Genomic DNA, 57,671 nt, shown 5'->3' with positions numbered 1-57,671 from the left:
TAAAGTAATGCCTCTTTCGCCCACGATCGTCTTATATTGCTGAGGAAAATTGAGAATCTCGCCATGAATTTGGGCCGCTTTGGCGGCTTGCTCAATCTGCGGCTGTTCGCTCACGGGATCGCCGTACCGCACGTTATTTTTGATCGTCGTGCTGAACAGAAAACTTTCTTGGGGCACATAGGCGATCGCCCCCCGCAAATCCTTCAGGCGAATCTGCGTGATGTCATAGCCATCCACAAACAGCTGACCGGGCGCAACATCTATCAAGCGAGTGAGCGCGTTTGCCAGAGTGGATTTGCCGGAACCAATCGACCCTACCACAGCGATCGTTTCCCCTGGCTCAATGGCAAAGTTGATATCCTTCAGTGCAGAATCCGCCGCACCCGGATAGGTGTAGGTCAAATGCTGAGCGGTGATCCAGCCTTTCACCTGCTCTTGGGGCAGCACGATCGCGTTTTGCACGTCTTTAATTCGCGGCTCGTTAGACAAAATGGATTCTAGGCGATCGACGCTGACCTCGCCCCGCTGATATGCCGTGATCGTGAACCCCAAGAGCGCTGTCGGAAAGACCAAATTTTGGGCAAATAGCAGTAGCGCCACAAAGCCACCCACGCTAAGAGAGCCATCAGCGATCGCCCCCACGCCCAGCGCCAACAGCGCCAACTGGCTAATGCTGGCAAGACCTCGCAGCAGCGGAAACAGCGTATTCTGTGTCTTGGCAAGCTGAAGATTGGCGGTCAGCATCTGCCGATTGAGCTGATGGAAGGCATGGCGTTCGTTTTCTTCTTGGGCATAGATTTTGATCAGCGCCATGCCGCTCATGTCTTCCTGAATCAAGTCGCTCAGGTCAGCATTTGCCTCTTGCACCTGAAGCTGCTGGTTGCGCAGACGGTTGCTGAAGAGCTGCACCAAAATTAGGATGCAGGGGTAGATGGCAAGCGCTACCAGAGTTAGCCAAACGCTGATCCCCAGCATGGCAGGCAGCGTCAGCGCATAGGCGAAAATCATGTTTGCCAGACTCAGCACTGCAAAGCCCACCAAACGGCGAATATTGTCTACATCGCTAGTGGCGCGACTAATCAAATCCCCTGGCGTGTTAACGGCAAAATAGCTTGGCTCCAGCGTTAGCAGATGGTTAAAAATCTTCTGCTTCAGATCGAATTCCACCTGCCGACCCACGCCAAACAGCAGAGTCCGAGAAGTCATCCGCACTACCCACATGACCGAAGCCAGGATCAGGATCAGCACCGCATAGAAAATCACCCGCTGCATGGTGAAGGTGGTTTGCAACTCATCCAGCCCATCTCGAATCAATAGGGGAACATACACCCCCAAAGCATTAACGACAAACAAAGACAAAATCCCCAGAGCGACTTGCCGCCAGTGGGGACGCATATATTCACCAAGTTTTTGCAGCCGAGCATCAGCCATGTTGGAGGAAGAGAGGGGTTGGGATACTCCCTAGCTTACACACCCAGCGGATCAGTCAGCCATTGCCGGAGGAAATAGTAGAGCGTCGCGAGGTATTCATCCACCACACGACTGGTAATGACCAAAGCCTCGGCGCTCGGAATCAGATCGGTCAATGCCGCTAGCCGAAGCCCTGCCTGACTTTGAAAGACATAAAAGTCTGTGGGTCTAGGAATACTGGCAATATTGAGCCGAGCGAAGGTGGAAACTGTTCGCCGGAGTCCTAGCGCCGGGGTAACAAGCTCGACCGTATTCCGAGGGGCAGCCACTGCCGGATCTCCCTGGATTTCTTGAATCGAACCGTTATCGCAGGTGGCGTACAGACGGCAGTTGTCGGAGATGGCTCCCGGACTTAAGATTTGACGAACGGCGATCGCGCTACTCCGAGGATCTATCCCCTCTGTTTCGACTCGGATTTGGGAGCTATCGACTCCGGCTCTCTGAATCAAAAAATTGGTAATCACGTCCGATGAGGTGACATTGGGCTGAGCCAGAATCGGCTGTGGGCCAGCGCTGACAATTACCAGCGGCGTATTGCCCCGCGATCGCTGCTCAGCGTAAAGCTGTCCTGCATAGAGCAAGCGAGACTGAAGCGTAACGCTCAAGCCATCGGCAATGTTGCTCAACTGCGATCGCAGACGATAGGCTGGGTTGCTAGGCGTTGTGCCATCGCCCAGAATTACGATCGCTTCGACATTGCGATCGCTAGCACGCTGGCTAAGCTCTAAGGCTGGCTTCTGCTCGGTACGTTCCGTCAGCAGATAGGCGGTTAGCGGCAAGCTGGATATCAGCAGAATGAGCAGGGCTGCCATGATCTGTGAGCCATCCACTTTTTTTGTTCCTAGCCGCAGGGAAGACGACATTAGAATCAGCACTAGACCCAGAGGTCGCAGAGGGAAGGAAATGACTCCCCAAAGTGAGCCAACGGTTTTATTGGTTGGGTCGAGAAAGGCAAGCACCATAAGCAGCACCAGCACCAACCCACCCAGCCAGGTTAGATACCGTCGCTCGATCCAGGTCAGCAATACGAAGCGTACCAGGAAATAAATTCCAACCAGAACGAGAATTTGAGTGATCAGTTCAAACATTACAACCCTCTCTTACACCACCCATACAAAACCTGCCTCATTAAAGCCGCATATCTAGCGTACTCGACCTGCTCTGTATAACTGTAATCAAACTCTGCTCAAATCAATCACCTAAAAGAAAATTAATTTAAGAAATTTTAGGAATTTTATCCCTTTTATTCAGCGGGCTATCAACAGCCTATCTGTGGGGATTCATGAAATCGACAGCCTAATGCACGAGTTAGCAGGCTCCCCAGACATTCCTTTCAGTGGTGGTGATGTATTAGGTGATGATTTTTGTGGTATGGGCTTTGCCCACACCACAAAAATCATCACCTCTTGAGAACTCTCTTGCAGTTGTCCCTTGAGGCAATTGAAGCGGTGATTCAAGTTCAGTATAGACGGGAAAAAACAGCCAGCAGTCAGGAGGTTTGAAGGGGGCTACCGAAGCCGGAAAGGATGGGTCATTCGATACCGCTATCTCTGCACTGAGTAATTCGCAGAATAGTATACCCAGACGATGGTATCTGATAAAGTGTGCATAGCCAGGTGTTGTTGAGTCCTAGCCGCTGCACTAAGTCGCTTTTGTAGCGTATCCATTTTCAAGTAATGACCTAACGATTAGACAGTGTCTGCCCAAATTTCTATGTCATGTATTGAACAATGATCATCAGAACGAAACTGGTTGAATTATCTACGCTCACCGCCGTCGCCTATCGCCAAAAGCTCATGGATGGCCCAGGGATAGTCATTCTACGCTACGACACCGCACAGTCTGGGTTTGCCAGCATCAGCCGCAAAACTGGGGAGCCTGTACCCGCTTCTAATACCAGCCTCGATGTATATCCTCTGGAAGCCTTTCGGGAAGCCCTAGAGCTAACTGGGGGGATGCCTTATTCTCGTCGGGGGAAAGTGCGACTCAGCGGAGAGCCTCCGGCAGAAACTGCACCTGCTGTCGAGGAACCCCTCACTGAGGATTTCGCCATCGTAGACAGTGCAGAATACCTGGCGATCGTGAATGCTTATACGAACAAAAAAGGTGAACTCTCCTACGACCTGCTGAACAAAGATTTTATTCAGTTTGCCAAGTCCAGTAAAGTCATTGCAGACATGGTAGCTAATCAAGCCTCCATGGATGACCTCCGTAATCAGATCATCAAAGTCAAGCTAGAGACATTGACAGGCAACCCCAGTCTGACTTCAGACCAGATGAACCGCATAGTGGAAATGCTAGATGAGGTCAGCCCCCGATCTGTATTCCGAGAACTCAACGACGAACTCAAAAAAATGCTGAGCCAAGCCAAGGTCGGGTAATTCTAGGAGCAGAACTAGCAAAAGGCTTAAATTTAATTCGGTTGCCAGCTCCAACCTTGCTGGCTTCAAGCTTGGAGCCAAATTTTAGTAGGCACCTGCACGTTTGGTCAGCAAAACAGCCACAGTCCTTAAGATGATGCCTAAGTCGTAGAGGGGACTCCACAAAACCTGGTACCGCAGATCGAGATCTACAATTTCCTCAAAGTCTTGCACTGCCGATCGCCCATTTACCTGCCACTCGCCTGTTAATCCGGGCTTGACGTTGAGGCGCTTCCAGTGGCGATCGCTATACTGTACCACTTCATCATGAGTCGGCGGGCGGGTTCCTACCAAGCTCATTTCCCCCACTAAAACGTTCCAAAACTGGGGGAATTCATCCAAGCTAGTCTTGCGCAACAGGCGACCCACTCGCGTCACCCTTGGGTCTTGCTTGTTCTTAAAAATCAGCCCTTGTGCTTCGTTGGGGATGGAGTTTTTGAGTGCATCAGCATTCTGCACCATCGATCGGAACTTGCGGATAATCATGGGTCGCCCCTGCAAGCCGTAACGCACCTGCTGGTAGAGGATAGACCCTGGGCTATCTAGCTTGATGGCGATCGCCACTGGAATGAAGATAATTGCGAAAATCAGTAATCCCAAAAGGGCACCCCCAATGTCAAGCGTACGCTTGATTAGACAGAACGCGGAGCGATGTGGCGCTTCTAGCCGGGGATAGGGAGGAAAATCGATTGCCGCCGATAAAACCGAATTACCATTCATTGGGGTAGTGCCTTGGGAAAAATAACCATGCCATCACTCATTTCCAGTTGTCGCCAACTGATGCGTATGCAAACCCAGCCGAATCACCTTTACTGATTGCTTACTGATTGCTGCAAAGTTTCAGTGTTTCTACTGGCAATACTAGGGGGATTTCTCTGAGTGCAGGGATGTCCAAGAAGCTCTTTCGCAGAAACTTTTTATTCCTCTGTGGATTTCCGATTTTTGTGAATTTTGTATGAAGTTCGATAGATGTATCGTCTGTGTCTCTCGATTTCTGGTTGATCTGCTCTAGAGACATTGGGATGGCTAAGATGAATTTCGAGTAAAGACCGATCGCCTGAGCTAGCTAAAAATCTGTACTCCACAACCTGCACTGTACTGAGTCTAGTCTGTTCGCTAGATCACCTTACGCAAGAAGTGGGTTTGTGCTTATAGATACAAATTTGTCAAGACTCTAGGATTTGCGGTCTAGCTAGGCTCGCAGTTTAGGTAACGCCTGCCTAGAGGTGGAGGATTTTCACTGTCGACTGATTGGATTCAGAACTAATAATTCTTCTGCATCTACCAGATCGAAAATATTTTGCTCATAAATCATTACTTTTGCTATGTTCTACGATCTTTTCGTAATAAACAGGGAGAGTGGACAAAACTCATCCCCTTCCCACTCACCATTCCCTATTCCCCTCAATAAACCGAGCATGATTCACTATGATGGAGAGAGAAGAATTTAATCGAGTTGCGGAGTCATGACTGCTCAAATCCTGGTTGAGAAGAAAAAGTTAGCCAAACCACCCTTGGAAATGCACTATTTGGGCGATCGCGTGTTGCGTCAGCCCGCCAAGCGGATTGCCAAAGTGGATGATGAGATTCGTCTACTGGCAAAGCAAATGCTGCAAACCATGTATAGCGAGGATGGTATTGGCTTAGCAGCACCTCAAGTCGGGATTCATAAGCAGCTTTTGGTGGTGGACTGCGAACCCGATGAGCCAACCCATCCACCGCTGATTTTAATCAATCCTGTGATTACTCGATCCAGCCAGCAAACCTGCGTGGCGCAGGAAGGCTGCCTTAGCATTCCTAATGTGTTTTTAGATGTGACCCGTCCTGAAGAAATCGACGTGTCCTATAAAGACGAGCAGGGCAGACCCCAAAAGCTGACGGCAAAAGACCTGTTAGCTCGCGTGATTCAGCACGAGATGGATCACCTGAATGGGGTAATGTTTGTCGATCGCGTCAACAATAGCCTAGCGCGCAACCAAGAGCTAGCCAAACATGGCTTTGCCGTGGATGCCGTTAAGCCTGTCTAAACGCAAATTGAGCAAGCTTTTGGCTTTTATCTTGTAAAATCTACAGGTCTTGCAATCAATCTAGTGGGTAAAAGGTAGGATTACGAGTGACTCCCAAAAGTGGTGTGTTGTTGGCTGGTTCTTGTGTAACTGCGATCGCGGCAGTTGGCTCTATCTTTGAGCTGTCTTCTGGAACTCCGCAGTGGGGAACTCTAGTGACAGGCGTGATTTTGGCGCTGGCTGTGCCTTTAACTGGAATTTTTTTCTATGCGGCAGTTCAAGACGCGAGAGCCAATCAGTAGTTTCGCGCTACGGCATCTCTGATGACCGGATTACCCCCTAAAGCAGCCTTCCTTCAGCAAATTTCTCTTAACGGGGCGGGAGTCTTTGCCTCCTACCCGCTCCAGGTCGAAACGGCGATCGTGATCGGGCGCGATCCGCGTTGTCAAATTATTTTGGATTCTCAGGTTCACGGCGGCGTATCCCGTCAGCACGCTAAGGTTTGCCTGTCTCCAGAGGGCTATTGGCAGGTCTGTGACCTAACCAGCGCTAACGGGACGTTTATCAACGGACAAAGGCTGCAAGGCTGTCGGTTGCTTCAGCAGGGCGATCGCATCACCCTGGCTCAAGATGTGCAGTTTGTGTTTGAGCTAGAGGCATCGCCACCGCCTGTGCCAGACATTAATTTACCGCACGGCTCGTTTGCCGCAACTCATAAACATAAGGCGATCGACCCCTCCGAAGCTGTCACCTTTAGTCAGCTCTTCCCGATCGTCTCTACGGGACGCGACTTAACCCGCAAAGCCTACCTGATTCCGGGAACTGTGACCGTCGCCTTCGTGGTCATGATGTTCATTTCGGTTGGCGATCCGCTGATGTTTAATCTGCTGCTGGCGATCTATATCGCTGGAGGCGCTTACTACTTTGTCTATCTTCTGTGCGGCAAACACAAACCCTGGTGGCTGCTCGTCGGCACAGCTCTCACCACAGTGCTCATCGTAACTAGCCCCCTGCTGGATCTGTTTGTGTTCATTTTCCGAGAGTTTCTGCCGGGAGCAGTCTCCAAAGACAGCGCCTCCGAGAATTTTCTGCTGCTGCTGACGCGAATGTTCTTTGGGGCAGGCTTGATGGAGGAGCTGCTCAAGGCGCTACCCGTCTTTATGGTTTACTTATGGGGAACGATGCTGCGATCGCCCCTGCGAGAGCAGATCGGCGTTTGGGAACCGCTAGATGGCATTTTGGTGGGGACAGCCTCTGCGGTCGGGTTTACGCTTTTAGAAACCCTGGGTCAGTATGTGCCTGAAATTGTTAATTCTGTGTCGTTGCAGTCGGTAGAAGGCGCAGCTTTGGGAGTGCAGCTTTTAATTCCCCGCGTTCTCGGCTCCATTTTTGGGCATATGGCCTACAGTGGCTACTTTGGCTATTTCATCGGTTTAAGCATACTAAAGCCGCGCAAACGTTGGCAAACGCTGGGGGTAGGATACCTGACGGCAGCATCGCTCCATGCCCTTTGGAATGCCACAGGTCTGATTAATTTCTTTATTCTCGCCGTGATTGGGATTACGTCCTATGCATTTCTGGCGGCGGCAATTCTCAAGGCTAGAGCTTTGTCACCCAATCGATCGCAAAACTTTGCTACCCGGTTTTCTAAATAGCGGCGCTCTATTCTTGCTCAGTCGCAACCTGATCGATCGCAACCTGATCGATCGCATATCGGGCAACGGCCAAACTCAGGCGGGCTTGCTCAATGCTCGACAAATCTTTCCACTCGGCACAGCGCACCGATCGCAGCACGACTTCCAGAGCTTCAGTTTCAGAACCGCGCATAGCGTAAGCGAAAGGACGTGCCAACACCTGCAAATCTTCTTCACCCCAGTTGGGCAGGCAGTCCTGGACGGATTGAACGAGCTGCTCTGCCAAAGATAGATTAGACGCGATCGCTTGCTGAGCACGTTGCACAATGCCATTGAGCACCTGATGCGGCACTTGAGCCGTGAAGCGCTGAAGAAACTCAGTATTCAAGATCCGGCTGGCAGTTTCTGTCACCGGGGCGATCGTCCAAAGCTTACTCAATTGCTTGCCAAGCAGCTCAGCAGGTGCTGCAAAGTCTTCCTCAGTCCAACCTACCTGAAACATTTCCTGCTCCAAAGCCGCAAAGTACGCCTCTGCTTCTGGCTCAGCTGGGTTGCATGGGTAGCAAGAGGTAGAGCCTTGCAGAATAATTTGCAGCAGCTCTAGCTCAGCCTGAGACTGAAAGGCGGAAATCAGCGGACGGATAGGTTCATTAGGCATTGTAGACTCCTCAAACTTGTGAGATTAGACCCTGCTGGGATGCTTACCCCGAATTACTACACGCAGTTGCTGCATCGTTCCGTAATCGATCGGAGCTTTATCAGACTTTTATAGCTATTTTGTGCAGAAATCTTTTGGGGCTAAGTTAGGCATCTTACAATTAATTCCCTAGTATTCTCTAGCCTTCGATAATAAATTCCAATGCCTGACTGCGCGGATTGCCAAACTTGAGCTGAGTTTTAGAAGACAACGGCACTTCCTGATGGTGAACTTTATGCCATCCTTCAGTGCCCAAAACCCATGTGCCCCAGCGCGATCGATCTCGCAACAGGTAGGTTGGCTCCACATCTTCTTTCCAGGACGAGTCGCGGTAAAAAATCTCGGCGTGTTCACGGGAGACTTCCGGCTGCTGCAATACCACATCATTGCCCTCACCTCGCCCGACCCGCATGATACCTCCCCGCACCGACCACATCTGGTTCGGTGAAGCCATCGATCGCAAGTATGCCATCGGAGTCTGTCGCCCTAGCCAGCTTGGCGAGGCATCGGGGATTTCCGTCACACCCTCGGTGAAGGGGCGAATGAGTTCGCCGTTGAACTCAGGATGCATATACAGCACAGGCAGCGTCCATGCTGGCTGATTGAACTTGTAGAGCGTCAAAAGCTGTTGACGGGCGATCGCCACGGCTTCATCAATGGGCGATCGCTCTGCCAGGGCACGGGCAAACACCTGAATAAAAGTCAGCGCCTCCTGATCGGCAACCGAATCTCGCATTCCCAGAACCGCCGGAACGCCGTGATGGATCAGCACTTCGGCAAGACTGCTACGCGGAATAGTCTGCTGCCCTTGCTGATCGGGCTGCGCGCCCCAGCAAGCATTGAATACCGCCAGGCGCACCTGACAGCGCACCAAAACCTGCGCGAGTTCCGTACCGCTGATGGAGGCTTCAGGATGCAGCAGCAACATTCCGCCATCAGGAGCCGGAGTTCCATGTCCGGCATAGAACAGCACGTTGTAATTGCCCGACTCTAAGCAATTGATCAGCTCAGCCGGACTGGGCTGTACTAGCGTCCTGACTTGACAGAGGGCAGGTGTGGTCATGCGATTGTTTCGCAGGTCAGTGGTGGCGGCAGTCTCCAAAACTTTGGCAAGAGATATTGCCTCCTGTTCTAGGTCAAGCTGGGCACGCGAGTCGGGAGTCTCTGCGGCATCTACACCCAAAACCAGTAAAATTCTGAGAAATTGCTCCGATCGCAGCACAGGTAAAGGATCGACATCGCTAGTGGTGCGGCTAAATAAAATTTGCTGGCTAAGAGAAGCTGCTTGTTTACCTGCCTGAGGCTGCATAATCTCCCAAGGCAGCGGAATCAGATCAGGATCTCGGATTTCTAGGCGCAGACGTAAGGGACGCATCTGACCCATGGCAATACCCTGGCTCTGATTAAAGCTACTTTGAATAGAGCCATCAAAGAGCCACTGCCAAAGGCTGACTCCCAAATTTTGCATCAGCCGTCCCGTATAGCTAGTGGGCTGATTGGCGTTAGGGGAACCCGTCGTGTCGGGTGGGCTAAAGTCTAAAGGCAGAGGTGGGGGCGGCGTTGTGCCGACATAGGGCACCATAGGCAAGCCGCGCAGAGAAAATATGCTCTGCCAATGCTGCCACAGTTCGGATAGCGGCTGAGTCCACATGCGATCGTGGTGGACGTAGCCGCCAGGATAGGGAGCCTGAAACACCCAAATTGCATAGTGTTGCGGCTCAGCAGCCGTTAAACGGGCGATCGCTAAACTAAGACAAGGGTTATCAGACGCAGTCATGTAAACCAGTAGACTTCAAGACCAAAAAACACCAACCTCGGCACAGCCCTACAGCTCAACCTGTAAGCTCAATTTGTAGGATTCAGCCTACCTCTACAAGTCTATCTGGTCTGAAGAGACAGATAAACGTCTGCTCATTCCTTTTTGGACTTCTTTCGCAAAAGAAGTTGCGGGGATCATCTAATAGTATTGGGGATCGTCGAATCTAGAACGAACTCACGCAGTTTTTATAGATTTTGTTAGCTTAACGACATTTTGTCAGCCCTAATGGCTTCCCTAAAAATGAGCTAGCTTCATCATTTAATCTGCGATCGCCTCAGACCATAAACTCTCGCTCAAACTATTAGACTTCTTGCAAATTAGGTTTAGTGGGGGCGCAGCCCCCACTAAACCTAATCCCAAAACTTTAATCTGCAAGAGGTCTATTGAATGTCACCGAATTCGTACAAACACCCTTTTGCTCCGGAGAACTTTGACTCAACCCAACCCACGGTAGGATATTTGCCTCTCGAATCCATCCTACCTGCCCAAGACGAAGCAAAGTTGCAGAGGACGCTGGAACACTAGGTGACTCTACAGCTGCGGATGGACTAACCTGAATCTCAGGTGAAGCGCTCTCTGGAGCCACCTGAGGGGTAGCTGGAAGCGATTCTGAAGGCGACTCCGGACTCGCGCCAGCTGGGGTAGAGCAAACTCTAAGCTGTACCCATCGATCTTGCGGTGTCGTCCCTCCTGTACTCAAAACTTCTAATGTGCTGCCAATTGCTACCATCCCTAAAACCTGCGGCGCGGCAGAAGGCAGGGCTTGAGGATCAGGCAGGGCTTGAGGGTCTGGCAGGGCTTGAGGATCAGAAAACAACCTGGGCAATTGACCATCAGGGCTGGTACGCTGTAGCTGAATGCGTGAGCCAACCGTCAAGGTAGGCAGCACATTAATATCACTCTGCCGAGTGCTTGGTAAAGCTATGGGTGAAGCCGACTGAGGGGCAACGATCGGCGATCGGGCGCGCTGACCTAGCGGCAGCAGAGCGGCAATAAGTCCCAATCCTAGGCTGGCCAATGCAACAATGCCTAGTAACAGAGGCAGTGGATTAACGCTGGATGACTTTTGCTTCAAGAGCTGCGTACCAATTACCGTCGAGCCGATCGAATCAGGCTGGGTGGGATCTACAGCCGACTTTGCAGTTTTTGCAAAGGGAACAGCGATCGCCGTTGCAGTATCAGAGCTTTGTAGTCTCATAGATAAACTAGACAGCTTAGGCACGGGTGCTGAATCGGCAACCTGGCAGTACAACAAGCCTACAGTTGCATTGTCATAGCCGTTTAGGGTGTTAGCAACTTCCACCAAACGTTGCGCTACGGTGGCTAGATCAGCTTTACCTAATAGCAGCGGCAAAATTTCGGTATCCCAACAGGCATCGACGCGATCGTTGTCGCTCAGCCCATCAGAACAAAACAGAAAAACGCTGTCTTCATCGAGAATGAGTCGCTGAACGGTCGGATAGAGCTGATTCGAAGCGCCCATGCCTAAAGCCTGCACAAGCGAACCTGAGCTAGGCTGCTGTAGAGCCTGACGATAGGTGCTGTAGCCTAGCCGCACCTCACGAGAAGCCACGTCATCGTCTAGCGTAATCTGATGACAGCCCTGACGGGTAATCCAGTAAACGCGGCTATCCCCAATGTGAGTGACATAGAGTTCATGATCGCGCAGTAGCCCCATGACCAACGTCGTGCCCATCCGCTGGCGATCGTACCTCTGCTCGCTATCATTGCGCTGGCTAATCTGGTCATTCGCCAGACACACAGCTTTTTCTAGCTCCACCGTCAGCGTCACGGCATCCAAGGCTTCTGGCTTCAAGACCTTCAGACGTTGCTCGACGGCAGCGATCGCCAAATGAGAAGCCACATCTCCCCCTTGATGCCCCCCAATGCCATCGCAAACAATCACCGTTGCAGCCCCACCTTCTGGCTGGAGCGCCTGCACCGTACCACTTTCAGGAGAGCAGGCATCTTCATTGCGCTGCCGTGTGGGACCTTGATCGCTTAGGGTGGCAATTTGAACACTACGACTTTGAGCCTGGGCAACTTGGGCGATCGCCTCATCTACCAGCTCTACCAGAAGTTCGGCATTGTGAATCTGCCCTTGAATGACCTGCTGACTCATCTCCTGGAGGCGATCGGCTATTTCAGGTCTTGCCGTTACCGACCATTGCAGCCATAGCTCTCCTAGCGCGGTTAAAGAAATGGCGATCGAATCTGGTCGTAGCTCCAGCAAGCGCAAAATACCGCCTTCCACCCGCAGCAGATCCGGATTCAAAAGGCTAGATACCACCTGCTCGCTGCTCAGGGGTTGCCACAGATTTGCCATTTGCCACAGCCAGTTGAGCTGTCGCAGTGGACTCGCCTCCGCCCAAACAGACAGAATTGCCGGGAACAGCTGCACCTGAGGCACCACGCCCTCAGATTCACCTTTGTCAGGTAAAACCCAAAAGGGCGCGTGGTCAAACAGCGCAATCACTTCATCTAGATCAGAAGTGGGAAACCACTCATAAACTTGGGGCACGTGCAGACGTAAGGGTGAAAGACGCAGATAAGGCAAATAGCTGGCGGGTAGCTCTGAAGAATTGGCTGACAGTAATCCCGGCTTCGTATCTACAAAGACGCGATCGCCCTTATAAAGGTAGCGATCGCCCAATAGCTCTCCTAACTGAAGTAACTCCACGCCACTGCCATCTCCCCACAAATACTGCCGAACTAGGGGAGTTCGACATTTTTGACAGAACTTACTGTCTTCAGGGTTCAAAGCCTGACAGGTAGGGTTAGCGCAATAAAGCATTGCTGCGGCGTTTTGCATCAAGCCAGAGATACAACCTTATCCAGACATCTTAAACTTCCATCAAGTCGATCAAGTCTCTCTCCAGTCAGGTTTCAGACCGAACAGATTCTAGATTGGACAGAGCTAAAGTGTAGCCGAATCACTGAATCACTAAATGATTATCTGCCTCTTCATCCGAAATTCGAGGCAAACCCATGCTGTAGTTGCGAACACGACTCTGAAGATTGTAGGCAATGGCTCCCGAATGGAGCAGCGATCGCACGAAATGCTCTAGATCAGACCCAATTCGGCGAAGATTGTAATCTGTGAGATCGGCTCCATCGGAGGCTGACACCAGCTCATCAAATTTCTGGCGAACTTGCTGTAACGCTCCGTCGTTCCAGAGAAATTCATTATCTGGATCGACATCTAAGGTCAAGGTGTTATCGCTAGGGACGAGTTCATCATCGCTAATCTCTGCCGCAAAGATGCGGATATGGCGAGTTGTAGACTTGAGCAGCATAGTTATTAGAGAAAGCACATTGGGGCACTAAACCTATAAAGCTATCTTACAGGCATGGCATCAGAGATGGACGATAGGGTTTCATTAGATCGACCCACTGGCTAAAATACTGGGCTGAAATGGGGGCGCTACCGATTTCCATATATAAATTTCTTTGAAAAGTTTGCTCCACACCCCTTTCAAAGAAATTCATACCCGGATATGTAGCCATTTGGTATGACTACATATCCGGGTTCCCTTGATAAATATCCTCCTAGAATGAGGAGATGCTTTTTCCCAAACGTTAGCGTTGGGCTAACCTTGAACTCGGAGATGAGCTAGAACCCAGAGATGAGCTAAAACTTCAGAGATGACCCAGAATCCAGAGATGACCCAGTTTCCCAGCAAGATCGGGCGATCGCATGAATAAATTTACATCTCAACAGCGCCAGCCAAATAGCGCACAGCGGCACAACGGCAGCCCTTCCCACTGGAACCTTCAAGGTTTCATCAGAAATTTATCTCTGGTGACAACAGGCAGCGTTGCCCTAATTGCCCTATTTCTGCTGGCTGGCGTGTGGCGATCGGGCACTAGCTTCTTTAGCGACCTCTACACGCTGTTTGACAAGCCGCAGCCAGAACCCAAAGTTGATCTGCGCTCCATGGTGGTGCAGCAAGTGCGCAACGCTAGCGAACTGACGACTGCCGTATACACTATGGAAACTGTTGTACCGACCAGCCGCGATCGTACCTTGGGCGGCTATGTCGTGGGCACGACGACGCTGCTCTATATCGCCTACGGTGAAGTTCGGGCGGGGGTTGACCTATCGGCGCTGCAACCCACCGATGTGCAGGTCAACGGCGACTCCATTACGCTCCGCTTGCCGTCTCCCAAGATTTTAGATAGCAAAATTGATGTCAATCGCTCTAAGGTATACGACTACGATCGCGGTTTTATGGGTCTAGGGCCTGATGTTGCTCCAGAGCTTCAAGACTTGGCTCAGCGCAAAACCTTAGAAAAAATTGTGGAATCCGCCTGTACGGGCGGTATCTTGAACCAGGCAAGCAATCGGGCAAAACTGGTCATTGGTCAGTTGCTAAATACCGCAGGCTACAAAAACCTCACTGTAGAAGAACAGCCCCTAGCGACCTGTGGCTCAGACGCATCTGTATCCTCTCCACAGCCCATCTCACCGACCGATCTGCCTGCCCTTGAACCCTTGATTTTGCCACAAACCTCCCCTCCTTCCTCAGAAAACGGGTTGCCCCAGCCGCCGGCATAAACGGCATGAAATCAAGCTTGAGGACTGAGTTCCAGATTAATTTGTGTAGAGTCGATACAAATACTTGATAAATTTAAGTATGGATTTTATCAAAATGTTACAGAAAAGATATTGCAAAAAAGATCAGTAATGTCTCGCAGCGAAAATTTCCGCTTAGCAGATTAGGATAACGGCAAGGTTCTCTCAAAAGGCTGTATGCTCTGATACCTCTGCTCAGAGCGCACCCTTAAGAATGGTGCCCAGAGAGTCCCTTCTAGAGAGTCACGCATACCTGAAGGTTTTCAAGACCGCTTGGGGAAGGCTAAGCCTAGAAAAACTAAACTCCACGACGGACAACAAAGAGAGAAAAGACATGGCAGACAGAGACAATCGCCTGAATGGTGCTTCGCGCCTGAGCTTTCCCATAAATCGCAACAACAGTCTAGGCAAAAGCGACCTGGATGATCTATATCGATTTAACCTCAGTACAGGCAGCACTAGAAGCAGCTTTTCTCTGGGAGTTTCCGGCATCAAGAGAGGCGCTAATTTTGACGTAGAAGTTTACAAATTTAAGCTTGCCGATCGCCAGGTTTTACGAGCGATCGGCAAAACCGAGTTTCGTAAAATTAGAGGGGGCGTTCTCAGAAACAACCTGCAACTTGTGGGCGCTTCTCGAGTAGGCGGCAACAGGAATGAAGCCATCACTAGCGAGCTAGCAAACGGCAGCTATGTCATTCGCGTCCTGCGCAAACAGGGCGACAGCAGATACAAGCTAACGGGCAGTGCCACAGAAATTTCTACTGTACCCAATCCTACTAATCCAGATCCTACCAATCCCAATCCTACCAACCCCAATCCTACCAACCCAGATCCCATCCCTGACCCACGCAACTTGATCAGCACTGCTCCTGATACCGCTATTCCCAATAGCGCAATTACAGGCAGCGTCAGCGACACTGACACGCAGGACTACTATAAAATCACTCCCACTGCGTCGGGAGATTACCTGTTTGATCTGACGGGAGCCAGCGGAGATACAAACTTTGAGGTGATTTCGTCTGATCAGACCACTGCGCTAAAACGCAGCCTGAATGCCGGAAACGACAAGGCGATCGTCCCTCTTGCGGCGGGCAGCACCTACTATTTCCGCGTTTTTCAAGCGGCTGCGGGCAACAACACGAACTACTCTTTGGGCGTTACCCCGCTCTCGGACAGCTACAGCGGCAGCTATAGCAATGGCGCTGGCTTAGGATCTGCCGCGTCCCTCACCCTAACTTCTACCCCTCAAACCCTCTCAAATTACGTCGTCGATCAGGGTATCAACTCACCCGAAGATCTGTTCAGTTTTAATGTCAGTACCGCCCAGGGCTTCGTCACTTTAGAGTTGACCGATATGCCGATTGGCAATCTGGGTTTGCAGCTCTTCAAGTCGGGAGAAACCGTTGAACAGGGTTTGACCCTTGACCGGAGTAGAAACCCAGATGGCAGCTATCCTGCGGAAGTGATTGCAGGGCGAGTTACGCAGGGTCAGTATTACGTCCGGGTAATTCCGAGCGGCGCTAGTGAAGGTTCTACCTATAACCTGACGCTCAAGATTACCGATAAGTCGGGTCTACCCGCCATCTCCAGAGATATCAAATTTGGTGCTGACGATTCCAGACCTGGAAACATCACGGCTGTCGGCTCATTGGCATATTTCTCTGCCAGCGATGACGAGGGCACGGCGCTCTATCGGACTGATGGCACTCTGGATGGAACGAAGAAAATTCGCGCCTTTACTTCCCTAGAGAAATTTGCGACGGTAGGCACGGGTATAGATTCACGCCTTTACTTTGTTGCCGATGACGGCTCTACGGGTAAGGAATTGTGGACAACAGACGGTACTGTTGCAACCAAGGTCGTTGACCTATTTGCCGGGAGTGGCGGTGGCGCACCTGATCAGCTAGCGGCGGCTGGAAACAACCTCTATTTCGTGGGTAGCCCCGGCACCACTAGCACGGCACTATACCGAGTCAACGGCACTTCCGTCACTATGATTGCGCGGGGTGATGACACTCTGACTAATCCTGACGGTAGCACTAGCGCCGCACCTGTAATCAATAGTTTTACAAGCCTGACGGGAATTGATCAAACGCTCTACTTCTCAGGAATTCCTGGTACAGGTAATACGGGTGCAGAGCTGTTTACCATTAGTAATGTTGAGAATGCTCCAACGCTTACAGAGCTGAGGCCTGGAGCAAGCAGTTCTACTCCCAGCAACTTTGTTTTGGTGGCAGGTAAACTTTTTGCTACTGCCTCAGTAGCAGGTTTGTCGAGCAAGCAGCTGATTCGGATTGATGCTTTAGGCCCCACTCCTAGCTACGCGATCGTGCGCTCTTCAAACACCGAAAATCTCACGTTCACCAATGCGCAAAAGCTGCAATACACCGTTACAGACAGCGGCGCACTCTACTTTACGGCAACTAGCGCCAGCGAAGGTTCAGAGTTGTTTAGGCTTAACAGCCCAGGCGCAGCCCCATCGGCTGGATTCTTAGATGCAGGACTTGTTAGCGACATTGCGACCGGGTTTTCTGACAGCTCTAATCCCACTAATCTGGTTCACATTGGCAACACGGTCTACTTCTTCGCCAACGACAATCGTAACGTTGATGATGGTCAAGGTAACACGACTCTTATCGGTTCTGGTAGAGAACTCTGGAAGACAGACGGCACTCCTAGTGGCACGAGTATTGTCCAAGACATCCAGGGTGGTACAGGTAATAGCAGCATCGGTGATAGGGCAGAAATGACTGTGTTTGGCGGCAAACTTTACTTTACCGCCAACGACGGCAGCGCAGGAACAGAGATTTGGGAGAGTAACGGGCAGTTGAATGGCACAGTCTCGAACGAGATTAATGCCGTTTCGGCTCAGGGTGCAGACCCTACTCAGCTGACTATAGTGGGATCTAGCCTGTTCTTTGCGGCAACAGATGGTCTTAACGGTCAAGAACTCTGGTCGATCTAGAAGATCTGTTTTTCTTTGAGGTTCAGAGTTTAAAAGTAGGGTTAGCAGGGGCATAGCCTCCGCTGACCCTACTTTGTACAGGGGCTAACTTTTCAGAGGCTAACTTTCCCAGGCGCTCTGGAAAAAATCGAGTTCGCACTCCATGGCATAGCGGTAGGTCGATCGCGCCAGTGAAGTCGGGATATCATAGCGATCGCCTAGCTCACTCAGCTGAGCGACTAGAGGCATAAATTCGGCGCTGCTGTAAGTCTGAATCCAGCCAGAGTAGGCATGGTCTGGCTGCTTGGCTAGAATATTGTCATGAGCCAGCTTTTGCCCCAAAAAGGCATAGAGCTTCATGCAGGGTAGCATGGCGATCGCTGTCACTCCTACCTCTTGACTCCAGGCAGTGCTGGCTAAAAAATCTGTGTAGCGTCGGGTTGCAGCTCCCGGCTCAATTTGCCGCAAATCTACCTCCCACTCATTGGCATAGCCTTGATGCAGCTTTAACTCCTGCAAAACTCCATCTGCTAAATCATGGAAAACATTAAAATCCTGCCAATCTGCAACTTTGGCGGCAGCAATGCTGTAAGCACGGGCAAATGCCTCTAGGAAAAAAGCGTCTTGCCCTACGTAATAGGCAAACTTTGATTTGGGTAGAGAGCCATCCCCAATGCCCTGAACGAAAGGATGCTGAAGACAGGCGATCGCCAAGTCCTGATTTTCTAACCATAAGTCTTCAAACAAGTTGCTGTTCATGTTCCCTAGGTTTCTTCACGCTTCTGAGTCAATTCCGACTGAGCGCAGCCGCATTTCCAATTTCTACATGACCCGGAATATCAGCATCCAGATCTTTAGCAAGAGACTCTTTAGCGAGAGACTCTTTAGCAAGAGATATAGAGTAATGAGGCGATCGCCGCAGACAGAGCCAATTAAATTTCCTGCAAATTAGATTGGGTGGGGGCGCAGCCCCCGCCCAATCTAATCTAAAAATCCTAATCTGCAAGAGGTTTATTCAGTGTAGCGGCAGGAGGCAAAAAAATTCCCAGGCGATCGCTCATCTGGGAACTTCTCTACACTCTAAAAATTACTAACTCAAAAATCGCTGGCTAGTTATTTACAGCCTTAGCCACCATCTTTGCTCCGGTGCCCATGAGGCGCTCATAGGTTGCCCGCATCTTCAGCCCTACTAGCACTTGAAACAGTCCCGTACCGTTGGTGGAACCTGGGTACTCTCTGTGCTGAAGCAGTAGCTCCGTCATTTCGCCGTAGAACTGGGTTGAGGTGTTGCTAAGGTGGCTTTCAAGGTAGATCATCTCCTCTAGGCGATCGAACTGACCATCAACCTCTAGAATCGAGACGCTATGACCAAAGTATTCATCGGGGCCGTAATGCATCCTGATGCCGGGATAGGAGCAGGTGAGCTTGCGACCGCAGGGAATCCAGTCGATCGTTGAGCCTTCATCAAACAGGTAGACTGGCTCCATGCCTTCTACGCCATCCTTCTGAATCATGCGAACCCGCAGCACTTCCCGCTTGGTGTCGTTGGGGATCAGCAGCGTCGGCAGCACCTGAATCACCATGTCGGCATACTGCTTCTGGGGATCAATATAGGCGCTGAAGTCGGGACGACGAGCGTTAATTGCCGCCAATACGTCTTCGTAGGTGTGACCGCGCTCTGCCATATCGCGCTGGATTTTCCAGGCAATTTTCACTTCGTCGTCAATGTCGAGGTAAACCCCAAAATCGATTAGCGATCGCACGCGCTCATCATACATAGGGTGCAACCCTTCAATCACCACGATCGGCGTAGGCACAATCCGCTCCGGAGGGTCAATCATGCCAGTTTCATGGTTGTAGATCGGCTTCATGATCTCCTGACCCTCTTTGAGCGCTTTCACCTGCTCGTACATAAGGTCAAAGTTATTCGCCTTGGGATTGAGAGCCGTCACGCCTGCCTCTTTGCGCCCTTTCCGATCCAGACTGTGGTAGTCATCCAGGCAGATCACAGTCATTAATTCCTCGCCAAACAAATCTGCCAAGCGACGAAGAAAAGTCGACTTGCCGCATCCCGAATCTCCGGCAACACCGATCAATACCACACGATCTGGCTTAATGGTCATGAGCTTCCTCTAAATACAAAATAAAGATAGGACAAAAGGAGTCTAAAAATTTTCAAGCAAACTTAAAATCTGCACCTTAAGCAATGGGGCATCTTAAACCCGAAACAGCTAGGTTGAACTAGATCACGAACTTTAGTCAAGCCACGATTTAGATGCGAATTAGCTGATCCCAATAAGTATTAAGTAATACCTGATGCTTTGAATTCTACCAAAACGGGATCATCACTACAAGGTTAATCCCTCTCTAGCCGTGATCCCCGCTCATTTGCCACCTACCACTATGCTAGAGGGTATTGGGTTCTCTAAAGCACACTTCTTGGGCAAAGTCTGAAACCAATATAAAAATGGCTCCAGAATTACAGTCTCGCGTATAAGCTGACCAGTATGGTAGAGCATGGGGCAGAGTCAAACCATTTCGGTTCTCGTACATCTTTACCCCAATTGCGTCTGAGGAATGTGTGTCTAAGAAATGCCTCGCTAGTGCTACGCTACTATACATACCAGGTCTAACTTTCGGACTCAAATCGATCGCTTTTCGACGGGTTTAGTCCAGTAGGTTTAGACCCAGATATTGTAGAAATGGTGCGTGGCTAGCGCGCAGACTTAATACGGGTTAGGAGAATATTGAATCACAATGTACAATCCAAGCGCAACGGGTGGTAACACAGCATTTGGCAACCGTCTTTTCGTTTACGAAGTAGAGGGGCTACGCAAAAATGATGAGACTGACAAGATGGGCTATCCCATCCGTAAGAGTGGCAGTGTATTTATGACAGTGCCCTACTCTCGGATGAATCAGGAGATGCAGCGTCTTACCCGTATGGGTGCCAGGATTGTCAGTATTCGCCCCTATGAGAGCGCAACAAACGGCAAGGTTTCCTCTGACACAACGACTCACGCAGAAACCCAGCAAACCCAGCCAGCAGAAGCAGCTAAACCTATGACTCAAGCTAAGGAAAAGTCAGCTAAAGCAGATATTCCTGTGAATATCTATCGTCCGAGCAACCCCTACGTTGGCAAAGTGATTTCCAACGATGAGCTAGTGGCTGAAGGCGGAATTGGTACCGTGCGCCATATCAAATTTGATATTTCAAGTGGCGATCTGAGATACCTGGAAGGGCAAAGCATTGGCATCATTCCGGCTGGAACAGATGATAAGGGCAAGCCTAATAAGTTGAGACTGTATTCGATCGCCTCCACCCGTCACGGCGATGATGTCGATGACAAGACTATTTCTCTGTGCGTTCGTCAGCTTGAGTACAAGCACCCCGAAACTGGAGAAATGGTTTACGGCACCTGCTCCACTTACCTGAACAAGATACAGCCTGGAGATGAGGTCAAGATCACGGGTCCAGTGGGGAAGGAAATGCTGTTGCCCGACGACCCAGAAGCTAATATCATCATGATGGCGACAGGAACTGGGATTGCGCCTTTCCGCACCTACCTGTGGCGGCAGTTTAAGGATGCCGAGAAAGCAGCAAACCCTGAGTATCAATTCAAAGGGTTCTCCTGGCTGATCTTTGGAATTCCGACAACGCCCAACATTCTCTACAAGGGAGAGCTAGAGGAGATCCAGTCCAAGTATCCGGATCACTTCCGGTTAACCTATGCCATCAGCCGCGAACAGAAAAACCCTGAAGGCGGCAGAATGTACATCCAGGATCGTGTTGCCGAACACGCTGATGAGATTTGGGCTTTGGTTAAAGAGGAGAAGACGCACACCTATATTTGCGGTCTGAAGGGGATGGAAGACGGGATTGATGCAGCAATGGCTACCGCTGCTGCTAAGGAAGGCGTGGTCTGGAAGGAGTATCAGCGATCGATCAAAGAACGCTGGCACGTTGAAACCTACTAGATAAAGCCGTTGAAAATCGGGGGAGTCAAGGCTCCCCCGATTTTTATTGAGGCTGGCTTTATTGAGGCTGGCTTTAATGAGACTGATGAGTCTGGGAGCACTCCTGAATGAAGTCAATCATTTCATGCAGCATTCCTGGCTTTGCCGCCATCAACACGGTAGATTCTGCCTCAATCACCGTATTGCCGTTAGGAATAATCAAATCCTCATGGGGATGAGCCTGATAGCCAATGATCAGCGATCCCTGGGGGAAGCACTCATCTTGGGCAATTGCGGCAAGGCTGCGACCCACGATCTGAGAGGTTGCTGGAATCGGCAGCTTCAGCACTTCAATCTGATCTTGTTCAAAGTGCATCATGGACTCAACCTGCGGATATTCGATCGCATTGGTCAGGGTGGAAACCACCAGATCGGTCGTGCAAATAATCGAAGTTGCCCCGGCAATGCGATAGGGCTGCTCAAAGTCGCGGTGGCTCATCCGCACCAGAATTCGAGGTACGCCGTAGTGCTTTGCCAATGCCACCATTGCCAGGTTCAGGGCATCGTCATGGAGAACTGCGACAACCGCATCGGCTTTGCGCACTCCCGCTTCGATCAGTACATTCGTGCTAACAGCGCTGCCTTCAAACGCCATCACGCCTAGCTGCTCACGGGCATAGCGGCAAGCGATCGCATCGATGTCAATCAGGGCAATCACATGTCCTAGATTCACCAGATTCTGTGCCAGATTCAAGCCAATTAAACCTGCACCTCCAATCAATACATACATAATTTCCCCTTTGCTGCCTTTGGCTTTACTCTATCCGGTATGGCAACCGCCAAGGCGGTTAAGACGGGGACATTTAGGGTGGGGCGCGAAGCGCCCCACCCTAAATGTCCTAAGAAAAATGGCAACAGCCATAAAAGAAATTTTGCTGAAGGTACTGCTTTGCTCTCTTCCCAACGGTCTAATTTTTATCGTCATTTCTCCCATCTGGCGATCGTCAATATCCTCTCAAATCTGACGGTGCCTCTAGCGGGTTTGGTGGATACTGCCTTCCTAGGACATCTCACCGAGATCCGGCACTTTGCAGGCGTGGCGCTGGCAACTGTCCTATTTAACTACATTTACTGGACGTTCGGGTTTCTCCGCATGGCGACCACGGGCATGACGGCTCAGGCGGTAGGGCGAGGCGATCGCGATACTGTTCTGCTAATTGGGCTAAGGAACGGACTGCTGGCATTGGCGATCGGCATCCTAATTGTGCTGTTACAACTGCCGTTACGCTCGCTGGGTTTCACCTTGCTGCGGGCGGCACCCGAAGTTGCAGACTCCGGCAAAGCCTATTTTGATGCGCTGATCTGGGCTGCACCCGCCACGCTAATCAACTATGTGCTGATCGGCTGGTTTTTGGGGCGAGGGCAGAGCGGCGGGGTGCTACTGCTGTCTGTCATTGGCAGTGGTGCGAATGTGATGCTGGATTATCTGCTGATTCTGCGGTTGGGCTGGGAGAGTGCCGGGGCAGGTTGGGCAACGGCTGCCAGTCAGTACCTGATGCTGCTGGTGGGGATGCTTCTTGTCTGGCGATCGGTAGGTTGGGGACAACTGCGATCGCTTGCCCTTCAGATCTGGGATATCTCAGCCCTGAAAGCAGATTTTTTACTCAACGGAGAAATCTTGGTTCGCACTTTCACGCTGATTTCTACCTTTGCCCTGTTTACGAACCTCAGCTCTGATTTGGGAACAGTTATTTTGGCGACCAATGCCGTGCTATTGCAGGTCGTGACTTTGGCTGCGTATTTCATTGACGGTTTGGCGTTTGCCACCGAAAGCTTCGCGGGGGTGTTTCGGGGTCAAGGCGCTACCGACAGGTTGATGCAATTGTTGCGAGTCTCTGGAATTGCCTGTTTGACCTCAGGATTACTATTTGCGATCGCCTTCCTTCTCTTCCCTACGCCGCTGTTTAGCCTGCTCACCAACCACAGCGATATTCTCGATCGCTTCCCAGCATATGTGCCCTGGCTACTCCCTGTTTTGGGGTTTGGATCGATCGCCTACATGCTCGACGGCTATTTTCTGGGGCTGACCCAAGGGCGAATTTTGCGGCAGTCTGCTCTAATCGCAGCTTTGGTAGGGTTTATGCCGATGGCGATCGTCGCCTGGTATTTGCGCAGTAGCCATCTGCTGTGGCTGGCGCTGTCTAGTTTTATGGCGGCTAGAGCCTTAACGCTGGCGGTAAAAGTGCCCCAAACACTGAAAGCGCCACTCAAAACGCCCTAGGAGCAGCGCGGCGCGCTAAATGAGTATGGCTGTCGCCAGTTTGCTTAGGATATTTTTGGTGGAGGCGCGAAGCGCCTCCACCAAAAATATCCCTGTCCTAACCACCTTGGCGGTTGCTATGGAAGCCTTGCTCCACGAGGCTTCTAACAAACAACCCACACTTAACCCAGCGTAAAATGCTGCAAGTCAAAGCAGTAGGCTCAAATTTTTGGTTAGGATGCAAAAATGAGGCACTGCTAGAAACTGGAGACTATTTTGTACGGAGCCAATCCGAAAGATAAGCATCCGATGAAGGGATTTCCACAAATCTGTTTCATTCAAAACACGGTATCGAATCCCAATATCATCATTGGAGATTACACCTATTACGACGATCCAGAAGACTCGGAAGATTTTGAGCGTAATGTTTTGTACCACTTTCCCTTTGTCGGCGATCGGCTCATCATTGGGAAGTTTTGCGCTTTAGCCAGAGGCGTGAAGTTCATTATGAATGGAGCAAATCATAAGTTAGGAGGATTCTCGACCTATCCCTTTCAGATTTTTGGTAACGGCTGGGAGAGAGTCACTCCCCAGCCTGAAGAACTGCCCTACAAAGGCGATACGGTAATTGGGAACGATGTGTGGATTGGTTATGAAACCGTGATCATGCCAGGAGTACAGGTGGGAGATGGAGCTATTATTGCGGCAAAATCAGTCGTGGTGAGCGATATTCCACCCTACACGATTTTTGGGGGTAATCCAGCCAAGTGTATTCGTCAGCGCTTTGATGATCGGGTGATCCAATCTTTGCTTGAGATAGCTTGGTGGAATTGGGAGATCAGCAAAATTACGCGTCATCTAGAGAAGATCGTATCGGCAGATATTGAAGCTTTGACCAATTGCAGGTGAGAACGCAGCAGAGCGTTAGCGAGGGGCGATCGCATAATCAATCAAGCCAACCAACCGTTGGCGCAATGTTTCCAGCCCCAGCCGTTCTCCAGCAGAGATAAAGATCGCTTGAGGAAATTCCTCTTGAGCAAACGCCAGCGTATCGCTATCAACCTGGTCTATTTTGTTAAAAGCCAGCAGCGCCGGACCCGGAGTAATGGGCATTTCTGAAAGGATTTTCATCACCGATCGGATCTGGCTTTGCCATGCTGGATGGGACAAGTCCACCACATGCAGCAGGGCATCTGCTTCGGTTACCTCCTCTAGCGTGGCGCGAAAGGCATCCACCAGCGAAGGCGGTAAATCGTGAATGAATCCTACCGTATCAGTCAGAATAATGGTGAGTTTCTCCTGAGTCTTCGGATGATTCACATTAAGCCGCCGCGTTGTCGGATCAAGGGTGGCAAAGAGCTGATCGGCAATATAGACCTCGGCATTGGTTAAGGCATTCAGCAGCGTCGATTTCCCGGCGTTGGTATAGCCCACAATAGCGATCGAGGGCACCTCCTCATGCTGCCGCTGCTGGCGCATCCGCGATCGGTGTGCCTGAAGCTGATTAACCTCCTGCTGAAGGCGGGTAATACGGCGCTGAATGGCACGACGCTCAGTTTCTAGCTTCGTTTCACCTGGGCCCCTTGTCCCAATACCGCCCCCCTGACGTGACATCGATCGCCCTCGACCCGACAAACGCGGCAGAGCATATTCTAACTGCGCTAGCTCTACCTGAAGTTTTCCGGCTCCCGACTGCGCCCGCTGCGCAAAGATGTCCAAGATCACCTCAGTGCGATCGACTACCCGAATGCCGATTTGTAGCTCCAAATTGCGGACTTGAGACGGAGAGAGATCGCGATCGAACACAACCAAATTTGCGCCCACCGTCTGAGCGGATAGGGCGATTTCCTGCACCTTGCCTTCGCCCACCACGGTTTGCGGATGAGGTTGAGAGCGCTTTTGCCGCAGAACTTGCAGAACCTCGCCCCCAGCAGTTTCCACCAGTCGCGTTACCTCGGTCAGCCCATCCTGAAAGCGTTGGCTGCTGACGCGATCGGTCATTAGCCCGACTAGGAGGACGCGATCGCGGTCAACATCCACCTGCTGCGCTACAAATTCTCGACGAAACTCCTCTTCCAAGCCCTCTGTTAAGGCTAGAAAATCTTGCTGCGTCAGCACATCCAAGCTCAGAGAGGGAGAAACCGTCCAATGCGCCTCTGGATGAGGCACAAGATGCGCCAAATACGCCTCTTTAACATATCCAGTTGCACCCCCACCTCGCCGCTCAAACCCTCCGCCAGAGAGAGTTAGCATCACTAACGCATCTAGTCGCTGGAGTGCCATTGCTGTCAAGGTAGATTCGCTTGGAGCCTCCATCTTGAGCTGCGTGGCAACACACCGAATGCCACTCAACCGCTCGGCTCCATAGCGAGGCAACTCTGAAGGCGGAATTTGCGTCTGTCGCACCGTCCCGACCCCGACTCGAATCACCTGCCCCCGACGATTGATGTAGGTGCAGAGAGGTTGAGCAATTTCAGTGCTGACGGCGGCAAGACGCTGCGCGAACTCAGGCGTTGTCAGGCAATCGCCAGGTAAACGCTGATGATAGAGCCGCTGCAACTGCTTGAGTTGGTTGGGCTTTAGCCCCTGAAGCTGTCCGTAAATAGTTTCGATTGACACGCCTGACCAGAATAATTGGTCTTTAAAAACTGATCTCGCAAACTCTATTCTATCGAGGGTTTTTCTAATCTGGGTAGAGTCTCCCCAAGTTCGTAATACACTCTGCAAGAATAAACTTTCACCTACCAATGTCCAATAGAATGCGTTTAGTCAATCGATTACATGGCGCTATTTTCTACGCTTATTGAACGCACAAATAGACAAAATCCTGATTGTAAGCGCTCATTTTTCCTCGTACATTCACCGACTTTACCCAAAAATCAATATTTTTTGTATCGTAGTGTTACTATTTTGAGGTAATGTTTGTGAAATTTACCCATCTTCTTCGAAACGCTAATCATCAGATCTTAATCAAACGCATTTAAGCTCTGATTTTTTTCATAGTTCTTCATGATTTGTAGGATCTAGTAGCCACTTTCTCCAGAAGTTTAGCTGAGAACCACAGTGCAACTTTACGCCAGCTTCATGTAGGTTCACTGCAACTTTACAATTGATTTCTGTTTCTAATTCATGACTCAGAATATTTACGGAGTCATGATGGAACTTCTAGGAAAAAATTTAGTTAATCTCCTGATTTCTAGGGAGATTTGTTACTGAAATCAGCATTTCAGCAGCAAGTCTACGTATTTTGACGGATTAGATTCTATTTGCATTCAAGAGTTAATTTTAATTAGCTGCAATGCCATTTTCAAGAAACAAAATCTATTACAAATGAGGGTTGTCACCCCCTTGGACAACAGTCTTCTTTTTAGATATCTTCGGTTTAACATGATAAATTACTTCAAAGATTGACATCAAAAAAACAAGCAATTTCTGCTCTTCAATTCCTGAAATATACCGAATTGAAAGTTGTATAGATGAAGTCAGAAAGGTTCAAAACATAGATAGCATATTAAGTCAAACAAAATGAATTCAAACAGATAATTAGAACGGCAACTAAAATAGCTAGATTTTTTACTTACACTCAATCTCTGAGGATATTTCAATGAGAAGTTTCCTAATTTTCAGTTAAGTATCAATTATTGTAGGCATTGAAATTCCTGAGATAGGTAACAGAATATTTTCCTGAAAAGCTTGTTAAACCTAGATACTGAACTATGTCTGTCTTATTTTAAATCCTGATAGATTGAATTCTTAAACCAGCCCCTATCACATTTTAAGATGATTAATACATCTTTGAAGAGGAGACTCATGTTCTCTGCCTATTTATTATGAATTGCTCTATCAAGTAGACTTTACGCTCTTGCAGTCTCGGATTTAAGAAACTCACAAGCAAGAAACTTATAAGCATCAAATGGTTTTGGATGAGGTGTATTGATGTCACGGGACGCTCTGGTTGTTGGAATTAATACCTACAAGTTCATGTCTGGCTTGCAAGCCCCTGCAAGCGATGCAGAGGCGATCGCCCAGCAGCTTCACACCTACGGGGAATTTAGAGTTCATCGTTTGCCAGAGGTAATTCAGGCTGGTAAGCCTCAAGTGGGTCAAAAAACGACCATTACGCTGCGTGAGTTGGAATCTTCGCTGATTAATTTGTTTAAGCCTAAAGGCAATACTATTCCCCACACGGCTCTGTTTTATTTCTCTGGGCATGGCATTCAGCGTGAGGCAGGTATTCAGGAAGGCTATCTAGCGCTAAGCGATTCTAATCCTGATAAGGGTAGTTACGGTCTATCGCTATTTTGGCTGCGGCGGCTGCTACAGGAAAGCCCTGTGCGTCAGCGCATCGTCATTTTAGACTGCTGCCACAGCGGTGAATTTCTTCACTTCTTGGAGGCAGATCCGGGCGCACGTCCCGGCACCGATCGCCTATTTATGGCAGCCTCTCGCGAATATGAAACAGCCTATGAATCGCTAGAAAGTCCTTACAGCATCTTTACTCAAGCCATTCTGACGGGGTTAGATCCGAGTCGGGTAGAGTCAGGCACCGTCACCAGCCACTCTCTAACAGACTGGGTAAGCCACAAACTCAAGAGCGAAATTCAGCAGCCTCTATTTGAAAGCTCTGGCAGCGAGATTATCTTGACGCGAGGCGTAGGCGGACAGTCGATCATCCCCAAAGTCCACAAATCCAGCCCGATTTGCCCCTATCGCGGTCTGGAATGTTTTGATGAAACCCACAGCGAATACTTCTTTGGACGAGAAGAGCTAACAGCAGAGCTAGTGAACAAGCTTCAGAGCGATCGCTTTGTGGCGATCGTCGGAGCTTCAGGCATCGGCAAATCCTCTCTAGTGCGAGCAGGATTGGTTGCGACCTTAAAGCAACGTGCGCCGCTCCAGTGGCAGATCAAGTTTCTGACTCCAGGCGAACATCCTCTCAAAAGTCTGGCGAATGCCTTTATTGATTCCAATTTGGGCAATCTGGAGCGGGCTGAGCAGCTTCGACGTGCCGAGACTTTTTTACAAGATGGTGGTCGGGGTCTAGCTCAACTTGTCCAGGCTAGCTTACCGATGTCAAGTGCTGTGTCAGGAGCAATTCGCCCTCGAATGCTGCTGATTATTGACCAGTTTGAAGAGGCTTTTACTCTGTCTAGAGGTTCTCGTGCTGAGCAAGAGCGGCAGCAGTTTTTCAACTGCTTGATGGGGGCATTAGAAGCAACCGATAGCGACCTCAGCGTGGCGATCGCCCTAAGATCTGACTTTCAATCTAAGTGTGCGCTCTACGAAGGCTTAGCCCACAAAATTGAGCAGCATCGGGTGGTCGTGAATCCGCTGAAGTATGAGCAAATTAAGGCGACGATTCTTAAGCCCGCTCAAAAGATCGGGTTAGTTTGTGAGCCAAGCTTGGTTTACAACATGATGCTAGATATTATTGGCGCACCCGGTGAACTGCCGCTATTGCAATACACTTTATTGGAACTCTGGAACCATCGCCGCACCGGATTGGAGGGTGGCGTCGCCCGACTCACCCTAGATACCTATCAGGAACTAGGCGGAATGCGCGGAACGCTGCAAAAGCGTGCAACTGAAGTATTTTCTCAGCTGACTCTAGAGGAGCAAACGGTAGCCAAACGAATCTTCCTAGCGCTGACGCAGCTTGGTGAGGGTACAGAAGATACTCGTCGTCGAGTGATGAAATCTGAATTGGTCAGCTCAGTTTTTCCTGCTGCGCTCGTAGAGCAGGTGCTAGAAAAGATGGTGGCTGCAAAGCTCGTCGTCACAAGCTGTGAAAGAGGATGGCAAGCTCCAAAGAAACAAGATCAGATTGGCTCTACGGCGATCGGCAGCTCCATTGTTTTAGACAAGCAATTGACTGGAGAAATGGTTGATGTTGTCCATGAAACGCTGATTCGCAACTGGGGGCTGCTCCGGAACTGGCTGGATGAGAACCGAGAAATGCTGCGGCGAATGCGGCGGATTGAACAGGCGGCTCAGGAGTGGGGTAGTGCTGGGCAACCATCAGGAGAGTTCTTGATGAATGGATTGCGGCTCAGAGATGCCGAAGATTTTCAGCGCACCTATCCCCAGGAGCTATCGGCGTTGGCGCAGCGATATATTGCCGCAAGCCACTCCGAAACCCGCCGTGCTAGGAGAGAGTCGCGACAGCTGCAAATTGCGGTGCCTACGGTTTTGCTGATTGCGCTGGCAGCCGTGCTGAACCAGTATCGCGGCACACTTCATTGGCAGGCAGAAAAAGATCATCAGATTCAGCTTGCGACTTCCCGCGAGCGAGCGGCGATCGCTCAAACCATTCTGCAAGATGGCTCCAGCGATCCGATGACGGCACTGCTGGTCAGCCGTTTGGCCGCAGAGTCTGGCGGTGCCAATTATGAAACTCAATCTAGCCTCCGTGCAGCGCTACAGGATCTACGCCTTCAGCTTGAGCTGAAGGGGCATGAAGGAGCCGTGCATCAGCTTGCGTTTAGCCCCGATCGCCGTCATTTAGCCACTGCAGGAGCTGATGGTAGATTGCGCCTCTGGGCGATCGATGCGCAAACCATTCTAAACAGCCCCTTGAAGCCTATTAAAACTCTCTCATGGTCAGAGCTGAGGAATAGCGAAGTAAGCAGCAGTCAAACAGAGAGTAGCGAAATAAGTAAACCAGACAGTAACAAAACAAATAACAGTAAGACAGAGAGCGATAACACAAAGGGCGATAAGACAGGCATTAGGGCGATCGCCTTCAGTCCTGACGGTAGGCAGGTGGCAGCGATCGCTCACAACTCACCGCTAGTCAAGGTTTGGTCAGTAGAAACCGGAACGGTGCTGCTCCAACTCACAAATTTGGCTCCGGTAAACCAGGTTATGTTTAGCCCCGATGGCAAATGGGTTGCGACACAGAGCGATCGCTCAATTTCACTCTGGCGGGCTGACACCGGACAACTGCAAGCTCGTCTGCCTCAATCTAGCGACATTGTAAGCCTGCAATTTAGCCCCGATGGAAAGATGTTTCTGGCAGCCTTACAGGGCGACGTGGCTCAGGCTGAATCGGGCAGCGCTCCATCAGCGACCAGATCAGCGAGTACCGTGCAACTCTGGCGACTCACGGCTGATCCGGCGCAGCAGTTAAAACTTCAGGCTCTATCGCCTCTTGTGCTGCCTAGCCCCATTACCTGTGCTAAATTCAGCCCCAGTAGTTCTATCGCCACCGCCAGCACCGATGGCAAAGTTAGGCTGTGGAGCGCTACGGGGCAACTCCGTCAAACTTTCACACCTGCCCATCCTTCGACCCTTAGCCCCCAGCCCCCAGCCCAACTGCAATTTAGCCCAGATGAGAGCCTGTTGGCGATCGCTAGCCCTCAGCAAACCTGGCTCTGGAATCTTCAGACGGGTCAAATGCAAGCTGAGCTGATTCTAACGCCGCACTCTGCAAAGGCAAACTCACTGGGGAATTCGCTGCTGCAATTTAGTCCCGATGGTCAGTTGATAATCACGAAGGGGTCTGCTGTACCCTCCTCAGAACAGGTCTATTTGTGGAATACCCAAACCGGGCAGCAGGTGAGCACAATGCAGAGCAACGGTGTTTTGGAATCAGCTGAGTTTAGTCCAGATGGCACCTACATAGCCCTAAATGCCAACGGCATCGTCCAACTTTGGGCCACAGAGGCGGGTGGCGAATTGCCTACCATCTATCCGCCTAACGCCATGGCAGAATGGTCAATGTTTTTGCCAGCCAGCACAGAGAAAGCTGCTCAACCTGCGACAGAGCAGGGGTTAAACCGTCCAGAACACGGCCCGATCGCCACTCGTTTAATGACGGTTACTCCTGACGGCAAGCTACAAAACTGGCAAATCCTGGCAGATGCTCCTTCTCCTAGCCCAACACCGCCATCGGTTTCGCCGAGCTACAGCGCTATTATGGAACCCCAGCGCATCTGGCAATACCTATCCGCTTTAATGGGGCAGCGATCGCCAAGTGGGCTATCCATGCTGTCCTCCGCTGCACCTAAATCTGCTGAAACTGAGTCTGCGGAACCGACAAAGGCAGAGGCACAAAACCCAAGCGCGATTCAGCATGAGGGAGCGATCGCGGCTCTCAATGCCTATACAGCCTTACCTGGAAGTGTTCTCAGCCCCTCATTGAACAGCCGTTCTTTAAACAGCCGATTGAGTGGAGTCGCGTTTAGCCCAGAGGGGCAGCACATTGTTACTGCTACAGCAGAAGGGCAGATGGACGTTCAATCTATGCAGCCCGATCGCTCTACAGCGCCGATACTAAAAATTCGCAATTGGCGATTGATTCCAGGACAGAATGCGGCGCTCAGCGAAGTTGTGAAGCCCAGCAGCTCTCAGCTCAGTAGCCCTGGCGGTGAACCTCTCAGCATTAGCCAGCTTAGTTTTAGCCCTGATGGTCGTCAAATATTGGGTGTAGGGGACGACTTAACGGTGCGCCTATGGGATGCACAAACTGGACAACTGCTGAGAGTATTTAAGGGTCATAAAGCAACGATACAAAGGGCAAGCTTTAGCCCGGATGGTCGAGAGATTGTCACCGCGAGCTGGGATCGCACTGTGCAGATTTGGCAGATTGCTTCTGGTGAAGCAATTCAGATCTTGAGTCATGCCGATGCAGTTAATGGCGCAAGCTTTAGCCCCGATGGTCAGCATATAGCTACGGCAAGCTGGGATGGCAGGGCGAGAGTGTGGAGCCGAAAAACGGGCAAGCTGAAGTTTTTGCTAACCGGGCATGGGGCAGAAGTATTTGATGCTGAGTTTAGTCCAGATGGCCGATCGCTTGTGACCGCCAGCGCCGATGGGACAGCGATCGTCTGGGATGCTCGAACTGGGCACAAGCAGTCTCATTTGCGTCCTGGGTTTGAAGACAAGCCGCCGATTCCTCTTTTGCAGGCAAACTTTAGCCCGGATGGACAGTACATCGCTACTCGAACTAAGGATGGAAAAGTGCATCTTTGGGCAGGTACCTGGGAGATGTTGCTAAAACTTGCCCGCGATCGTAGCCTTCGTCAGCTCACTCCTGAAGAATGCAATCGCTACCTGAGAGCAGAATCGGGCGCTTGCCCAACATTACCTCTTTAACAATAAGATGTCGGGCTATGATTTTTTTGAAAGGGGGCGCTCTGCGCCCCCTTTCAAAAAAATCATACATAAAACTAGCAACGCCAAAAAATCATCTACGGTAGAGTGAGAGGTAAAATCTCGACTAGATGAGAAATGGCTAATCTTGTAAGCAGCATTTTGAAATGGTATGTGCAAAATGGACTGATTCTGCTGGTTGCGATCGCCCTCATTGGCTTTCCTGCATTTGCTCAAGAAATCAGCCCGTCTGGAAATCAGCCATCTGGAAATCAAATTGACGGTTATCCAGTCATGCTCAACAATCAGCCGATCTTTTGGGTTAGACAAGGCGTAGCTGACGTTGTTTCGGCTCAAGAACGCGCCAAAATTATTGGTGATAGATTGGAGCAGATTGCCAGCAAAAATTCTGTTTCGGTAGAATCCATTACCGTTGACGAGCAGCCAGATGGCTCAATTCTCAAAGCCGATAAGTTAACCCTTCTGACTATTCGAGACAATGACGCTAAGGCGAACAATCAGTCACGTCAAGCCTTAGCTGCAGAAGCATTGCGAAAGATTAGAAGTGCGATCGCCCAATATCGAGAGGAGCGCAGTTTCAAGACGCTAATGATCAACATTAGCTTGGCAGCCCTTAGCACGATCGCCTTGCTGCTGTTTCTGCGAGGTCAACATTTCATCTTCGGAAAACTGCTTTCTAGAATCAGGGAAGCTCACAAGCAAGATCGACTAGGGTTGCGCGTCGGCACCTCTCGCCTGCTCGGATCAAACGCAACTGATTATCTGCTCAAGACCTTAATTCGCCTCGGTAAGCTAGCGCTGACTTTAGCGGCATTTTACCTCTACCTTCCGTTTATTCTTAGCCAGTTTCCTACGACAAGAGCCTTTAGCAATCAAGTTTTTGGTGACATTACCTACCGCACTAATCAGTTAGCTCAGTCGTTTGTGCAGTATTTACCTAATCTGATTGCGATCGTCGTGATTGGATTCGTGACGTATTACATTATCGGGTTCGCCAAGCTTGCAATTATTGAGCTAGGGCGAGGAGATGCCTATCCTTGGTTTTATCCAGAGTGGACAAGACCTACGGTACGTCTCGTAACATTTTTAATTATTGCGATCGCCTGCGTAGTGGCTGGTCCCTATCTCCCTGGATTTGGTTCTCCAGTATTTCAAGGTGTTTCTCTTTTCCTAGGGGCACTATTCACGCTAGGATCTTCTTCCGCTATTTCCAACGTCGTTTCTGGAATCATTTTGATTTACACTCGTGCTTTCCGAGTAGGTGACATGATTCAGATTGGAGATGTAACAGGCGAAGTCATCGAAAAGTCCTTATTCGTGACTCGATTGATCAATTCCAAGAATGTTATCACGACTTTACCCAACGCGGCGGTATTGAATGGCAGCGTAATTAATATGAGCGCTGCTCTGCGTCAATCTGAAAATAGTCTAGTTCTGCATACTACGATTACGCTAGGATATGACGTGCCCTGGAGAACCGTCCACCAAGTTCTCATAGAAGCTGCCAAAGCAACAGAAAATATCTTGCCAGAACCACGATCGTTTGTGTTGCAGACCGCGTTGAATGATTTTAACGTTAGCTATGAGCTGAACGTTCATATCGATCGACCCGACATTATGCCAATAATTTACTCAGAGCTGTATCAAAACATTCAGGATCATTGCAATCAGGCTGGCATTGAGATCTTGTCTCCAACTTACTCAGCCCTTAGGGACGGCAACCACTCGACCATTCCTACAAATTACTTATCTCAAAACTACAGTTCACCAACCTTCCGCATCAACGTTCAGGATAGTAATTCCCAAGAAAGCGGTTGATAAGAAAACAGTTGAGTTATCTCTGTCAATATACTGAGGGATCTTCTGATACTGCGAAGACATTGCTAATCAGAACCTCACTGAGCTGAGCCTAATTTTGATCTAGGGGCACCGAAAGTTCTATTCTTTGCTCCGACTGTGGCTGAACTTCCCGCACATCAAGACCCTCATTAGAAATCCTGACGCGGGTTTCTGGATTAGGCTGCTCATAGATTTCAACGTTGACTCGATCGCCATCAGAGGAGACACGTGGGCGCAGCTCAGACCCTTGTCTACCCAAATTAATTTGAAGGCCGTCACCTAGTTGAATCGCTTGAGCGGAGGCAGGAACCGTCCCCACCGTTAATCCCATTAATGCTGCACCCAAGCAGCTGATTAGCTGATTTTTCATGAGTTTTACCCCGTTTTTAAGATTGGCTTTGATTACCAATGTGGCAAATTTAGGAAACGATACCCTCTAACGTGAGGCTCATATTTTTAGCGGGAAGCATTTCCAAAAAGGAATAGTGTCCTGAGACAGGTTGCACAATGTTCCAAAACACGTCCATTCAGATTGGGCTAGCCCACTATAATGAAGGTCTGAAGGGCTTTGAGAGGTGGTAATCCCGTTATGGCAAAGCAAAAAAACCACGATCCTCAGTGGATTAAAGAAACGTTTGAACTTGAAGACGATCATCGTTGGGAGTCCAATCCGGGCTATAAGATTTTTGTCGCCGATCGCGGTGCAGTTCGTTTTGACGTGCCGCAGGATTGGATCTTTCAGCCAGATGATAAATCCTTTAAGTTTCTCGATCGCCAGCCTCCCGACGATGATTGCCGCCTAGAAGTGTCGTTCAATCGGCTTCCAGAAGGAGATTGGGCAGGGTTTCCCCTTCAGTCTACGCTGCGGAAAATTGTTGATGACGATGAGCGCAATGTAATTGCCAAAGCGGATATCGTGACGGTTAAACGCCAAACCGCTCGGATTGTCTGGACAGAAATTAAGTTTATTGATGCGCCAGAAAATCGGGAGGCTTTCTCCCGAATCTGCATTGGCTTAGGCTCAAACGTGCAGTGCTTGATCACCTTAGACTATTGGGCAGATGATGCCGATCGCTTGATTCCCGTTTGGGATGAAGTGTTGCGATCCCTGACTTTAGGCCTATACATTCGTGACCCTAGAATCGGTACGGCTTTGCCCGATTAGCTCGCCAAATTCGCTTGCCAGATTAAGACTATGAATCGCACGATTGTCTGGTTTCGGCGAGATTTGCGGATTGCCGACCATGCCCCGCTCTATCGGGCGGCGCTCCGGGGAGCGGTAATTCCAGTGTTTATATTCGATCGCGCTCTGCTACACCACCCTGAGACTGCTCCAGCTAGGGTAGCGTTTATGCTGGAATGCCTAGCAAGCCTGGATCGAGATCTGCAAGCTCACGGCGGTCGGCTAATTCTGCGATCCGGCGACCCGGCAGAGGTGCTGCCCCATCTAGTGCGTGAAACTCAAGCAGAGGGAATCTATGCCCACATTGACTATGAGAGGATCTATGGGCGGGTGCGAGATGCAAGGCTGAATCGCGCCTTAGCAGAGCAGCAGATGAAAATCCGCTGGTTTGAGCCGACTGCTGGCGTGGCTGATTTGATTGCCTATCCGCAGTATCGAGATTTCTGGTTTGCCGAAATGCGTCAGGAAATGTCGCCAACGCCCGATCGCATTCAGACTCCGCCAAGTATTCACAGCGAGCCTTTGCCTTCGCTGGCAGATCTGAAGCTGATTCCTGACTCAAAGCCGATTCCCTCTGGCGGAACTGCCGCTGCCCGTCAGATCTTGCAGGAATTTCTAGATGAAAAAGTCGATCGCTACTACTGGCAGTTGTCTTACCCTGGTGCTGAAGCCACGACGGGACTCAGTCCCCATCTGAAATTTGGCGCGATTTCTATTCGAGAATGCTACCAAACGGCTCAACAGCTCAAGTCTTCAGATAGTTTCAAGGTGCAGCGGAGTCGCAAGCAGCTGATCTCACGTTTGCGGTGGGGCAGCGGCTTTGCTCAGCGGTTCCGCTACTTGCCACAGTTGGAATTGCGATCGCTCTACACTATCTTTGATGAAGAAGGCTGGGAGTTTGACGAGGCGCTTTATGAAGCGTGGCAAACCGGACAAACCGGGTTTCCTATCGTGGATGCAGCAGCGCGGTGCCTGCAAGAGACAGGCGGCTGGAAGCAGCTCAATTTTCGAGTGCGCGCCCTCCATTCCAGCTTTCTGAGCAATCTTTTGGGAATAGACTGGCGATATGGGGCACTGCACTTCATGCGGCATCTGATTGATGGCGATTGTCCGATCGATCACTATCAATGGGCAATGCAATCAGGCGTGACCCATTGTGTAGACAAAACTTGGACGCGCATTTATAACCCTGGACAGGTGGCGATCGATCGCTGTGATCCAGAGGGTTTATTCATCAAGCGCTGGGTGCCTGAAGTGGCTCACCTTTCGCCAGAGCAGCTTGGCACACCGCCGCCGCTGTTAGGAAACTATCCTTCACCCATTTTGGATTACAAGTCGGCTCGTCAGCGGCGGGTGAAGCAGCTTGAACGTCAGCGTCAAACTTTCCTGAACCAGAAAAATGTGGTGCCCTATTTGGCAAGACTGCCGGAGTTTATGACTCCGTTTGGCAGCGATCGCTTTCCGGGTAGCGAGGTAGAATGGGCGACGATGCCAAATCTAGAGCTTTTCCCGACCCCGCTGGATTTGGAGAGCTTAGATTTGGCTCAGGCTCAGGCTTTGCGTACCTGGTTTACGGCCCATGTGAATATTCTGCCGCAGAAGGGGCGATCGCGTCGTTCTCCTAAGAAGGATAAAAAAGAGAAGCGTCCTGCTGACTTTTCGCAGCTGAGTTTGCTGGACTAATTGTTCTGTAAGTGGATTCGCAAAATACCCGACGAGGGAATGCGATCGCTCCATTCACTATTCCATAATTGAGTCATCAATTAAGTCATCATCGGTAACAGCTCAACCTCCTTACCCATCAGAGGAAGATTCTCATGTCAAATCTATCTGCTTCAGCTTCTGCTGCAACGTCTAAACCTGGCGTGACTCAACCCGTGAGTAAAAGCTGGAAAACTACGGCGATTGGCATTGTCCTAGCCCTCAGCGGTTTTGTAGCATTCTCACCAGAGGCTTTTGGGGGCAATAATGCCTTCATCGTCAAACTCTGCAAATTTATCAATATTGGCGGATTAGCAGCATTAGGTGTCACGGCTAAAGATTTTGATGTCACAGGCGGCAGCCAGCCTATTACAGATAAGCAGCATCCAATGAGCTAAATCTGAGGATGTTTTTTGAAAGGGGCGCTCAGCGCCCCTTTCAAAAAACATCTATAAAACTGATAACGCCTCAAATCTCTCCTATCGCCGAGCATTGAGAGGACGACGAAGAGCGCTAGGATAGACCTAATTCTTGGCGCTCTCATCGTGAACTTGTTCAACCGCACCTCTACTCCCATTTCTAAATCTACGGCGCTCAGGGAAGACGATCGCCATAGACCTGCCCAGCCGTTGCTTTCGGCAGACGTGATAGCTCCCCTCACGGTCGGCATTCTGGTACTCGTTCTGTGGGAAATAGCGGTTCGAGTCACCCATATGCCGCCCTACCTGCTGCCGGGGCCTCTGTTAGTCGCACAAACGCTGGTTTCCGACTGGAATACGCTATTTCCATCGCTCTTGATCACGCTACAGATTACTATCGTTGCCTTTATTGCAGCAGTGGTGTCAGGTCTGTTAGTTGCTATTCTATTTACTCAGAGCAAATGGATCGAGCGGAGTCTGTTTCCCTATGCCGTCATCCTACAAACCACGCCGATTGTGGCGATCGCCCCTCTGATTATTCTTTGGGTGCGGCGCGTTGTGCCCGACGAAAGCTCTACCTTCGTTTCGCTCGTCATTTGTGCCTGGATTGTGGCTTTTTTCCCCATTCTTTCTAACACCACACTGGGTCTGAAGAGCGCTGATCACAATCTAGCTAACCTGTTCCAGCTCTACAAAGCCTCGCCTTGGCAAACGCTACGCTACCTGCGTCTGCCGAGCGCCATGCCCTACTTTTTGGGCGGACTGCGGATCAGCGGCGGGTTGGCTCTTATCGGCGCGGTTGTGGCAGAATTTGTCGCTGGGACGGGAGGAACCCGATCGGGCATTGCTTACCAAATTTTGATTTCCAGCTTCAATCTGCAAATCCCGCGTATGTTTGCAGCTCTAGTGATGACGACCGCTTTGGGGGTCGCCATTTTTCTGCTCCTCACGCTCCTATCTGACCAGATTTTGCGTAACTGGCATGAAAGTGCGGTCAAGCGAGAAAACTAAAATCTTTACTTCTACTACTAAAGTCTTCATCTCTAGAGTCATCCCATGCCATCTACCCCGCCTGCTTCTAGCCACTACTGGATCAGAAACGCCCATATTCCGGTGGCTCTTCTCCATCAGCCCCATGCAGCGATCGCCGCTCAACAAACCTTTGAGGGCTTGTCCTGTATAGATATCGAAATTCGAGAAGGGGCGATCGCTCAAGTTATTCCTGCCCACAGCCAGATTCCTGCCGATAGCCAGGTGGAAACAATTGACCTCCGTCAGGGTATTGTGTTTCCTTGCTTTGTGGATATGCACACCCATCTGGACAAAGGGCATACCTGGGGACGAGCGCCTAATCTACAGGGCACATTTGAAAACGCTCTGACAACCGTGGAAACCGATCGACAAAAAAACTGGAATGTCGAAGATGTCTATCGCCGGATGGAGTTTGGGCTAAAGTGCAGCTACGCCCATGGCACTCAGGCGATTCGTACCCATATTGATTCCCTAGAGGGACAGGCGATCGTTAGCCTAGAAGCCCTGAAAATGTTGCAAACCGAGTGGCAAGGGCGGCTGAGTCTGCAAGCCGTTTCGCTCTTACCATTGGAAAGCTTTGAAACGTCGGAGGGCGAAAAGATTGCCGATTTATTTGCGGCATCAGGGGGAGTATTGGGCGGTCTAGTGCTGATGAATGAGCGCTTAGATCACCAGCTCGATCGCGTTTTTGCCATGGCGATCGATCGTGGGTTAAGCCTCGACTTCCATACCGACGAAAGCGGCGACCCTGAAGAAATTACTCTGCGTCATGTTGCCTCTGCCGCTATCCGCCACCAGTTCACAAACCAAATTGTTTGTGGACACTGCTGTAGTCTTGCGGTGCAGCCACCCAACGAAGTGAAAAAAACGATGGATCTTGTCAAAGAAGCGAGAATCGGCATCGTCAGCCTTCCCATGTGCAACCTCTATCTACAAGATCGCAACCAGCAAGCCTCCCAACACTTTGCCCAAACGCTCTCTTCCGCCTCTCCTGACTTGATGCCCTACCCAGCTGACATCCCAACGCATACGCCTCGCTGGCGCGGTGTGACGCTACTGCATGAGCTGAGGCACAGCGGCATCCCGGTGGCGGTCGCTAGCGACAACTGCCGCGATCCCTTTTATGGATTTGGCGATCATGACATGGTAGAGGTCTTGACTCAGGCGACCCGCATTGCTCACTTTGATGCCCCCTATGGCGACTGGTGCCGCACCGTTACCCAAACTCCAGCCGAGTTAATGGGGCTGTCTGCAATGGCTCAAATTGGCATAGGGTTACCCGCCGATCTGGTGCTGTTCAAAGCTCGTCACTATAGCGAACTGTTTGCTCGTCCCCAGAGCGATCGCGTGGTTCTGCGTCAGGGGAGGGCGATCGACAGGACGCTGCCTGATTATGCCGATTTGGATGATCTAGTGCAAAACCCTACGTGAAATAAAGCGAGGGTATGAATTTTTTTGGAAAGGGGCGCCCCTTTCCAAAAAAATCACATATGAAATCAGCAACGCCGACAAGTTTTCAATTAATCAATGGTTCAATTAATCAATGGTTCAATTAATCAATAGAAAGAAAAGTCGCAAAATTGCTGAGGGCTTTCCAAGTGCGATCGCCAATCACACCATCAGCCGTTAGCTGCCGATCTTTCTGGAAAGCTCTCACGGCTGCTTCAGTTTTTATGCCAAAAGCATTGTCGATCGCCCCTGCGTAGAAATTGCCTACTTTCAGCAATTCCTGAACGATGCCGACCTGCTTGCTAACCATGCCCCGACGGAGAATAGGCATCCCAACAGGGGCATTGGCGCGTAGAGATTTCCAGGTTGAAGCTCCAACAATTCCGTCTTGTTCTAGAAGAAATTGGAATTGCACTATCTTAACCGCTGCTTCAGTTTTACTGCCGAATACGCCATCCACTTTAACTTGATCCGCAACAAGAATTCTTGGATTAACGAGCGCCTGCAGTTGACGAACTTTTTCACCTTGAGAACCGATTTGAAGAATAGGATCGATCGCTTGAACTTGAGTTACTGTGAACATGATAGATAAGTCTGAAGGAAGAACTATAGAGTTAATCAGATTATCTAAATCAAATTACGGAGCCAAATGGGTACCCTTGCAGGTACTCTCTGGGGGACTCCCGATCGCCCCGATTTCTTCTAGCAGCTGGCGATCGGCATCGCAATCAGGATTTCCGGTGGTCAAAAGCTTATCGCCATAAAAAATTGAGTTTGCTCCCGCCATAAAGCACAAGATCTGAGCCTCGCGGGTGAGGCTACTGCGTCCGGCGCTAAGGCGAACCCTGGCTTTGGGGATGAGAATTCGGGCAGCGGCACACATCCGCACTAAATCTAGTGGATCGATCGGCGGCTGTTCTTGAAGAGGAGTTCCGGCAACCGCGACGAGGGCATTAATGGGGACGCTTTCAGGGTGAGGAGTCAGAGTTGCTAGCACTTGCAGCATTTGCGCCCGATCGCTCAAGGTTTCGCCCAAACCAATGATACCCCCACAGCAAACCGTAATGCCCGCCCGCCGCACACAGTCTAACGTTTGGAGTCGATCGCCATAGGTGCGAGTGGTAATAATCTGATCGTAAAATTCGGGGCTGGTGTCCAGGTTGTGGTTATATGCCGTGAGTCCGGCGGCAGCGAGGCGCTGTGCTTGGGAGTCGTTTAGCATTCCGGCTGTGACGCAGGCCTCCAGACCCAGCGATCGCACCCCGCGCACCATTTCCAGCATATCCTCAAAAGCTTTGCCGTCCCGAATTTCGCGCCATGCCCAGCCCATACAAAAGCGATCGGAACCCGCCTCTTTTGCCCGCTGAGCGGCAGCTAAAACTTCTGGCACAGGCAAAATCGGCTGCTTTTCTACCGTCGTTTCATATTGTGCCGACTGCGGGCAGTAGGCGCAGTTTTCGGAGCAGCCGCCCGTTTTGACACTCAGCAAGGTCGCAAGCTGAATGTCATTTTGCGGGTGGTGGTGGCGGTGAACAGTCTGAGCACGGTAGACCAGCTCAAGCAAGGGTTGCTGAAGGATGTCTAGGATTTCGGCAGTTGTCCAATCGTGACGTTCGAGGCTTGTGGGTATGGAAGATGAATTGAGCATGGGCGATCGCGGTTCTAAAATTTTGCAACATGCTTTGCATCATATCCTGTGCTTTGCATCATACCGTCAGGCGAATTCACTTAGTCACAGTAGATCGCAAAGTCTTCCTATTTTTTCTAAAAGCTGGATTTCAAAGGCGTGGAGCGCCTTTGAAATCCAGCTTTTAGGGTTTTGTGGCGCGCGGAGCGCGCCACAAAACCCTAATTTCGATCTACTGAGTCAAGATGATCGTGTCAAGCGACTGTGCTAAGGTCGTTCAAGATTTCCTCAATGCCCTGATAGACGATCGCCAATTCTTCGTCAGCGATACAGTAGGGTGGCATCAGGTAGAGAACGTTACCTAATGGGCGAAGCAGTAGACCTTTGGCGATCGCTTTTTGTCTGATATCTAGTGAAATAGTGTTGAGGTAGCCAGGTTCATGGGTGGTGACTAGATCCATTGCGGCAATCGTGCCAGCGACACGGATTTTTTCGACTTTAGGATGCGTTTTAAACTTAGCTAGATATTCAGTATGATTTGCTTCCATACCACGAAATATAGGTTCGGACGACTGAGTTAGCTCAAAAGAAGCCAATGCCGCCGCACAGCCTAGGGGATTTGCGGCATAGCTATGTCCGTGATACAAAGTTTTCGCTGGATTGTCGCTGTAGAACGCATCATAAATCTGCTCAGAACAGGCAGTGACTGCCATCGGTAAGAATCCTCCAGTTAATCCCTTAGATAGACAGATGATGTCAGGTTGAATACTTGTCTTAGCGCAGGCAAACCACTCACCCGTGCGTCCAAATCCTGTCATCACCTCATCAAAAATAACCAGTAAATTAAAGCGCTGAGCAATACAGCAGAGGTTTTGTAAGAATTCAGGTCTGCACATTCTCATGCCGCTTGCACCCTGCACAAGCGGCTCTAGGATGAATCCAGCGTAGCGATCGCCATCCTGACTCAACTTTTTCTCCAATGACGCTAAGATCTGCTGCTCTCGTTCGATCGCACTGCGATCGTCAATATAAGTCTCTGGGAACGGCAGATAGTCGACATCGAACAATAGATCGGTGAATGCTTCGGTGAACAGAGATTTACCTGCGGACATTGCCCCAAAGGTGTCGCCATGATAGGCTCCCTCAAACGCCAGGAAGGTCGATCGCTTTTGCCCTAGGTTAATCCAGTATTGATACGCCATTTTTAGCGCGACTTCAACGGCGGTTGAGCCATTGTCTGAGTAAAATACGCGGGTTAGACCTGTGGGAAATTTACTCACCAGCTTTTCGGCAAGCTGCTCTGCCGGATCGTGGGTGAACCCGGCAAAAATCACCTGCTCTAGAGTTTTTGCCTGCTGATAAATCGCCTCAGCAATTTTGGGATGGGCATGTCCATGAAGATTCACCCACCAGCTCGAAATGCAATCCATAATTTGGCGATCGTCTTCCAATTGCAGCCAGATCCCCTGAGCTGATTTTATCTTCAGCGGCTCAGGCGCGGTTTTAGCTTGGGTGTAGGGATACCAAAGATTAGGGTGCATGGCAGAAATCGGCGAACATTTCGTGGAAAGATCTCTTGAGTGTAGCGGGATTAATTTCATTCAGAACATCTAATTCGCCCAATATGGGAACTTTGCCGTAGTGGGCGATCGCCTCTCGGTTAATTTGATTTTTTGCCCCGTTTATAATTACGCCCAAAATAGGAATTTCTGCCTGTCTTAATGCCTGAATTGAAAGTAAAGTATGGTTGATTGTGCCTAACGAACTGCGAGCGACCAAGCACACGGGTAGGCTTAGTTTTTGAATTAGGTTAATCATCAAATCCTGCTGGTTTAGAGGCACTAATAAACCCCCTGCACCTTCGACAATTAAATGCGGTTTCTCATATGTCGTGGGTAGCTGAAAATCAGATAGATTGATTTGAATTTTGGCGATCGCTGCTGATGCGTGGGGAGACAGCGGCTCAGGTAATAGAAAGCGTTCTGGCAAGAAGTGAAAGGAGTCTAGCTGAGTTGCTTTCTGGATATAATGAGTGTCGGTGATAGGTTCCAGTCCAGATTGAATAGGCTTCCAATATGCCGCTCCTAGCCCTAAAGTCAGCATTGCAGAAACAACGGTTTTACCGACATTTGTGTCAGTTCCAGTGACAAAGAACTGTTTGGGAAAGAGTGAATTCACCGCTGTAAAACTCCAAACGCAACGTGAAAATGTATTGTGATAGGTTGAGCAATTTGCTTGGTTTGGCTATCCCAATATTCAATTAATCGCCGCATTTGTGAAAGGGATAGCTGCTTTCCTGTTGAATTAAATCCAGTCCCGATCGCCTTAAGGTTTCTGAAAAAATCAGACGCGCTATTGAACGTCAATCTAATGTTTTCTTCGTAGGTTTGATACTGACTGAACCCTTGGGCGAGAGCCGTCCAAACTGTCTCTGCATCAGGCAAGGGATTAGCCGTAAAAGGTAGATTCAGCTCCGTACAAATTTGTCTCCATTCCGGAAAACTTTGGCAAGTCGGAAATGAGATCAACAAAATGCCTCCCTCCTGAATCTGCGATCGCCAATTTTGCAGAGTTGCGATCGGATCAGCAAACCATTGAATCGTGAAGCCGCTGACGATCATGGCATAGGGAGAAGCAGAAGCGATCGCTTCCCCATCTAGTTGTCGGAATTCAATTAAGTTATGCTGTAGCGTCTGTAAATGAGTCCGACAAAATTGCAGCATTTCTGCCGATAGATCGGTAATTTCCAATGATCGATCGGGAAAACTCTGAACGAGTTCCTGCGTAATAAAACCTGTTCCACAGCCCACTTCAAGGATCTTTCCAGGTGGCAGAATTAACGGCTGAGATAAGTAGCTAAGCAGCTGTTTTGCACAGTCTCTTTGCATCTGTGCTTCACCATGGTAGGCGGCTGCGGCTTGCCCAAAGTGAGAAGCGATCGCTTGTTTTGCCTGAGCTTGTTGAAGATTACGAGAAATAGGCAGCATGAGTAGCGTTTAAGATTGACCAACAGGTGTGAAAATGAGTGAAGGGCAGGGCGTGACCTGAATCAGGAATCTCAATGTATTCAGTATTGTCTCCTAATGACTTCAATAACGTTTTACTTTGACTGGATGAAACAATTTGATCTTGAGTTCCATGAAAGATGATCTTAGGAATTTGCTCTAATTTGGCGAAAGCAATGGAAGAATTGTCTAAGTTCTTCAGATCGCTGACTAACAGCTCTAAATTATAGAACTTATATTCTGCTGTTTCTTCAGGTTGAGGAAGATAGCACTTCGATCGAAAGTTCTGCAACACGAACCGAGGATCTTTCTCTAGCTGATCTAGCATGATCCTGAGAATGGTTTGCGATCGTCGCCTCAACAATTCCTGCCGGGGATGAAATTCGGAAAAACTGCTGAAGATAATTAGCAAGTCTGCCTGCTGTAGATGCGCGATTGGACAAAGATGCAGCCCATAGGAGTGAGCCAGCAGAATTTTTGTCGATTTCCCAAACTTAACTTCAACGGGATTGCAAAAGTAGCCGCGATCGAACGCTTGAAATTGCAAGTTCTGTTGCTCAAATTTCGCTTGCCACGATTGCCAGCAGGTAGAGTCAAAACCCCAGCCATGATAGGCAATCACTTCAGCTTTGTCACTCATGCCACTCACCGATCGCATTAACTAAGCGATTGATTTGCTCTCGCTGATGCTGACTAGAGAGCGCCAGCCGAATCCGTGAGGTTCCTTCAGCCACCGTGGGCGGGCGAATGGCGATCGCTAAAATGCCTTGCTCCTCTAGCCATTGACCGAGCCGCAGCGTTTTCCCTGCATCGCCCACCATCAGCGGCACAATCTGCGAATCTGAACCTGCCGTGTCGTAGCCCAACTGATGCAGCTGAGTTCTCAAATAGTCTGCCAATTGAGTCAGGTATTGACGCTCTGGCTCCAGGGTTGGCATTAGCTCTAATGCGGCGGCGATCGCGCCAATCACAGCAGGCGGCAACGCCGTGGTGTAAATGAAGCCACCACAGCAATTCACAAAATAATCCTTCAGCTTGTGGGAACAGGTGACGAACGCGCCAAATGCTCCAAACGCTTTCCCAAAGGTGCCGACCGCAATATCTGCCCCCTCCTGATGAGCCGCCAAACCCATGCCATCTTGACCTAAAACACCCAGCGCATGAGCGTCATCAAGATACAGAATGGCATTATGTTTCTCTGCCAGGTTGACGAGCGTAGCAACGTCACTGCGATCGCCATCCATACTAAACACAGTTTCGGTGACAATTACCACGCGGCTGTAATCCCCTGCCTGATGCAGCAGCTTTTCCAGATGATTCAAATCATTGTGAGCATAGCGAATAAACCGAGCTTGGCTAGCCAGAATGCCCTGAATCAGGCTGTTGTGAATCAGGCGATCGCACAGCACCAATGACCGCGAATCCAGCAAAGATGCCAACAGCGAAACGTTTGCCTGAAAGCCCGAATTGAACAGCAATGCAGCTTCCCGTCCACAGGCGATCGCCAGTTTCTCCTCTAGCTGCTGATGAATGTCGTAGGTGCCTGTCACCAGCCGCGAAGCCGTCGAACCCGCCCCGTATCGCGCTGTGTAGTCCTGTGCAGCGGCAATTAAGGCGGGATGTTTCGATAATCCCAAATAATCATTAGAGCTAAAATTCAGCAGTTTTTGCCCGTTTTTTAGCACCCGTACCGCATCAAGGGGCGTAATGGACTGGAGCGATCGCCAACGCTGGGTTTGCTGCCGTTCGGCTAGGGCGCGATCGACAAAGGCCAGCTTGTCAGGTGGCAGGTCAGACGGGAGTTGAGAGGGGGACTGCACTGTGGACGGCACGGTATGACAATGACAAACTCATCGCGTGATAAATCATAACAGTTCGAGCGGGCGACTCTTCAGCGAGCAGTGCAATCCAATATCCTGTATCGGCAAAGACGGTTTTCATTCCTCAACTTTGGGCGCACCGTAGAGGTAGTGATCGTGGTTGATGGAACCGTCATGGGGAAGCTTGTCCCATTCTCCCGGTGGGACTTGAGCTTGAATTGCTTCAACTTGTTTCAACAGATCCAGGATGCCATTGGTTTGTGGAACTGAAGCAGCAGATGTTTCTGCTTTCGCCTGCTGCCGTTGCTTGAGGAAAAGGCAAAAATCGAGAATTTCCTCAACTGTTGCATCGGGCGCGTGTTTAAGTTCGTTAAGCAACTGTTCTTTGGTACTCATCTAATTTTGCGCTTCGTGTCTCTACTATGCTCATTGTAGAGCGATCGTTTCAACAGTTTCCAAGGCTGGTATGGAGTTTACTGTAATTGCAGAAGTGGTGAAAGGGATAAGCGAAAGGTGGTGTTGAGTGTTTTGCGGTGTTGATCAGCCCTGATAGCGATCGCATATTCAACTGCAAACGCGATTGTCCCTCGCAGCCCTACCATCGACTGGCAGTATTCCAGTTTCTCGTTGCCACTGCGCTGCCAGTTGCAAAAACGTTTCCTCCAATACCGTGCTGGCATTCCATGAGCCTAAGATGCGGCAGTATACAGATTTTGCCGTAGTGTCATAGTATCTCTTAGCTTAATGGATGGAGATTAGCCAAATGACAGTAGCCGCACTTAACTGGAATGCATTGGATTGGGACAGATTTGCCACAGAGCTAGAGGGCATCGAAGTCATCCGCGATCCGGCTCAGGTCAGCAAACTCTCGAAGGATTACTACACCTACAGCCCCATCCTGGTGCTGCTGTTGAGCGACAAAGTGGGCGACGTGGTCGTGCGTCCGGCAAGCGAAGCAGAAGTGCTGAAGGTGGCGGAACTCTGCGTCCGGCACAAGATTCCTCTGACCGTCCGGGGGGCAGGCACAGGTAACTACGGTCAATGCGTGCCGCTTCAGGGAGGCGTAATTCTCGACATGACCAAAATGCAGGCCGTCAAGTGGATGAAGCCCGGAATCGCCTGCGTCGAGCCAGGGGCAAAGCTATCGGCGATCGACAAACAAACCCGCGAAATCGGCTGGGAAATCCGCATGGCTCCTTCTACCTACCGAACAGCCACGATCGGCGGCTTCATTAGCGGCGGCAGCGGCGGCATTGGCTCGATTACCTATGGACAATTGCGCGATCGCGGCAACCTTAACGCCGTGCGGGTGGTGACGATGGAAGACCAGCCACGCGTGATTGAGCTGCGGGGAGACGAGGTGCAAAAGGTGAACCATGCCTACGGCACCAACGGCATTATTACCGAGCTAGAGATTCCCCTCGGTGCCGCCTACGCCTGGGCAGAAGTGATTGTCACCTTTGCGGATTTCATGACGGCAGCTCGATTTGGGCAAACCCTCAGCGACTCCGACGGCATCATCAAAAAGCTAATCTCTATTCATGCAGCACCGATCGCCAACTATTTTGCTGCCCTCAAGAGCGTCATTCCACCCGACAGCCACTGCGCCCTGCTGATGATTGCCGAATCTAGCCTGGAACCCTTTGGTGAGCTGGTGAAGCAATTCAACGGCACGGTGGTCTACCAAAAGTCGGCACAGGAAGCCAGCAAAGGCACGATGCTGTGCGAGTACACCTGGAACCACACGACCTTGCACGCCCGCAGCGTCGATCCTTCCCTTACCTATCTACAGACCCTATTCCCGCCCGACAAAGACCTGAAGCTGCTGGAGCATATGTATCACCACTATGGCGATGAGGTGATGATGCATCTAGAGTTTCTGCGCGCCAACGGCACTGCCCTGCCTGCTGCCCTGCAAATTGTCCGGTTCAGCACGCCCGATCGCCTCCAGGAGATCATCCAGTACCACGAAGATCAAGGAGCCTTTATCGCCAATCCCCATACCTATGTGTTAGAAGATGGCGGTCGGAAGGCGATCGATCCGATCCAGCTTCAGTTTAAAGAGGCGATTGATCCCTACGGGTTACTCAATCCGGGCAAGATGAAAGCCTGGGATCAGCGAGAGTTGGGATAGCAAGCCTTCTCAGATGACAGCCAGTTCCATCGCATTGAGTATCACGACGATCTTGCTTTGCGCGATCGCTCTTGCACAAAGCAACATAACGATCGCGCAAAACGGCAAGTTGATTGCGCCTCGCCACATGATGATGTTTATTTGTACAACCGTTATCCCACTGAGTAATGCGACAATATAGCCGGATTCAATTTCTTTAGGACATTTTGGGTGGCGCGCGGAGCGCGCCACCCAAAATGTCCCCGCCCTAATCCAGGTGAATGCAGCTATATTTCTGAGGAACGAGCCAATCGTGCCCTGCAACATGACGATGTTTGCTTGTGCAAGGGTGATCGCACCGAGTAACGCGACAATATTTCAGAGGAACGAGCCGATCCTGCTGTGTGACATGACGATGTTTGCTTGCGCAAGGGCGATCGCACTGAGTATCGCACTGAGTATCGCACTAAATAATGCGACGACGGTTTAGAAGAGAGAATAATGAATCGTCAAATTACCGTACTCAGCCGCATTCTAGTCTCTTAGTTTTGTCAGTCACACAGGTGGTTGGAAGAACTTGCTCAACCACCAGCGCTTAATCATCCAACCCTTGATTCACCTCAACTGGCTTAAGCAATGGTTATGGCAACCGCCAAGGCGATTGGGATGGGGAATCAGGGTGGGGCGCGAAGCGCCCCACCCTGAATTTCCTAAGCAAACTGGCGACAGCTACACAAATGTTCCCGATCGCCTCTCTAGAATCTGGATTTGGGCAGCTCACCGACCAGATAAATCAGTTTATTTGCCCCATTATCCATCAGCCCACCCTACAGCGCATCTTTTCATTTCAGTAGGGTGGTTAATGAATGCTATGTGCAAATCACTTCGTTTGTGATGTGTAATTTAAATCTAAGTAGCTACAGATAGAAATTTTGAGAAAGCGGGAATAATGAGCTTTAGCCGAGAATAAGTGCTCACTGTATGCCCATTTGAGTAACTCTTGTTGCTTTTCTCTTCAGTACATTTACTTATCTTTACTGAGATTTATTGATAAGTGCTTCTAGTTAACGACTAGGAACTAATCTGCACTACATATTTTATCGCTGGAGCCTTTTCTATGAACTCTAATTTTTTTACAACTCTGGTTTGTCTTGACTCCAATGTTGACAACTATCAAGACCTAGTTCAAGACTTAACTTCCAGCATCAAAATAATTATCTTTGACGAAACGCAAGATGGTATCACGCAGATTACAGAAGCTTTACGTACTTATCCTTCTATCCTCACCGTTCATATCATTGCTCATGGCTCTCCAGGCTGCCTCTACCTTGGGAATAACTCACTTAGCTTAGAAACGCTTGGACGCTACTCTTCAGCTCTGCAATCCTGGTTCTCCCAGGCTGCTAAATCTGCGATCGCTCATCCTCAGATTCTTCTCTATGGCTGTAATGTTGCGGCTGGCGATGCTGGAGCTGAGTTTCTCTCCAAGCTACACGAATTGACGCAAGCTAGCATTGCTGCTTCCACAACTCTTGTAGGTCATACCGCTTTAGGGAGTAACTGGCAGCTCGATTATCAACTGGGTCAAACTGACGCAAAAAACCCGATCGCACTTGATGTTCTCCAAGCCTATCAGGGAGTTCTGGTAGCTCCAACCATTACTGACACGCTCACTCTAACTCGCTCCACGTCTGAAGAGACGACTTTGACAATATCAGGATTATCAATCGCTGATTCTGATACTCCCACCCAAAGCGTTACCTTGGCTGTCACAAATGGTAAGGTGCTGCTGGCATCTACTACTGGATTAACGGTAACGGGAAATAACTCATCGAGCATTACTCTATCGGGTGCGATCGCCAATGTGAACGCAGCCTTGAATGGCATGACCTACACGCCAAACTTAGACTATGCCAACAGTGAAACATTGGTGTTGACTACCAATGATGGAACGACAACTGTTTCTAAAAATGTGGCGATCGCCGTCACCCCCGTCAACGACGTTCCCATCATGGTTCCCACGGCTGCCAGCATGGCAGAGGGTGGCACGGGTAGTTTTGCAGCAGTCAACTTTGGATTGAGCGATGTTGATAACGTTGCAGCTCAGATTATTATCAAGATTGCAGCTTTGCCCAGCAAAGGCTTTCTTACCTTCAATGGTTCTCGTCTTGTCGTTGGCTCAACTTTCTCCAGTGACCAAATTCCGCAACTGCAATACCATCACGATGGCACGCAAACTACGGCAGTAGGAGGAACTAGCGATAGCTTTCAAGTGACCGTTGATGATGGTGCTGGGGGAACAATTGCCGCAACAAATATTCCTGTTACTATCACGCCTGTCAACCAATTACCTACGGTTGGTGGCACAAATACCTTGTTTGAAGGACAAGCTGATTATCCTGTCACGATTACTATCGGCGATCCGGATCAAACTGCGCCGACTTACGGTATTAAGATTCTTTCCCTACCGCTAGATGGCACTTTAAAGTTGAACGGCACTGCCGTTATCGTCAATCAAAACCTAACCTCGGCTGATCTGGCTAACTTAACCTTTAGCCATGACGGCAACGATGCCAACAACGGTAACCCACCTAACGTTAGTTTTCAGGTGCAGATACTAGACGATGGTGGGGGAACTGGAGTACCGGGTTCAACGACGGCGGCGATCGCGCTTACCATTCGCCCAAACAACGACGATCCGGTATTGGCTCAAAATAACGGACTAACCCTCAATACCCAAACAGAAGGGTTAACTAAAGTCCTCACCAGTGCTGATCTACAAGTCACTGATCCTGATTCGGGGACGCTCCAGTTAACGTTTACGATTAAGCAAGCCCCCGATCCAACCCAGGGCACTATTCAACGCTTTGATGGCACAAACTGGGAAAAATTGGGTGTGGGTACAACCTTCACCCAAGATGATCTCAACAGTAGTCGGGTGCGCTACTCATTTCACAAATCTACCACTGCTGGAGAAACCTTTACCGACAGTTTTCAATTTGAAGTTCGGGACAGCGAAATCACCGAGTATCCCGCTGTACGAGAAGGAGGCATCTGGAAACCAGATGGCTCTGCCCTAGACATAAAAACCTTTAGTATCTCTATCACGACCCCGGCAGCAAGCGGTGGACCTGGTGGAACCGAAACTCTGATTGCTGGCAATGCGCTGCCTACTACAGTCAACAACACGGGTTTCGCAGGTCTACTAGAAGGTGAAACCATTAGCATCACTAACACGATGCTGAAAACCATAGATTCTGATAATTCTGCCAGCGAACTTGTTTATCGCATTGGGCAAGCGCCTACAAGCGGGACAATCAAAGTCAATGGCAACCCCATAGGATTGTACGGCTCCTTTACACAGGATGACATTGACACAGGTAAAGTAACATTTGTCCATGCTGGGGACGAAGACTTTCTAGATAGCTTTAGGTTCACGGTGAGCGATGGAACAAATATTCTCTCACAGCAAACTTTCAGCATTGACATTACTCCCCAAAACGATTCACCGATCGTTGCTATCAATGGCTCTCCTAATACCGTTGAAGCTGGAACAGTCAACATCACCAATGCTCATCTTTCCCTCGCTGATATAGACGGAACAGGAGAAAAGTCAGGTACAGGTTACGCAACTCCCAACGCTCTCACGTTTACTGTTACAGCATTGCCTAGCTTTGGAATACTCCAGGTTGATCAAGGGAGCGGTTACGTCGATGTCACAACTAGCACAATCATCACTAAAGCAGAGTTAGACGGCAATAAGCTTCGCTATGTTCACAACGGAACTGAAAATTTTGCCGATAGCTTTTCAGTGCAAGCTAATGACAATACGATTGAAGCGCCCGCCAATAATCTCAGCACTACTAAAACAGTCAGTATTGAAATTGCCAGTCTCAATGATGCTCCTGTATTCTCTTCTTCCAAGAACTTAGTTGTAGAGGAAGGAGCAACCGGCAGTATTTTAGGTGCAAATGGTGTGGCAGGGGATTCTCCTCGCCTCGTTTATACAGATACAGATAACACAACGATTCAGCGGCAGTACCGTATCAACACTTCAACTGCTAATGGCTCTGTACAATTGAATGGCAAAGCATTAGCGGTCGGCAGCGTCTTCACTCAAGATGACTTGGATAGCAATCGAGTGACCTATAAGCACAATGGGTCTGAAAACTATACCGACAGCTTTGCTTTTGAAGTACGTGATGGTAGTGCTGCTCCTGTTGCTGGCACCTACGGTATCAGCATCACTCCAAAAAACGATCCTCCTACGCTAGTGGTGCCTTCCACTCAAACCTTCTCAACGCTCACACCGCTGACGTTTAATAGTACCAACGGCAATCGCATTGTTATCGATGATCCTGACTTACTAATCGTCGAAAATGGCGAAACTGATGTTATTCAGGTAACTCTGGACTTTCAGGCAACTGGAGTAACCTATGCGGGTAGCACACTTACCTTAGGTTCCACCACAGGGTTGACTATTACTCAAGGAGCGAGTGGTGTAGCTGGGGGCAAGATTACCATCAAAGGCACTAAGTCTGATGTGCAAGCTGCCCTTGATGGATTACAAGCACAAGTTCCTGCTGATGAAGACCGCACGCTTTCTTTGGTAGTTACGGTTGATGATTTATTGAATGGTAATCCTGTAATTGCTGCCACAGGCGAGGTTGTTACTAAAACCATTAATATCAGCGCTTCTAACGTCAATGATGCTCCTACAATCACCAATCCTATATCCGTTAGCGTTAACGAAGATGCTTCATTCAACTTTACTGCTGGTAACACTATTGGCATTACAGATGTTGATTCGTTCACCTCAGCTAACAACACTGTAACCATTAGCGTTACTCAAGGGAAGCTCAGTCTGGCGAGCGTAGGTTTAATCACGGGCGGAGCCAATAATAGTAGCAGCATTACGCTTACTGGTAGTCTGGCGAATATTAACACTGCTCTTGCAGGGCTATCTTACCAAGGTAATGCCAATGTTAATGGGAATGATACGCTTAGCATTAGCTTCAATGACCAAGGGAATGTTGGTACAGGTGGTGCTCTGAGCGCAAACAAAACTGTAGGAATCACGCTAGTTCCTGTCAATGATGCACCGAGTTTGGTAGCTCCCAGCGGCGTTCAGACGATCGCCAGCAACAATGTCTTAACCTTCAATGCTGCCAATAGTAACGCCATTTCTATTGATGACATTATTGACCTTAATCCCACTCTCAACGCCACGGTCGTTGACAATTTTACTGTTACTCTCAATGCAACAAATGGTAGCGTTACTGAAGGCTTGCTGACCGTTGCCTCTGGCTCTGGCGCAACCATCGGCGGCAGTGGTGGCAATATTACCATTTCAGGGACGAAAGCACAGGTTAATGCAGCACTCAACGGACTCACCTATGACCCTGCCGCCTACAATGCAGATGTTTCTCTAAATCTTGCTGTAACGGTTAACGATAATGCAAACGGTGGTCCTGGAGCTTTAACAGCAAGCCAAAATATTACGATTAACGTCAGCGATATCAATAATGCAGCTATCGTAACGACTCCAACTAGCGTCTTGGTGAATGAGGATACGGTATTTCTTTTTAATGGTGCAAATCAAATTGCGGTTGCCGATCCCGATGATTTCGGCAACCCCCTCAAGGTAACGCTGACCGTTGGAAAAGGGACGTTAACTCTGGGGACACTCACTGGACTCACTTTTACCACTGGTGATGGAACAAGTGACCCTACCATGACTTTTCAAGGCAGTGAGTCTGCCATCAATACTGCCCTTCAAAGTCTTTCTTACCTGGGTGGCACTGATTTTAACAGCACGGTTGCTGATACTCTCAGCGTTCAGGTTAATGACTTAGGCAACACTGGATCTGGACCTGTCGGTGGGAACATTGTCGATAGGACAGTTAATATCACGGTTAATCCAATCAATGATGCCCCGACGCGAACGGCTGCCAGTACGACACTGACAACAATTCTGGAAGATTCTGCTCCCGCAGGTGACACGATCGCCAACTTATTTAGCAGCAAATTCCAGGATGTAAAGGACAATCAAACAGCCAATAGTGGTTCTGCGGCAAATACCCTGGCAGGTGTGGCGATAGTAGCCAACGCTGCTACGGTAGCGCAGGGCAGGTGGCAATGGTTTAATGGTTCATCATGGAACAATATCACGGCTGTATCAATCACTTCAGCTTTAGTTCTCTCAGATACGACCCTAGTACGCTTCTTACCTACTGCTGATTTTAATGGCACACCTGGCAGTTTAACGACCCGGTTGATTGACAGCTCATCTGGTGTGGTGACATCAGGTAGTACGGTCAATGTCACCACAAGCGGCGGTGTCACTCAGTATAGTAATGGCAGTAATACAGTAACGCTGGGGACGACAGTTACAGCGGTGAACGATGCACCTGTTGCCTCTGGAAGCGCAGTATTGACGGCGATCGCTGAAGATACTGCTCCTGCAAGTATTCTTGGTGCAACGGTATCCAGTCTCTTTGCCAGCCAGTTCTCTGACTCCAGGGATCTAGTCACTGGAGGGTCTAGTGCCAACATCCTGGCAGGAGTTGCCATTGTGGGTAACGCAGCCACCACTCAGGGAACTTGGGAATATTTCAACGGCAGTATTTGGCAGTCAGTCGGTAATCCTAGCAGTGGCGCGGCTTTAATTATTTCTGGATCAGATAAACTTCGGTTTGTACCCAGCCTCAATTACAACGGAGCTGTTCCAGCTCTTACAGTTAACCTGATTGATAATTCTAGTGGCAATGTGACAACGGGAACCTCTGTTGACCTCAGCGGCGGCGGCGCAACGGGCGGTACAACGGTATACAGCAGCGCGACAGTCCCGTTAACAACCACCATTAGTGCTGTGAATGATGCACCCACTTTAACCAGCTTAGGTGGAGCTGTCTCGTTCACTGAAAATGCTTCTTCTGTGGTTTTAGATGGGGATGCGATCGCCCAAGATATTGAACTGGATGCGATATCGAACTGGAACGGTTCAACCTTAACGCTGCAACGCCAAGGTGGGGCAAGTGTTCAAGACCTATTTAGCGGTACAGGCACGCTAAATCCGCTGACCCAAGGTGGCGCTCTTGTGGTCGGCGGAACCACAATTGGAACGGTGACTACGAACACAAGTGGTTCGTTGATGTTGACGTTCAACAGCAGCGCTACTGGAGCCTTAGTCACAAGTGCGCTGCAACAAATTGCCTATAGAAATAGCAGCGATAATCCCCCGGCTGCAGTGACGATTAATTACACATTGAATGATCAGAATACAGGTGCGCAAGGATCAGGTGGAGCGCTGACTGGTACAGGAACTATCACGGTTAACATTACGGCTATTAATGACCCACCTGTGCTGGATTTGGATGCCAATAATAGCAGCACCGCAACTGGAGCAGACCACAAGGCCAGCTTCACCGAAGGGAGTAGTGCTGTTGCCATCGGTGATGTCGATGTCAGTGTAACGGATCTCGATAACGTCAACATTGTCTCAGCAACTATCACGCTGACCAATCCTGTAGACGGTGTGGCTGATGTCTTAGGCGTTGTCGGAGGGCTACCAAGCGGTATTACAGCGAGTGCTTATAATCCAGCCACAGGCGTGATTACCTTGACGGGTGCAGCAACGCTAGCCGCTTATCAAACGGCGATCGCCCAAATTAAGTACAGTAATACCTCCGACAATCCTACAGCAGTTAATCGTGCCATCACCGTTGTTGTGAATGACGGTGCCGCTAACAGTAATACGGCAACTACTACTATTAGTGTTGTTCCTGTCAACGATCCTCCTGTACTAGATCTCGATGGTAATAACAGTAGTACTGCAACAGGATCAAGCTATAAAACTAGCTTTACTGAAGGGGGTAGTGCTGTTACCATTGGAGATGTTGATGTCAGCGTGACCGATCTCGATAACACCAACATTGCCTCGGCAACCATTACGTTAACTAATCGATTGGATGGTGCAGCTGATGTCTTAAGCGTCTTAGGGGCGCTACCGGGTGGCATTACGGCGAGTGCTTATAATCCAGCTACAGGCATGATCACCTTGACGGGTGCAGCAACGCTAACTGCTTATCAAAGTGCGATCGCCCAAGTCACCTATAGCAATACCTCTGACAATCCTACAGCAACCGATCGTACCATTACCGTTGTCGTTAATGACGGTGCCGCTAACAGCAATGTTGCTACCACAACGATTAGCATCACACCAGTCAATGATCCACCCGTGCTGGATCTGGATGGTAATAACAGCAGCACAGCAACAGGTGCAGACTACAAAACCACCTTTACCGAAGGCGGCAGTGCTATTGCTATTGGCGATGTTGATGTCAGTGTAATGGATTTCGATAACACCAACATTGCCTCGGCAACCATTACCTTAACTAATCGCTTAGATGGTGCGGCTGATGTCTTGAGCGTTTTAGGGGCGCTACCGGGTGGCATTACGGCGAGTGCTTATAATCCAGCCACAGGCGTGATTACCTTGACGGGTGCAGCAACGCTAACCGCTTATCAAAGTGCGATCGCCCAAGTCACCTATAGCAACGCCTCTGACAATCCTACAGCAACCGA

Annotated in this window: 40 protein-coding genes (2 of these 40 cut by a window edge); 19 read left to right on the top strand and 21 right to left on the bottom strand. The window is 49.9% G+C overall.

Annotated elements, in window-relative coordinates; all coding sequences use genetic code 11:
- Positions 1 to 1,431, bottom strand: partial view of an ABC transporter ATP-binding protein gene (locus AC5JMP_RS22140; RefSeq protein WP_495853663.1) — the 5' portion only. 321 nt of this gene lie to the left of the window's left edge; 1,431 of the gene's 1,752 nt are visible here — the first part of the coding sequence; it begins with the start codon at positions 1,429 to 1,431; the stop codon falls past the left edge of the window.
- Positions 1,432 to 1,466: 35 nt separating this feature from the next.
- Complete coding sequence (locus AC5JMP_RS22135) at positions 1,467 to 2,558, bottom strand: YdcF family protein (protein ID WP_495853662.1); 1,092 nt, start codon at positions 2,556 to 2,558, stop codon at positions 1,467 to 1,469.
- A gap of 642 nt (positions 2,559 to 3,200) precedes the next feature.
- Between AC5JMP_RS22135 and AC5JMP_RS22130 the strand changes: the two genes are divergently transcribed.
- Positions 3,201 to 3,851 carry a hypothetical protein gene (locus AC5JMP_RS22130; protein ID WP_495853661.1) on the top strand — a complete coding sequence of 217 codons (651 nt, stop codon included), beginning with the start codon at positions 3,201 to 3,203 and terminating at the stop codon, positions 3,849 to 3,851.
- Positions 3,852 to 3,935: 84 nt separating this feature from the next.
- Here the strand turns inward: AC5JMP_RS22130 and AC5JMP_RS22125 are convergent, their stop codons facing one another.
- Positions 3,936 to 4,610: a sugar transferase gene (locus AC5JMP_RS22125; protein WP_495853660.1), complete on the bottom strand. Its 675-nt coding sequence runs from the start codon at positions 4,608 to 4,610 to the stop codon at positions 3,936 to 3,938.
- Positions 4,611 to 5,356: 746 nt separating this feature from the next.
- Here AC5JMP_RS22125 and def point away from each other — a divergent pair.
- From def to AC5JMP_RS22110, 3 genes are all read left to right on the top strand, one after another.
- Positions 5,357 to 5,917 carry a peptide deformylase gene (gene def / locus AC5JMP_RS22120; protein WP_495853659.1) on the top strand — a complete coding sequence of 187 codons (561 nt, stop codon included), beginning with the start codon at positions 5,357 to 5,359 and terminating at the stop codon, positions 5,915 to 5,917.
- An 86-nt stretch (positions 5,918 to 6,003) separates the two neighbouring features.
- A complete protein-coding gene (locus AC5JMP_RS22115; RefSeq protein ID WP_495853658.1) occupies positions 6,004 to 6,198 on the top strand; it encodes a hypothetical protein in 195 nt (64 codons plus the stop codon).
- A 21-nt stretch (positions 6,199 to 6,219) separates the two neighbouring features.
- Positions 6,220 to 7,551 carry a PrsW family glutamic-type intramembrane protease gene (locus AC5JMP_RS22110; RefSeq protein ID WP_495853657.1) on the top strand — a complete coding sequence of 444 codons (1,332 nt, stop codon included), beginning with the start codon at positions 6,220 to 6,222 and terminating at the stop codon, positions 7,549 to 7,551.
- 7 nt (positions 7,552 to 7,558) lie between these two features.
- Here the strand turns inward: AC5JMP_RS22110 and AC5JMP_RS22105 are convergent, their stop codons facing one another.
- From AC5JMP_RS22105 to AC5JMP_RS22090, 4 genes are all read right to left on the bottom strand, one after another.
- Positions 7,559 to 8,188, bottom strand: coding sequence for a hypothetical protein (locus tag AC5JMP_RS22105; protein ID WP_495853656.1), 630 nt, complete (start codon positions 8,186 to 8,188; stop codon positions 7,559 to 7,561).
- Positions 8,189 to 8,366: 178 nt separating this feature from the next.
- Positions 8,367 to 10,004 carry a CHAT domain-containing protein gene (locus tag AC5JMP_RS22100; protein WP_495853655.1) on the bottom strand — a complete coding sequence of 546 codons (1,638 nt, stop codon included), beginning with the start codon at positions 10,002 to 10,004 and terminating at the stop codon, positions 8,367 to 8,369.
- A 406-nt stretch (positions 10,005 to 10,410) separates the two neighbouring features.
- On the bottom strand, positions 10,411 to 12,858 hold the full coding sequence (locus tag AC5JMP_RS22095; protein WP_495853654.1) for a protein phosphatase 2C domain-containing protein: 2,448 nt from the start codon (positions 12,856 to 12,858) through the stop codon (positions 10,411 to 10,413).
- Between the two features lie 121 nt (positions 12,859 to 12,979).
- The gene (locus AC5JMP_RS22090) at positions 12,980 to 13,342 is read right to left on the bottom strand and encodes an NAD(P)H-quinone oxidoreductase subunit M (RefSeq protein ID WP_495853653.1); all 363 of its coding nucleotides are present in this window, start codon (positions 13,340 to 13,342) and stop codon (positions 12,980 to 12,982) included.
- Between the two features lie 401 nt (positions 13,343 to 13,743).
- Between AC5JMP_RS22090 and AC5JMP_RS22085 the strand changes: the two genes are divergently transcribed.
- Both AC5JMP_RS22085 and AC5JMP_RS22080 read left to right on the top strand, forming a co-directional pair.
- Positions 13,744 to 14,604: a DUF4230 domain-containing protein gene (locus tag AC5JMP_RS22085; protein WP_495853652.1), complete on the top strand. Its 861-nt coding sequence runs from the start codon at positions 13,744 to 13,746 to the stop codon at positions 14,602 to 14,604.
- 352 nt (positions 14,605 to 14,956) lie between these two features.
- Positions 14,957 to 17,587 carry a hypothetical protein gene (locus AC5JMP_RS22080; protein ID WP_495853651.1) on the top strand — a complete coding sequence of 877 codons (2,631 nt, stop codon included), beginning with the start codon at positions 14,957 to 14,959 and terminating at the stop codon, positions 17,585 to 17,587.
- 99 nt (positions 17,588 to 17,686) lie between these two features.
- On the opposite strand, the gene AC5JMP_RS22075 is transcribed toward AC5JMP_RS22080, so the two are convergent.
- Together AC5JMP_RS22075 and AC5JMP_RS22070 are read right to left on the bottom strand one after the other, a co-directional pair.
- Positions 17,687 to 18,325 carry a TenA family protein gene (locus AC5JMP_RS22075; protein ID WP_495853650.1) on the bottom strand — a complete coding sequence of 213 codons (639 nt, stop codon included), beginning with the start codon at positions 18,323 to 18,325 and terminating at the stop codon, positions 17,687 to 17,689.
- A gap of 350 nt (positions 18,326 to 18,675) precedes the next feature.
- Positions 18,676 to 19,689 (bottom strand): phosphoribulokinase, encoded by a 1,014-nt coding sequence (locus AC5JMP_RS22070; RefSeq protein ID WP_495853649.1) that lies wholly within the window; start codon positions 19,687 to 19,689, stop codon positions 18,676 to 18,678.
- 634 nt (positions 19,690 to 20,323) lie between these two features.
- On the opposite strand from AC5JMP_RS22070, the gene cpcD/petH reads away from it, so the two are divergent.
- Positions 20,324 to 21,544 carry a bifunctional rod-capping linker CpcD/ferredoxin--NADP reductase PetH gene (gene cpcD/petH, locus AC5JMP_RS22065; RefSeq protein WP_495853648.1) on the top strand — a complete coding sequence of 407 codons (1,221 nt, stop codon included), beginning with the start codon at positions 20,324 to 20,326 and terminating at the stop codon, positions 21,542 to 21,544.
- Positions 21,545 to 21,617: 73 nt separating this feature from the next.
- Here the strand turns inward: cpcD/petH and AC5JMP_RS22060 are convergent, their stop codons facing one another.
- Positions 21,618 to 22,313: a potassium channel family protein gene (locus tag AC5JMP_RS22060; RefSeq protein WP_495853647.1), complete on the bottom strand. Its 696-nt coding sequence runs from the start codon at positions 22,311 to 22,313 to the stop codon at positions 21,618 to 21,620.
- 39 nt (positions 22,314 to 22,352) lie between these two features.
- On the opposite strand from AC5JMP_RS22060, the gene gntT reads away from it, so the two are divergent.
- Both gntT and AC5JMP_RS22050 read left to right on the top strand, forming a co-directional pair.
- Positions 22,353 to 23,804, top strand: a complete 1,452-nt coding sequence (gene gntT / locus AC5JMP_RS22055; RefSeq protein ID WP_495853646.1) for a guanitoxin biosynthesis MATE family efflux transporter GntT — start codon at positions 22,353 to 22,355, stop codon at positions 23,802 to 23,804.
- 252 nt (positions 23,805 to 24,056) lie between these two features.
- The gene (locus tag AC5JMP_RS22050) at positions 24,057 to 24,692 is read left to right on the top strand and encodes a Vat family streptogramin A O-acetyltransferase (protein ID WP_495853694.1); all 636 of its coding nucleotides are present in this window, start codon (positions 24,057 to 24,059) and stop codon (positions 24,690 to 24,692) included.
- A gap of 15 nt (positions 24,693 to 24,707) precedes the next feature.
- On the opposite strand, the gene hflX is transcribed toward AC5JMP_RS22050, so the two are convergent.
- A complete protein-coding gene (gene hflX, locus AC5JMP_RS22045; RefSeq protein WP_495853645.1) occupies positions 24,708 to 26,402 on the bottom strand; it encodes a GTPase HflX in 1,695 nt (564 codons plus the stop codon).
- A 1,317-nt stretch (positions 26,403 to 27,719) separates the two neighbouring features.
- On the opposite strand from hflX, the gene AC5JMP_RS22040 reads away from it, so the two are divergent.
- Both AC5JMP_RS22040 and AC5JMP_RS22035 read left to right on the top strand, forming a co-directional pair.
- A complete protein-coding gene (locus AC5JMP_RS22040) occupies positions 27,720 to 32,879 on the top strand; it encodes an nSTAND1 domain-containing NTPase (RefSeq protein ID WP_495853644.1) in 5,160 nt (1,719 codons plus the stop codon).
- Positions 32,880 to 33,014: 135 nt separating this feature from the next.
- Positions 33,015 to 34,715 carry a mechanosensitive ion channel family protein gene (locus AC5JMP_RS22035; protein ID WP_495853643.1) on the top strand — a complete coding sequence of 567 codons (1,701 nt, stop codon included), beginning with the start codon at positions 33,015 to 33,017 and terminating at the stop codon, positions 34,713 to 34,715.
- Positions 34,716 to 34,806: 91 nt separating this feature from the next.
- On the opposite strand, the gene AC5JMP_RS22030 is transcribed toward AC5JMP_RS22035, so the two are convergent.
- Complete coding sequence (locus AC5JMP_RS22030) at positions 34,807 to 35,106, bottom strand: hypothetical protein (RefSeq protein ID WP_495853642.1); 300 nt, start codon at positions 35,104 to 35,106, stop codon at positions 34,807 to 34,809.
- A gap of 219 nt (positions 35,107 to 35,325) precedes the next feature.
- On the opposite strand from AC5JMP_RS22030, the gene AC5JMP_RS22025 reads away from it, so the two are divergent.
- The 5 genes from AC5JMP_RS22025 to AC5JMP_RS22005 all read left to right on the top strand — a co-directional run bounded on the left by AC5JMP_RS22025 (position 35,326) and on the right by AC5JMP_RS22005 (position 40,502).
- A complete protein-coding gene (locus AC5JMP_RS22025) occupies positions 35,326 to 35,901 on the top strand; it encodes an Alr1449 family protein (protein ID WP_495853641.1) in 576 nt (191 codons plus the stop codon).
- 30 nt (positions 35,902 to 35,931) lie between these two features.
- A complete protein-coding gene (locus tag AC5JMP_RS22020) occupies positions 35,932 to 37,602 on the top strand; it encodes a cryptochrome/photolyase family protein (RefSeq protein WP_495853640.1) in 1,671 nt (556 codons plus the stop codon).
- Between the two features lie 134 nt (positions 37,603 to 37,736).
- Complete coding sequence (locus tag AC5JMP_RS22015) at positions 37,737 to 38,018, top strand: hypothetical protein (protein WP_495853639.1); 282 nt, start codon at positions 37,737 to 37,739, stop codon at positions 38,016 to 38,018.
- A gap of 231 nt (positions 38,019 to 38,249) precedes the next feature.
- Positions 38,250 to 39,050 carry an ABC transporter permease gene (locus AC5JMP_RS22010; RefSeq protein WP_495853693.1) on the top strand — a complete coding sequence of 267 codons (801 nt, stop codon included), beginning with the start codon at positions 38,250 to 38,252 and terminating at the stop codon, positions 39,048 to 39,050.
- A 45-nt stretch (positions 39,051 to 39,095) separates the two neighbouring features.
- On the top strand, positions 39,096 to 40,502 hold the full coding sequence (locus AC5JMP_RS22005; protein WP_495853638.1) for a cytosine deaminase: 1,407 nt from the start codon (positions 39,096 to 39,098) through the stop codon (positions 40,500 to 40,502).
- A 121-nt stretch (positions 40,503 to 40,623) separates the two neighbouring features.
- On the opposite strand, the gene AC5JMP_RS22000 is transcribed toward AC5JMP_RS22005, so the two are convergent.
- Both AC5JMP_RS22000 and bioB read right to left on the bottom strand, forming a co-directional pair.
- Positions 40,624 to 41,103 (bottom strand): peptidoglycan-binding domain-containing protein, encoded by a 480-nt coding sequence (locus tag AC5JMP_RS22000; RefSeq protein WP_495853637.1) that lies wholly within the window; start codon positions 41,101 to 41,103, stop codon positions 40,624 to 40,626.
- A gap of 54 nt (positions 41,104 to 41,157) precedes the next feature.
- Positions 41,158 to 42,168 carry a biotin synthase BioB gene (bioB, locus tag AC5JMP_RS21995; RefSeq protein ID WP_495853636.1) on the bottom strand — a complete coding sequence of 337 codons (1,011 nt, stop codon included), beginning with the start codon at positions 42,166 to 42,168 and terminating at the stop codon, positions 41,158 to 41,160.
- On the opposite strand from bioB, the gene AC5JMP_RS21990 reads away from it, so the two are divergent.
- Positions 42,149 to 42,418, top strand: coding sequence for a hypothetical protein (locus tag AC5JMP_RS21990; protein WP_495853635.1), 270 nt, complete (start codon positions 42,149 to 42,151; stop codon positions 42,416 to 42,418). The two genes, bioB and AC5JMP_RS21990, sit on opposite strands and share 20 nt — an antisense overlap.
- On the opposite strand, the gene bioA is transcribed toward AC5JMP_RS21990, so the two are convergent.
- The 6 genes from bioA to AC5JMP_RS21960 form a co-directional block, all read right to left on the bottom strand.
- Positions 42,402 to 43,688, bottom strand: a complete 1,287-nt coding sequence (gene bioA, locus AC5JMP_RS21985; protein WP_495853634.1) for an adenosylmethionine--8-amino-7-oxononanoate transaminase — start codon at positions 43,686 to 43,688, stop codon at positions 42,402 to 42,404. The genes AC5JMP_RS21990 and bioA overlap by 17 nt on opposite strands.
- Positions 43,678 to 44,325 (bottom strand): dethiobiotin synthase, encoded by a 648-nt coding sequence (bioD, locus tag AC5JMP_RS21980; RefSeq protein WP_495853633.1) that lies wholly within the window; start codon positions 44,323 to 44,325, stop codon positions 43,678 to 43,680. Before bioD ends, bioA begins: the two co-directional genes overlap by 11 nt.
- Positions 44,322 to 45,134, bottom strand: coding sequence for a methyltransferase domain-containing protein (locus AC5JMP_RS21975; protein WP_495853632.1), 813 nt, complete (start codon positions 45,132 to 45,134; stop codon positions 44,322 to 44,324). The genes bioD and AC5JMP_RS21975 overlap by 4 nt, the downstream gene beginning before the upstream one ends.
- A complete protein-coding gene (locus AC5JMP_RS21970) occupies positions 45,115 to 45,792 on the bottom strand; it encodes an alpha/beta fold hydrolase (protein WP_495853631.1) in 678 nt (225 codons plus the stop codon). The genes AC5JMP_RS21975 and AC5JMP_RS21970 overlap by 20 nt, the downstream gene beginning before the upstream one ends.
- The gene (gene bioF, locus AC5JMP_RS21965) at positions 45,785 to 46,972 is read right to left on the bottom strand and encodes an 8-amino-7-oxononanoate synthase (protein WP_495853630.1); all 1,188 of its coding nucleotides are present in this window, start codon (positions 46,970 to 46,972) and stop codon (positions 45,785 to 45,787) included. The genes AC5JMP_RS21970 and bioF overlap by 8 nt, the downstream gene beginning before the upstream one ends.
- Before the next feature lie 117 nt (positions 46,973 to 47,089).
- Complete coding sequence (locus AC5JMP_RS21960; RefSeq protein WP_495853629.1) at positions 47,090 to 47,368, bottom strand: hypothetical protein; 279 nt, start codon at positions 47,366 to 47,368, stop codon at positions 47,090 to 47,092.
- Positions 47,369 to 47,735: 367 nt separating this feature from the next.
- On the opposite strand from AC5JMP_RS21960, the gene AC5JMP_RS21955 reads away from it, so the two are divergent.
- Positions 47,736 to 49,106, top strand: a complete 1,371-nt coding sequence (locus AC5JMP_RS21955) for an FAD-binding oxidoreductase (protein ID WP_495853628.1) — start codon at positions 47,736 to 47,738, stop codon at positions 49,104 to 49,106.
- 9 nt (positions 49,107 to 49,115) lie between these two features.
- On the opposite strand, the gene AC5JMP_RS21950 is transcribed toward AC5JMP_RS21955, so the two are convergent.
- Entirely contained in the window at positions 49,116 to 49,412 is a 297-nt protein-coding gene (locus tag AC5JMP_RS21950) for a hypothetical protein (protein ID WP_495853627.1), read from the bottom strand.
- Between the two features lie 790 nt (positions 49,413 to 50,202).
- On the opposite strand from AC5JMP_RS21950, the gene AC5JMP_RS21945 reads away from it, so the two are divergent.
- Positions 50,203 to 57,671, top strand: the 5' portion of a protein-coding gene (locus AC5JMP_RS21945) for a cadherin-like domain-containing protein (RefSeq protein WP_495853626.1). Its footprint extends 3,829 nt past the window's final position; only the first 7,469 of its 11,298 coding nucleotides appear in the window; the start codon lies at positions 50,203 to 50,205; its stop codon lies off the right edge, out of view.

It is taken from the genome of Drouetiella sp. (genome assembly GCF_059504425.1).
This window is presented reverse-complemented; position numbering and strand designations above follow the sequence as displayed.

Bases quoted from the DNA above. Each gene is read 5' to 3' on its own strand.
- AC5JMP_RS22135 (WP_495853662.1), bottom strand. From the start codon at position 2,558: ATGTTTGAACTGATCACTCAAATTCTCGTTCTGGTTGGAATTTATTTC.
- AC5JMP_RS22130 (WP_495853661.1), top strand. From the start codon at position 3,201: ATGATCATCAGAACGAAACTGGTTGAATTATCTACGCTCACCGCCGTC.
- AC5JMP_RS22125 (WP_495853660.1), bottom strand. From the start codon at position 4,610: ATGAATGGTAATTCGGTTTTATCGGCGGCAATCGATTTTCCTCCCTAT.
- def (WP_495853659.1), top strand. From the start codon at position 5,357: ATGACTGCTCAAATCCTGGTTGAGAAGAAAAAGTTAGCCAAACCACCC.
- AC5JMP_RS22110 (WP_495853657.1), top strand. From the start codon at position 6,220: ATGACCGGATTACCCCCTAAAGCAGCCTTCCTTCAGCAAATTTCTCTT.
- AC5JMP_RS22105 (WP_495853656.1), bottom strand. From the start codon at position 8,188: ATGCCTAATGAACCTATCCGTCCGCTGATTTCCGCCTTTCAGTCTCAG.
- AC5JMP_RS22100 (WP_495853655.1), bottom strand. From the start codon at position 10,004: ATGACTGCGTCTGATAACCCTTGTCTTAGTTTAGCGATCGCCCGTTTA.
- AC5JMP_RS22095 (WP_495853654.1), bottom strand. From the start codon at position 12,858: ATGCAAAACGCCGCAGCAATGCTTTATTGCGCTAACCCTACCTGTCAG.
- AC5JMP_RS22090 (WP_495853653.1), bottom strand. From the start codon at position 13,342: ATGCTGCTCAAGTCTACAACTCGCCATATCCGCATCTTTGCGGCAGAG.
- AC5JMP_RS22085 (WP_495853652.1), top strand. From the start codon at position 13,744: ATGAATAAATTTACATCTCAACAGCGCCAGCCAAATAGCGCACAGCGG.
- AC5JMP_RS22080 (WP_495853651.1), top strand. From the start codon at position 14,957: ATGGCAGACAGAGACAATCGCCTGAATGGTGCTTCGCGCCTGAGCTTT.
- AC5JMP_RS22075 (WP_495853650.1), bottom strand. From the start codon at position 18,325: ATGAACAGCAACTTGTTTGAAGACTTATGGTTAGAAAATCAGGACTTG.
- AC5JMP_RS22070 (WP_495853649.1), bottom strand. From the start codon at position 19,689: ATGACCATTAAGCCAGATCGTGTGGTATTGATCGGTGTTGCCGGAGAT.
- cpcD/petH (WP_495853648.1), top strand. From the start codon at position 20,324: ATGTACAATCCAAGCGCAACGGGTGGTAACACAGCATTTGGCAACCGT.
- AC5JMP_RS22060 (WP_495853647.1), bottom strand. From the start codon at position 22,313: ATGTATGTATTGATTGGAGGTGCAGGTTTAATTGGCTTGAATCTGGCA.
- gntT (WP_495853646.1), top strand. From the start codon at position 22,353: ATGGCAACCGCCAAGGCGGTTAAGACGGGGACATTTAGGGTGGGGCGC.
- AC5JMP_RS22040 (WP_495853644.1), top strand. From the start codon at position 27,720: ATGTCACGGGACGCTCTGGTTGTTGGAATTAATACCTACAAGTTCATG.
- AC5JMP_RS22035 (WP_495853643.1), top strand. From the start codon at position 33,015: ATGGCTAATCTTGTAAGCAGCATTTTGAAATGGTATGTGCAAAATGGA.
- AC5JMP_RS22030 (WP_495853642.1), bottom strand. From the start codon at position 35,106: ATGAAAAATCAGCTAATCAGCTGCTTGGGTGCAGCATTAATGGGATTA.
- AC5JMP_RS22025 (WP_495853641.1), top strand. From the start codon at position 35,326: ATGGCAAAGCAAAAAAACCACGATCCTCAGTGGATTAAAGAAACGTTT.
- AC5JMP_RS22020 (WP_495853640.1), top strand. From the start codon at position 35,932: ATGAATCGCACGATTGTCTGGTTTCGGCGAGATTTGCGGATTGCCGAC.
- AC5JMP_RS22015 (WP_495853639.1), top strand. From the start codon at position 37,737: ATGTCAAATCTATCTGCTTCAGCTTCTGCTGCAACGTCTAAACCTGGC.
- AC5JMP_RS22005 (WP_495853638.1), top strand. From the start codon at position 39,096: ATGCCATCTACCCCGCCTGCTTCTAGCCACTACTGGATCAGAAACGCC.
- AC5JMP_RS22000 (WP_495853637.1), bottom strand. From the start codon at position 41,103: ATGTTCACAGTAACTCAAGTTCAAGCGATCGATCCTATTCTTCAAATC.
- AC5JMP_RS21990 (WP_495853635.1), top strand. From the start codon at position 42,149: ATGGAAGATGAATTGAGCATGGGCGATCGCGGTTCTAAAATTTTGCAA.
- bioB (WP_495853636.1), bottom strand. From the start codon at position 42,168: ATGCTCAATTCATCTTCCATACCCACAAGCCTCGAACGTCACGATTGG.
- bioA (WP_495853634.1), bottom strand. From the start codon at position 43,688: ATGCACCCTAATCTTTGGTATCCCTACACCCAAGCTAAAACCGCGCCT.
- AC5JMP_RS21975 (WP_495853632.1), bottom strand. From the start codon at position 45,134: ATGCTGCCTATTTCTCGTAATCTTCAACAAGCTCAGGCAAAACAAGCG.
- AC5JMP_RS21970 (WP_495853631.1), bottom strand. From the start codon at position 45,792: ATGAGTGACAAAGCTGAAGTGATTGCCTATCATGGCTGGGGTTTTGAC.
- AC5JMP_RS21960 (WP_495853629.1), bottom strand. From the start codon at position 47,368: ATGAGTACCAAAGAACAGTTGCTTAACGAACTTAAACACGCGCCCGAT.
- AC5JMP_RS21955 (WP_495853628.1), top strand. From the start codon at position 47,736: ATGACAGTAGCCGCACTTAACTGGAATGCATTGGATTGGGACAGATTT.
- AC5JMP_RS21950 (WP_495853627.1), bottom strand. From the start codon at position 49,412: ATGTTGCAGGGCACGATTGGCTCGTTCCTCAGAAATATAGCTGCATTC.